This is a genomic window from Streptomyces sp. NPDC058284 (assembly GCF_042881135.1).
Classification (GTDB): domain Bacteria; phylum Actinomycetota; class Actinomycetes; order Streptomycetales; family Streptomycetaceae; genus Streptomyces.
Genome location: NZ_JBHVYE010000043.1, coordinates 1 through 44,123 on the forward strand (window position 1 = coordinate 1; position 44,123 = coordinate 44,123).

At 71.6% G+C, this 44,123-nt stretch carries 37 protein-coding genes; 10 read left to right on the forward strand and 27 right to left on the reverse strand.

The annotated features are described in order from the left end of the window. Positions 1–309 precede the first annotated feature (309 nt). The 11 genes from ACFVYR_RS35520 to ACFVYR_RS35570 all read right to left on the reverse strand — a co-directional run bounded on the left by ACFVYR_RS35520 (position 310) and on the right by ACFVYR_RS35570 (position 12,318). Positions 310–1,578, reverse strand: a complete 1,269-nt coding sequence (locus ACFVYR_RS35520) for a cytochrome P450 (protein WP_384260372.1) — start codon at positions 1,576–1,578, stop codon at positions 310–312. 119 nt (positions 1,579–1,697) lie between these two features. Continuing rightward, positions 1,698–2,384, reverse strand: coding sequence for a response regulator (locus tag ACFVYR_RS35525; RefSeq protein ID WP_384260374.1), 687 nt, complete (start codon positions 2,382–2,384; stop codon positions 1,698–1,700). Continuing rightward, positions 2,381–3,724 (reverse strand): sensor histidine kinase, encoded by a 1,344-nt coding sequence (locus ACFVYR_RS35530; RefSeq protein WP_384260376.1) that lies wholly within the window; start codon positions 3,722–3,724, stop codon positions 2,381–2,383. The genes ACFVYR_RS35525 and ACFVYR_RS35530 overlap by 4 nt, the downstream gene beginning before the upstream one ends. Positions 3,725–3,837: 113 nt before the next feature. Further along, on the reverse strand, positions 3,838–4,503 hold the full coding sequence (locus ACFVYR_RS35535; protein ID WP_384260379.1) for a response regulator: 666 nt from the start codon (positions 4,501–4,503) through the stop codon (positions 3,838–3,840). Then, the gene (locus ACFVYR_RS35540; protein ID WP_384260381.1) at positions 4,500–5,906 is read right to left on the reverse strand and encodes a sensor histidine kinase; all 1,407 of its coding nucleotides are present in this window, start codon (positions 5,904–5,906) and stop codon (positions 4,500–4,502) included. Before ACFVYR_RS35540 ends, ACFVYR_RS35535 begins: the two co-directional genes overlap by 4 nt. Before the next feature lie 10 nt (positions 5,907–5,916). Further along, entirely contained in the window at positions 5,917–7,083 is a 1,167-nt protein-coding gene (locus ACFVYR_RS35545; RefSeq protein ID WP_384260383.1) for an acyltransferase, read from the reverse strand. Then, entirely contained in the window at positions 7,076–8,029 is a 954-nt protein-coding gene (locus ACFVYR_RS35550; RefSeq protein WP_384260386.1) for an alpha/beta hydrolase, read from the reverse strand. The genes ACFVYR_RS35545 and ACFVYR_RS35550 overlap by 8 nt, the downstream gene beginning before the upstream one ends. Positions 8,030–8,202: 173 nt before the next feature. Next, positions 8,203–9,081 carry an alpha/beta hydrolase gene (locus tag ACFVYR_RS35555; RefSeq protein WP_384260388.1) on the reverse strand — a complete coding sequence of 293 codons (879 nt, stop codon included), beginning with the start codon at positions 9,079–9,081 and terminating at the stop codon, positions 8,203–8,205. 82 nt (positions 9,082–9,163) lie between these two features. Next, entirely contained in the window at positions 9,164–10,519 is a 1,356-nt protein-coding gene (kynU, locus tag ACFVYR_RS35560; RefSeq protein WP_384260390.1) for a kynureninase, read from the reverse strand. A gap of 127 nt (positions 10,520–10,646) precedes the next feature. Beyond that, a complete protein-coding gene (locus tag ACFVYR_RS35565; protein WP_384260392.1) occupies positions 10,647–11,537 on the reverse strand; it encodes a tryptophan 2,3-dioxygenase family protein in 891 nt (296 codons plus the stop codon). Positions 11,538–11,730: 193 nt separating this feature from the next. Then, a complete protein-coding gene (locus tag ACFVYR_RS35570) occupies positions 11,731–12,318 on the reverse strand; it encodes a CGNR zinc finger domain-containing protein (RefSeq protein WP_384260395.1) in 588 nt (195 codons plus the stop codon). Between the two features lie 111 nt (positions 12,319–12,429). Here ACFVYR_RS35570 and ACFVYR_RS35575 point away from each other — a divergent pair, with 111 nt between their 5' ends. Further along, positions 12,430–13,557, forward strand: a complete 1,128-nt coding sequence (locus ACFVYR_RS35575; RefSeq protein WP_384260397.1) for an NADH:flavin oxidoreductase — start codon at positions 12,430–12,432, stop codon at positions 13,555–13,557. A gap of 113 nt (positions 13,558–13,670) precedes the next feature. On the opposite strand, the gene ACFVYR_RS35580 is transcribed toward ACFVYR_RS35575, so the two are convergent. From ACFVYR_RS35580 to ACFVYR_RS35615, 8 genes are all read right to left on the reverse strand, one after another. Next, a complete protein-coding gene (locus ACFVYR_RS35580; RefSeq protein ID WP_384260399.1) occupies positions 13,671–14,084 on the reverse strand; it encodes a DUF3151 domain-containing protein in 414 nt (137 codons plus the stop codon). A 97-nt stretch (positions 14,085–14,181) separates the two neighbouring features. Beyond that, positions 14,182–15,204: a class II fructose-bisphosphate aldolase gene (gene fbaA, locus ACFVYR_RS35585; protein WP_384260402.1), complete on the reverse strand. Its 1,023-nt coding sequence runs from the start codon at positions 15,202–15,204 to the stop codon at positions 14,182–14,184. Between the two features lie 129 nt (positions 15,205–15,333). Continuing rightward, positions 15,334–15,888, reverse strand: coding sequence for an orotate phosphoribosyltransferase (pyrE, locus tag ACFVYR_RS35590; RefSeq protein WP_384260404.1), 555 nt, complete (start codon positions 15,886–15,888; stop codon positions 15,334–15,336). Between the two features lie 10 nt (positions 15,889–15,898). Further along, a complete protein-coding gene (locus ACFVYR_RS35595) occupies positions 15,899–16,687 on the reverse strand; it encodes an aldose 1-epimerase (RefSeq protein ID WP_384260407.1) in 789 nt (262 codons plus the stop codon). Between the two features lie 86 nt (positions 16,688–16,773). Further along, entirely contained in the window at positions 16,774–17,643 is an 870-nt protein-coding gene (locus tag ACFVYR_RS35600; protein WP_384260409.1) for an SRPBCC family protein, read from the reverse strand. A 59-nt stretch (positions 17,644–17,702) separates the two neighbouring features. Next, a complete protein-coding gene (locus ACFVYR_RS35605; RefSeq protein ID WP_384260412.1) occupies positions 17,703–19,271 on the reverse strand; it encodes a polyamine aminopropyltransferase in 1,569 nt (522 codons plus the stop codon). Positions 19,272–19,405: 134 nt separating this feature from the next. Then, positions 19,406–19,930 carry a DUF2617 family protein gene (locus tag ACFVYR_RS35610; RefSeq protein ID WP_384260414.1) on the reverse strand — a complete coding sequence of 175 codons (525 nt, stop codon included), beginning with the start codon at positions 19,928–19,930 and terminating at the stop codon, positions 19,406–19,408. Positions 19,931–20,316: 386 nt separating this feature from the next. Next, the gene (locus ACFVYR_RS35615; protein WP_384260417.1) at positions 20,317–20,616 is read right to left on the reverse strand and encodes a hypothetical protein; all 300 of its coding nucleotides are present in this window, start codon (positions 20,614–20,616) and stop codon (positions 20,317–20,319) included. A gap of 128 nt (positions 20,617–20,744) precedes the next feature. Here ACFVYR_RS35615 and ACFVYR_RS35620 point away from each other — a divergent pair, with 128 nt between their 5' ends. Beyond that, positions 20,745–21,944 carry a pyridoxal phosphate-dependent aminotransferase gene (locus ACFVYR_RS35620; protein ID WP_384260419.1) on the forward strand — a complete coding sequence of 400 codons (1,200 nt, stop codon included), beginning with the start codon at positions 20,745–20,747 and terminating at the stop codon, positions 21,942–21,944. Between the two features lie 75 nt (positions 21,945–22,019). On the opposite strand, the gene ACFVYR_RS35625 is transcribed toward ACFVYR_RS35620, so the two are convergent. Beyond that, the gene (locus ACFVYR_RS35625) at positions 22,020–22,568 is read right to left on the reverse strand and encodes a YbjN domain-containing protein (protein ID WP_384260422.1); all 549 of its coding nucleotides are present in this window, start codon (positions 22,566–22,568) and stop codon (positions 22,020–22,022) included. Between the two features lie 197 nt (positions 22,569–22,765). Beyond that, positions 22,766–25,381, reverse strand: coding sequence for an ATP-dependent chaperone ClpB (gene clpB / locus ACFVYR_RS35630; RefSeq protein ID WP_384263726.1), 2,616 nt, complete (start codon positions 25,379–25,381; stop codon positions 22,766–22,768). Between the two features lie 159 nt (positions 25,382–25,540). Between clpB and ACFVYR_RS35635 the strand changes: the two genes are divergently transcribed. Continuing rightward, positions 25,541–25,984 (forward strand): pyridoxamine 5'-phosphate oxidase family protein, encoded by a 444-nt coding sequence (locus tag ACFVYR_RS35635; protein ID WP_384263729.1) that lies wholly within the window; start codon positions 25,541–25,543, stop codon positions 25,982–25,984. Between the two features lie 107 nt (positions 25,985–26,091). Here ACFVYR_RS35635 and ACFVYR_RS35640 read toward each other — a convergent pair whose 3' ends face one another. Then, the gene (locus ACFVYR_RS35640; protein WP_384263732.1) at positions 26,092–26,448 is read right to left on the reverse strand and encodes a hypothetical protein; all 357 of its coding nucleotides are present in this window, start codon (positions 26,446–26,448) and stop codon (positions 26,092–26,094) included. Between the two features lie 373 nt (positions 26,449–26,821). Between ACFVYR_RS35640 and ACFVYR_RS35645 the strand changes: the two genes are divergently transcribed. After that, positions 26,822–27,811 (forward strand): helix-turn-helix transcriptional regulator, encoded by a 990-nt coding sequence (locus tag ACFVYR_RS35645; RefSeq protein ID WP_384263734.1) that lies wholly within the window; start codon positions 26,822–26,824, stop codon positions 27,809–27,811. Between the two features lie 138 nt (positions 27,812–27,949). Next, positions 27,950–28,852 carry a LuxR C-terminal-related transcriptional regulator gene (locus ACFVYR_RS35650; RefSeq protein WP_384263737.1) on the forward strand — a complete coding sequence of 301 codons (903 nt, stop codon included), beginning with the start codon at positions 27,950–27,952 and terminating at the stop codon, positions 28,850–28,852. 85 nt (positions 28,853–28,937) lie between these two features. Here ACFVYR_RS35650 and ACFVYR_RS35655 read toward each other — a convergent pair whose 3' ends face one another. From ACFVYR_RS35655 to dnaK, 5 genes are all read right to left on the reverse strand, one after another. Next, entirely contained in the window at positions 28,938–29,450 is a 513-nt protein-coding gene (locus tag ACFVYR_RS35655; protein WP_384263740.1) for a hypothetical protein, read from the reverse strand. A gap of 91 nt (positions 29,451–29,541) precedes the next feature. Continuing rightward, a complete protein-coding gene (locus tag ACFVYR_RS35660; RefSeq protein WP_384263743.1) occupies positions 29,542–30,006 on the reverse strand; it encodes a heat shock protein transcriptional repressor HspR in 465 nt (154 codons plus the stop codon). 1 nt (position 30,007) lies between these two features. Then, positions 30,008–31,201, reverse strand: a complete 1,194-nt coding sequence (gene dnaJ / locus ACFVYR_RS35665; protein ID WP_384263746.1) for a molecular chaperone DnaJ — start codon at positions 31,199–31,201, stop codon at positions 30,008–30,010. Positions 31,202–31,243: 42 nt separating this feature from the next. Next, complete coding sequence (grpE, locus tag ACFVYR_RS35670; protein ID WP_384263749.1) at positions 31,244–31,942, reverse strand: nucleotide exchange factor GrpE; 699 nt, start codon at positions 31,940–31,942, stop codon at positions 31,244–31,246. Further along, the gene (gene dnaK / locus ACFVYR_RS35675) at positions 31,942–33,804 is read right to left on the reverse strand and encodes a molecular chaperone DnaK (protein ID WP_384263752.1); all 1,863 of its coding nucleotides are present in this window, start codon (positions 33,802–33,804) and stop codon (positions 31,942–31,944) included. Before dnaK ends, grpE begins: the two co-directional genes overlap by 1 nt. Positions 33,805–34,053: 249 nt before the next feature. Here dnaK and ACFVYR_RS35680 point away from each other — a divergent pair, with 249 nt between their 5' ends. The 5 genes from ACFVYR_RS35680 to ACFVYR_RS35700 all read left to right on the forward strand — a co-directional run bounded on the left by ACFVYR_RS35680 (position 34,054) and on the right by ACFVYR_RS35700 (position 44,071). Then, on the forward strand, positions 34,054–36,315 hold the full coding sequence (locus ACFVYR_RS35680; protein WP_389613741.1) for a (Fe-S)-binding protein: 2,262 nt from the start codon (positions 34,054–34,056) through the stop codon (positions 36,313–36,315). 1,782 nt (positions 36,316–38,097) lie between these two features. Beyond that, entirely contained in the window at positions 38,098–39,501 is a 1,404-nt protein-coding gene (locus ACFVYR_RS35685) for an FG-GAP repeat domain-containing protein (RefSeq protein ID WP_384252171.1), read from the forward strand. Between the two features lie 253 nt (positions 39,502–39,754). Next, positions 39,755–41,221: an FG-GAP and VCBS repeat-containing protein gene (locus ACFVYR_RS35690; RefSeq protein ID WP_384252173.1), complete on the forward strand. Its 1,467-nt coding sequence runs from the start codon at positions 39,755–39,757 to the stop codon at positions 41,219–41,221. Between the two features lie 219 nt (positions 41,222–41,440). Next, positions 41,441–42,931, forward strand: coding sequence for an FG-GAP repeat protein (locus ACFVYR_RS35695; RefSeq protein WP_384252176.1), 1,491 nt, complete (start codon positions 41,441–41,443; stop codon positions 42,929–42,931). A 141-nt stretch (positions 42,932–43,072) separates the two neighbouring features. Continuing rightward, a complete protein-coding gene (locus ACFVYR_RS35700; protein WP_384252178.1) occupies positions 43,073–44,071 on the forward strand; it encodes a Yip1 family protein in 999 nt (332 codons plus the stop codon). Positions 44,072–44,123: the final 52 nt, after the last annotated feature.

Here is a 44,123-nt window from a genome sequence, read left to right on the forward strand (position 1 = left end):
ACTCGCTATCCCTGCGTCACGCTGCCCGGACAATGGGGCTACAGGATGCTCGGTGCTCCGTTCGCACATACCCCCACGTCCCCTCCGGCCGGTTTCGCGGCTGCGGCCCGGTGGGGGCGTGCCCCTACTCCGGCCGTACGTCGCAGGGTGAACGGGTGGGTGGGTGGGATACATCCGCCGCGAAGCGGCGGGCCCGTTCGTACTCGCAGATGGGAGACGGGGGGAGATACCCGCCTACCCGCCCACTCCGCCGCGAAGCGGCGGGCCCGTTCGTACCCGCAGATGGGAGACGGGGGAGGCCCCCACCCCTCACACATCCACCCGCAACCCTTCAAGGCCCCGCATCACGAAATTGGCCCCGCGCAGCGGCTCCGCGGCGAGCCGCAGGTTCGGGGCCCGGCGGAGCAGCGCCCGGAGCGAGGCCGTCAGCTCCAGGCGGGCCAGCGCCGCGCCCACGCAGTAGTGGATGCCCGCGCTGAAGGAGACGTGGGGGTTGTCGCGCCGGGCGAGGTCCAGATCGGCGGGGCGGGTGAAGACCGCGGGGTCGTGGTTGGCGGAGCCGAAGAGGAGGGCCAGCTCCGCGCCGCGGGGGATCGTCACGCCGCCGATCTCGATGTCGTCGAGGACCCAGCGCTCGAAGAGCTGCAACGGGGTGTCGTAGCGCAGCAGCTCCTCGACGGCCGTGGGGACGAGCCCGACCGGATCCGCGCGCAGGGCGGCCAGCTGCGCGGGGTTGCGGAACAGCGCGTACCACCCGTTGACCGTGGCGTTCACGCTCGCCTCGTGCCCCGCGTTCAGGAGCAGCACGCAGGTCGAGATCAGCTCCTGTTCGCTGAGGGACTCCCCGTCCTCGTACGCCGCGATCAGGCCCGAGATCAGGTCGGGGCCCGGCCTCTCGCGCCGGACCGCGATCAAGTCCCGTAGGTACGCGCTGAATTCGAGCGACGCACGTACCGCTCGCGCGGCCGTCTCCTCGGACGGGTTCAGCTCGTACATGCCGCAGATCGCCGCCGACCAGGGGCGCAGCAGCGGCCGGTCGGACTCAGGGACGCCCAGCATCTCGCCGATGACCGCGACGGGGAGCGGCTCGGCGACGCGGGCCGCGAGGTCGCCGCCCCCGGCCGCCACCAGGTCACACGCCAGCCGGTCCGCCAACCCCTCGACGTACGGCCTGAGTTGTTCGACCGTACGCGGGGTGAAGGCCTTCGAGACGAGGCGGCGGATGCGGGTGTGCGTGGGCGGCTCCAGGTCCAGCATGCCGTTGTCGTTGAGGACGTGGAACGGTTCGTGCTCGGGCGGCGGGGCCGCGCGGCCGAACTCCTCGTGGGTGAAGCGGTGCAGGTAGGTGCGGCCCAGGCGCCGGTCGCGCAGCAGGGCCGCGACGTCCGCGTGGTGCGGGATCAGCCACTGGCCGGTCGGCGCGCAGTAGTGGGCGCGGCCCGCCGCACGCAGCCGCGCGTACGCCGGGTAGGGGTCGGCCACGAACTCCGGCGACGAGGGGTCGAAGCCCGCGAAGGACGAGGCGGGCGCGGCCGCGGTGGACCCGGGTACCTCGGAAGGTGCGGAACGTGCGTCCATGGAGCGACGCTAGACCCGCGCACCGCCCGTGACCAGTCCCCCTGTGGACGGCCTCTCAGAGCCTGTGTCATATCCCCGGCCGGGTGGTCGCCGCCTGGCCGGGAATATGACACAGGCTCTCACCCCGGTGTGACCAGCCTCGCCTCGTACGCGAACACCGCCGCCTGCGTGCGGTCCCGCAGGCCCAGCTTCACCAGGACCCGGCTGACGTGCGTCTTGATGGTGGACTCGGCGACCACGAGCCGGGAGGCGATCTCCGCGTTCGACAGGCCCTGCGCGATGAGGACGAGGACCTCCGTCTCGCGCTCGGTGAGTTCGCCGTACTGCTGGGCCTGGACCGCCGCCGACAGCCGCGGCGCCTCCGCCAGCTTCGAGAACTCCGTGATCAGGCGGCGCGTCACCGTCGGCGCGAGCAGCGCCTCACCGGACGCCACCACCCGTACACCGTCGGCGAGTTGGCGCGCGGAGGCGTCCTTGAGGAGGAACCCCGAGGCTCCCGCGCGCAGCGCCTGGTACACGTACTCGTCGAGGTCGAAGGTGGTCAGGACGAGGACCTTGCAGCCGCCCGTAGCACCCGTGCCGCCCTCGGAGGCGACGATCTCGCGGGTCGCCTCGATGCCGTTCATCTCGGGCATGCGGATGTCCATCAGGACGACGTCGGGGGCGAGTTCACGGACCCGGCGGACCGCCTCGCGGCCGTTGACGGCCTCGCCGACGACCTCGATGTCGGGCATGGCGTTGAGCAGGACGGAGAACCCTTCGCGGACCATCATCTGGTCGTCCGCGATGAGGACGCGGATCGTCATGCGACGTCCTCTCCGGCCGGTACCGACCGCTCCGCGTGCGGGACGGGCACGAAGACGGTGACCTCGTAACCGCCGTCGGCGGTCGCCTCCGCCGTCATCTCGCCGTTCAGCATCGCGACGCGCTCCCGCATGCCGGTGACGCCGTGCCCGGCGCCCGGCGACGGCTTGACCAGGCCGGTCGGCGGGCCGTTGACGATGCGCAGGCCGAGCCCGCCGAGAACGTAGCCGACCTCGACACGGGCCGCGGCACCGGGCGCGTGCCGCAGGCTGTTGCTGAGCGCCTCCTGAACGATGCGGTACGCCGAAAGCTCCACGCCCTGCGGCAGCTCGCGGGCCGCCCCGGTGATCACCTTGTCGACGGTGAGGCCCGCCTCGCGGACGTTGTCCAGGAGCCGGTCGAGGTCGGCGAGGGTGGGCTGCGGGGCGTCCGGCGCCTCGTAGTCCTCGGCCCGTACGACGCCGAGGACGCGGCGCAGCTCGGTGAGGGCGGCCACCGCGTTCTCGCGGATCGTCACGAAGGCCTGCTCGAGCTCGGGCGGCGGGTTCTCCACGCGGTAGGGCGCGGCCTCGGCCTGGATGGCGACCACCGACATGTGGTGCGCGACGACGTCGTGCAGCTCGCGGGCGATGGTGGTGCGCTCCTCGAGGAGCGTGCGCTTGTCGCGCTCGATGGCGGTGACGGTGCGCTGCACGGTGACCTCGCGCTGCGCCTCGCGGCGTACCTGCGCCAGGCTGGTGACCAGCAGTGCGAGCGCGGAGAAGAACAGCATCTGCGGGCTGTCGCTGAAGCCGCCGACGCCGAGGAACACCTCGACCCCCGCCGCGTACGCGGCGGTCGCCACCCACATCCACCAGGCGGTGCGCGGTCCGTTCCGCGCCGCCACCACGACCATCACCGCCAGGTGCGCGAAGAAGGCCGCGGGGGTCCACGGCCAGCCGTCCCAGGTGTTCCCGAGCACGCCGGTGAAGGGGGTGGTGGCCAGCGAGATCCAGAAGGCGCCGACCGGCCTGGCCAGCGTCATCAGGACGGCGGCCATGGGGATCAGGCCGGACAGGGCGTACGCGAAGTGGTTCCCGAGGCCTCCCGTCCCGAAGGCGAGCATCAGGGTGATCGCGGCGGCTGCCGCCACGAGGGCGTGCGGGGTCCAGGCCGCGTACGGGCGTATCCGCTGCGGCAGGCGGCTGCTCAGCGGTCCGTCCGTGCTCCTCGGCGGCAGCGGGCGGTAGTCGAAGGCGTCGTGGAACAGCGCCTCGCGCAGGCCGCCGACGACGCCTGCCACCAGGCGGTACTCGGGGCTTCTCGGGCCTCTGGCCTCGATCGGATCTGTCTTCTCGGTCACGGCTACGACGTTACGGTGGCTCCGCCGCGGGGGCGTCCATAGCGAGGGGGGTTCCCCGGCGTCCGTCCCAAGTACTACAGCGCTCCGCCCGCGCCCTTGCGGAGCCCAGGCTCTCAGTACCCCGAGGGGCGCACGACGCCCGTCTCGTACGCGAAGACCGCCGCCTGCGTGCGGTCGCGGAGGTCCAGTTTCAGGAGGATGCGGCCCACGTGCGTCTTCACGGTCTGCTCGGCGACGACGAGGCGCGCCGCTATCTCCGCGTTCGAGAGGCCCTGGGCGATCAGGGAGAGGACCTCCGTCTCGCGTTCGGTGAGTTCGCCGACGCGGGCCCTCAAGGGGCCGCGCGGGGTGCCGTCCAGGCGGGAGAACTCGGCGATCAGGCGGCGGGTGATGCCGGGCGCGAGCAGCGCGTCCCCCGCGGCCACCACGCGGACGGCCTCGGCGAGCTGGGCCGCCGACGCGTCCTTGAGCAGGAAGCCGGAGGCACCGGCGCGGAGCGCGTCGTACACGTACTCGTCGAGGTCGAAGGTGGTGAGGACCAGGACGCGCACCTCGGGCAGGTCCGACGTGATGCGGCGGGTGGCCTCGATGCCGCTCAGTTCGGGCATGCGGATGTCCATCAGGACCACGTCCGGGGTGAGCTCGGCGACCTTGGCGACCGCGTCCGCGCCGTCGACGGCCTGGCCGATGACCCCGATGTCCGGCTCCGCGTTCAGCAGGACGGTGAAGCCCTGCCTGACCATGACCTGGTCGTCGGCGATGAGGACGCGGATCGTCATGTCTTGTTCTTTCCTTCGGTGGAGGAGGCGGGGGTGTGCGCCGTGTTCGTCACGTGTGCCGTGCTCGTCATGGGCGCCGTGCTCGTCATGGGCGCCGTGCTCGTCGCGTTCGCCGGCAGGAACGCGGCGACCTCGTAGCCGCCGTCCGGCAGCGGGCCCGCGGCGAGGTCGCCGCCCAGCATGGCGACCCGCTCACGCATGCCGAGCAGCCCGTGGCCCGCACCGGGCGAGGGCGGCGCCTTCCTTGTCGCGCCGGAGTCGGTGACGCGTACGCGCAGGCCGCCGCGGGTGTACGCGAGGTCGACCCGCACCGTCGAGCCCGGCGCGTGCCGGATCGCGTTGCTGAGCGCCTCCTGCACGATGCGGTACGCGGAGAGGTCCACGCCCGGCGGCAGCGGGCGGGGCTCCCCGGCGCTCTCACGGCGGACGGTGAGGCCCGCCGCGCGCGCGTTGTCGAGGAGGCCGTCCAGGCGGTCGAGGGTGGGCAGCGGGGCCTGCGGGGCGGCCTCGGGGGCGTCGGGGTTCTCCGAGCGCAGGACGCCGAGGACGCGGCGCAGCTCGGTGAGGGCTTCGAGGGCGTTCTCGCGGATGCCGTCGAGGTTCTCCCTGAGCGCGTCGGGCGGGTCCTTCACCAGGTGCGGGGCGACCTGTGCCTGGATGGAGATCACGGACATGTGGTGGGCGACGACGTCGTGCAGTTCGCGGGCGATCCGGCCGCGCTCCTCCAGGAGGGTGCGGCGGGCCCGCTCCTCCGCGGTGAGCGTCTCCTGCTCGACGAGCCGGGTACGGGTCTCGTGGCGCCCGCGCAGCAGCGTGCCGAAGAGGGTGACGGCGCCGAACACGAGCGCCGAGAGGGGGACCGTCGTGTTGGAAGGGCCCGGCCCCGGGCTGGTCGTCAGTTGCAGCAGGAGCGGGAGGCCGATGGCGAGGGCGCAGGCCGCCCAGGCCGCCCGGGGCCGCAGCCGCAGGGTGAGCAGCAGGGTCACCGTGGCGTGCGCGAGCAGCCCGGGGGGACTCCACGGCCACGGCTCGGAGCCGCGCCCCGGCGGAAGGGTCGTCATCCCGGCGACGGTCGTGTTCACGGCGAGGGAGAGCCACCACGCGGGGACGGGCCGGACCAGCGCCAGTACAACGGCCGCGGCCTGCGCCAGGGCCATGACGCGGCCCGCCGGGTTGCCGAGGTGGTAGCGCTGCGACATCTGGTCGAGGTTGCCGAGCCCCGTGCCGAGGGTGACGTACACGATCACGATGTGCGGGGCCCAGCGCAGCAGGCGCGGCCTGCCGAGCGGCGGCAGCGGCATCGGCGCCACCGTCCACAGCTCCTTGGCCAGACCCCGCAGTCCCGACCGCACAGCCCCGTCGAACCGCTCCCCGTCGCCGCTCCCGCGGCCCCCACCGTTCACAAGATCAACCCTAGACACGCCGCGCCACCTTCACTCCCGCGCCCCCGGACCCGCGCCGCACCGGCGTCCGGCCGCCCTTCTCGTACGTACGGAACGCCGCCCAGCACACCGCGAGCCCCAGCCCGAACACCGGCAGCCAGGCCAGCCTGGCGAGCGCCCAGCCCCAGCCGTCCGGCACCGTGTGCAGGCCGGGCAGCGGACCGCCGGAGAGCAGGCCGAGCGCGGTGACCGCCATCAGTGCCGTCTGGTGCCAGAGGAAGACCGTCATCGCGGAGAGGTTGGTGAGCGCCACCGCCGCCCAGATGGCGGGCCCGCGCATCCACCGGGCCAGCGGCTCACGGAGCAGCAGCGCCAGGCCGCACTGGGCGAGGCCGAACGTGACGGCCGCCAGGGTCGGCGGGTTCAGGTTGGAGACCGGCGCGCCCGGCACGCCGACCATCGAGGCCGGGTAGCCGCCCCACAGGACGAGACCCGCGGTCGCCGCCGCGCCGCCCACCAGGAGCACCCGGCCCGCGGTCCGCGTCAGCTCGCCCCGCGCCCAGGCGGCGCCCAGCGTCCACGGCACGAGCCAGCCCGCCGCGAGGTTGACCCAGCCGAGCCAGGCCGGGCCGCCGAAGCCGAACCGCACGAGGTCCACGTGGAGGACGACGGCCAGCGGCCACAGCGGATGGAGCCGCCGCACCAGCGGGGTGGCCGCGGTGAGGACGGCGAAGACCAGCAGGAACCACAGCGGCGACAGCGCCAGCTTGACCAGCGTGTGCACGGTGTCGGGGCGGGCCCCGGACAGGACCAGGCCCGCTCCCGCGGCCGTCCACAGCACGAGGACCGCGGCGACCGGCCGGAAGAGGCGGCCGAGGCGGGCCGCGAGCCAGGAGCCGTAGCCGGTGCCGCGGGCGCGGGCCGACACGTAGCTCCCCGTCGCCACCTGCCCGCCGACCAGGAAGAACACGGCGAGCGTCTGGAATATCCAGGAGACAGGCGCGAGCCACGGCAGGTGCTGCAACGGGCTCGCGGCGTGCAGCGCGCCGCCGTCCGACACCAGGGCGGTGACCAGCCAGTGCCCGCCGACCACGCCGAGGATGGCGAAGGCCCGCAGCGCGTCGACGGCACGGTCGCGGCCGGGCGGCGTCGCGGCGTCCACGCGCCGCGCGAGGACGGAGAGGCGACGTTCACGCATGGCGGGCCACCGGTCCTTCGCCGCGCACGATCCGCGCGAGGTTGCCGAGCGGTACGGAGCCCGGCTTCAGGTAGTCGCTGTGGCCGCCGTCGCCCGCCGGGAAGACGCGGGCGCCGAAGCCGTCGGAGACCGGGTCGGTGCCGAAGCCGACGGTGGTGCCGAAGAGGCCGACGCTGGTGTGCGGCACGTCGGCGATCCAGTCGCCCGCGCCCCGGCCCGCCCAGATCCGGGCCGGGGTGTGCAGGTCGGCGGCGTTGTCGGCGCCGGTGCCCGGGCTGCCGTAGAGCGCGATGTCGGCGACGTCCAGGCCGCGCGGGCCCGAGGCCGCCTCTGCGCACACCACCGAGCCGTACGAGTGGCAGAGCAGCGAGACGCGAGCGCGGGCGTTGATGCCGCGCAGTTCACCGACGAACGAGCGCAGCGCGGGCGCCGCGTCCTGCGCGCGGCCCGGCGTCAGGACGGCGGGGCTGACCGTGCCCGGCGTCTCGTAGCCGAGCCAGGCGACGACGGCCGTGCGCGGTCCCGCCGCCGCGCGCAGGGCGCGGGCGCCGGAACGGAGCCTGCCGTACGAGTCGAGGGAGGTGTCCGAGCCCGGCACCAGGACGGCGACGCTCCTCGCGCGGGCCAGGTCGCCGAAGACCTCGGCGGTGCGGCCCGTGCCGCGCCCGTCGAAGGCGAGGAAGTTCCGGCCGGGTGCGGCCATGGCGCGCAGCGCGGCGGCCCGCTCCGTGGCGCCGTACCCGTCGGCCCGCACCGCCGCCTCGGTGGTGTTCGCCCGGTTCGCCGCGTACGCGGCGGGGAGCGTCGCCGCCGTGACCCGGCCGAGGGCCGCGGGGGCGGGAGCCGGGATCTCTGGGCGGGCGGCGCCCGACACCGGGATCACCACGGCTGCCGCGACCCCGGCCGCCAGCAGAGTGCGGCGCAGCCGCCCGGCCCTGATCCTCATCGTGTCGTTCCCTTCCGCCGCCGCGCGGGCCGGTGCTCCGACTCGCGTACACGGAAAGGAAGTTATGGATCAGCGGTTGTCGCTCGCATCCCGCTGGGGTATACAGCCGCGGGGTAGCTCTCAGGTATGACGGGTAGTCCCGGGGTCTCCGGCACCGCGGCCCTGAGCGCTCGTCAGAAGGCGAGTTGCGCGATCTCCTCGGCGACCACCGCGCAGGCGTCCGCCGCCGGGTCGATCAGCGGGAAGTGCCCCACGTCCTCCAGGAGCGTGAGCCCCACGACCTCGCCCGCCTTGGCGGCCGCGTCGGCGTACGCCTCCGCCACCGCCTGCGGCACGGTGATGTCGGTGCGCCCCTGCACCACAGTGGTGGCGATGCCCGTCGGGAGCAGCGCGGCCGGGTCGGCGTACGGCAGCCGCTCCTCGAACCGGTCCGGCCCGCCGAGGAGTTGCACCGACGCGCCGCCGCAGACCGCGAGGTCCTCGGCGGCGCGGAAGTCCGCGATCGGCGCGAGCGCGACGACGCCGCGCAGCGGGGCCGGGCGGGCCGTGCGCCAGGGGGCGTCGGCGGGCAGCAGGTGCCGCGCGGCGGCCCAGAGGGCGAGGTGGCCGCCCGCGGAGTGCCCGGTCACCACGGTGCGGCGCGGGTCGGCGGACGGCAGCGCGTCCCGTAGAAGTGCGGGCAGCGCGTCGAGGGCCGCCGCCACGTCGTCGAAGGTCTCGGGCCAGCGCCCGGCGACCGGGGCCGCGCCGCCCTGCGCGGGGATCGGACTGCCCCTGCGGTACTCGACGTTGGCCACCGCGAAGCCCCGGCGGGCGAGGAAGTCCGCGAACGGCGTGATGTGCCGCCGGTCGTACGGTGCCCGCCACGCGCCGCCGTGCAGGACGACGACGAGCGGCGCGGGGCGGGTCGCGGCGCCCTTGGGAGCGTAGAAGTCGACGACCTGATCGGGGTGTTCCCCGTACGCGGCGGTGGCGTCCGGCTCCACGGCGGGATGCGCGAGGGCGGCCTCGGCCTCGGCGGCATCGCGGGCCACGGCGGCGTCGTCCGGCATGCGGCAACCTCTCAACGGCAGTGCGCCTTGCGGCGTCGCCCCCCGCGCGGAAAATGCGGGGGGCAAGATCCGCCGGACGCTATCAGTCCAGCGTGTCCGCCAGCACCCGGGCGGCCCGCTCGGCGTCCGCGAACGACACGTACAGCGGCGTGAATCCGAACCGCAGTACGTCCGGAGCGCGGAAGTCGCCGATCACGCCCTGCTCGATGAGGCGCCGCATCACGTCACCGGCGCCCGCGCAGCGCAGCGCGATCTGGCTGCCGCGCTCCGCGTGCGCGCCCGGAGTGAGGGACACCACGCGCCCCTCGGGTACGTACGCCCCGACGCACCGCAGGAAGAAGTCGGTCAGGGCGAGGGACTTGGCACGCACCTCGTCGACGGAGACACCGTCCCAGACGTCGAGCGCCGCCTCCAGGGCGAGCATCGACAGGATGTCCGGCGTACCGACCCGCCCGCGCAGCGCCCCGTCGGCCGGCTCGAACCCGGACCGCATCCCGAAGGGCTCGGCGTGCGAGTTCCAGCCGGGCAGCGGCGAGTCGAAACGGTCCTGGAGGCTCTCGCGTACGTAGAGGTAGGCGGGCGAACCGGGGCCGCCGTTCAGGTACTTGTACGTGCAGCCCACCGCGAGGTCCACACCGTGCTCGTCGAGCCCGACGGGCAGCGCGCCCGCGGTGTGGCACAGGTCCCAGACGGCGAGCGCACCCGCGTCGTGCACGGCCCGCGTCAGTCCTGGCAGGTCGTGCAGGCGGCCGGTGCGGTAGTCGGCGTGGTTGAGCAGGACGGCGGCGGTGCGCTCGCCGAGTGCGCCGGGTACGTCGGCGGGGGCGACGGGGACCAGGCGGCAGCCGGTGAGGCGGGCCGCCGACTCGGCGATGTACCCGTCGGTGGGAAACGTGGTGGCGTCAACGACGATCTCGTCCCGTCCCTCGTCCGGGTCACGGGCGATACGGACGGCGCCCACCAGCGCCTTGAAGACGTTCACGCTGGTCGAGTCGCCGACCACGATCTGGCCGGGGGCGGCGCCGACCAGCGGGGCGATGCGGTCGCCGATCCGCTCGGGCGCGGTCCACCAGCCGCTCTCGTCCCAGGAGCGGATGCGCAGCTCGCCCCACTGGCGGGCGACGACGTCGGCGACCCGGCCCGGCACGTTCGCCGGCAGGGCGCCCAGCGAATTGCCGTCGAGGTAGACGGTGTCGTCGAGGACGAACTGCTCGCGCTTGGCGCGGAGTACGTCGTCGGCGTCCAGCTTCGCGGCTTCGCCCGCGAGGTCGGGCAGTACGGCGCCGATACGGTCGTCGGACGTCCGGTCGTCGGACGTCCGGTCGTCGGACGTCCGGTCGTCGGACGTCCGGTCGTCGGACGTCCGGTCCTCAGAGGTCCGGTCCTCCGACACCCGGTCCGCGGAGGTCCGGTCCTCAGAGGTCCGGTCCTCAGACATCCGGTCCTCCGACACCCGCCCCTCCGACACCCGGTCCCCAGAGGTCCGGTCCTCAGACATCCGGCCCTCCGACATCCGGCCCCCAGAGGTCCGGCCCTCAGACATTCGCCCCTCAGACACCCGGTCCTCAGACATGGCTCCTCGCAGTCCACAGCTCGGGGAAAACGTTTTTCTGCGCCCGCTTCTCCAGCCACGCCACACCGGCGGAGCCACCCGTGCCCGTCTTGGAACCCATCGCGCGGCGGGTGGCGACCAGGTGGTCGTTGCGCCACCGCCAGACCAGCTCGGCGACGTCCGTCAGGGTCTCGCCGAGCCGGGCGAGATCACCGCTCTCGTCGCCGGAGTAGAGCTCGGCCCAGACGGCCTCGACCTCGGGCGACGGCTCGTACTTCTTGGCGAGGTCGCGCTGGAGCACGGCGTCCGGGATCGCGTACCCGCGCCGGGCGAGGAGGCTGAGCACCTCGTCGTACAGGCTCGGCTCCTGCAGCGCCTTCTCCAGCTCCGCGTGGACGCGCGGCGAGCCCCGGTGCGGGACGAGCATGGACGCCGACTTGTCGCCCAGCAGGAACTCCATGCGGCGGTACATCGCGGACTGGAAGCCGGAGCCCTCGCCGAGCGAGCCGCGGTAGGAGTTGAACTGGGCGGGGGTGAGCTGGGCGAGCGGCTGCCAGGAGGCGTTCAGGGCCTCCAGCTCGCGCAGGCTGCGCTTGAGCGCGTTCTGCGCGGTGGGGATGTCGTCGCGCCGCAGGGCGTGCGCCGCGGTCTCCCACTCGTGGACGATCACCGTGAACCACAGCTCCATGACCTGCGTGGTGACCAGGAAGACCATCTCGCCGGGGTCGTCCGAGCGCAGGTGCTGCAGGTGGGTGAGGACGTCCGCCTGGACGTAGTCCTCGTACGGCGTGGTGCCCGCGAAGTCCAGGTTCGGGCTCTCGGCCCCGGACACCTCGGACGGCTCCGACACCTCGGTGGACGCCGCGCGCTCCTCGGGGGATGCCTCATGCGTCTCTGGGGACATCGCTGTCTCCTCGATACGTACTCCGGGTAGCGGTCCGCCCCTGCCGTTACCGGCACGGGGGCCCCGGTCCCCACCGGAATCCTCCGCAACTTTCCCGCAATCGGCAAGGCCCGTACGCGCCACACAGCAGCGAACGAGCTACGCAGCTGTCGCCCCGGGCGCCCGGTGACGGCACCCCGGACGACGCCGCCCCTCAGCCCTGCGCGCGACGGCGCTCCCGGCAGGCCCGCAGATGCGCCGCGTTCCCGCAGCCCCGCACCGAGTGCCAGACCCCGCTGTTGTTGCGGGAGCGGTCGTAGAACGCGGCGGCGCAGAATTCGTTGCGGCAGATCTTCAGCCGCCGCCAGACGCCCGTGGCCTGGGCGAGCAGCCCCTCGGCGAGGACGGCGGAGGCCAGCCAGCGCGCGCCCGCACCCTCCGGCTGGACGGACAGGGCGCCGTCCCCGGAGAGTTCGACCACGACCGGAGCCGACGTGAAGCGCACCGAGCCCCCGTCCCCGCAGTCCGCGGCCAGCGCCCGGCCGAGCTGCTCCCGCAGGCACCGCAGCTGCGGCAGGTCGCCCGCGGCCAGGGTCAGCCGCACGGCGCCCCGGCCCGTCTCACGGGCCCAGGACCGTACGGCCAGGTCGGCCCAGTCCTGGGCGCGGTCGAGCGCCCCGTCGGCGAGCGGGTCGACGGAGTCGAGGTGGCCGGCGGGCGCGGTGTTCAGGAGGTCCTGGACGAGGGCGAGGCCGCCGGGCGCGGGGGTCAGACGGAGGCGCTCGGTCGCGGGCCAGTTCATGCGCTCCACGGTACCCGGCCTGACTGCGACATCAGTGAAAGGCTTACAGTGCTGTTAGACGCGTATGCCTCTGTTCGCGCCGGAAACTCTGCAGAAACTCCAGGAGCCCGCATGGAAGCCACGGAAACCACCACCGCACGAGCCGCGCGAATCCTCGGCCGCCCCTTCGACATCAACGGCCTCAGCGTCCGCAACCGCATCGCCATGGCACCCATGACCCGCGAGTTCTCCCCGGACGGCGTGCCCGGCGCGGATGTGGCGGAGTACTACGCGCGCCGCGCCGCGGGCGGCGTCGGCCTGATCGTCACCGAGGGCACGTACGTCGACCACGCGTCGGCGGGCAGCAGCCACCGCGTCCCGCACTTCTACGGCGACGCGGCGCTCGCGGGCTGGCAGCGGGTCACCGAGGCCGTGCACGCGGCGGGCGGGAAGATCGTCCCGCAGCTCTGGCACGTCGGCGCCACCCGCGACGAGGGCCAGGGTCCGGTACCCGCCGCTCCCCCGGCGGGCCCCTCCGGCCTCGGCCTCGACGGCGCCCCCAAGGGCCACGCGATGACCGGCGCCGACATCGACGCGGTCATCGAGGCCTTCGCCGACAGCGCCGCAGCCGCCGAGCGGATCGGCTTCGACGGCGTCGAACTGCACGGCGCGCACGGCTACTTGATCGACCAGTTCCTCTGGGGCGTCACCAACCGCCGCACCGACGGCTACGGCGGCAACCTCGCCTCCCGCGCCCGTTTCGCCGCGGAGATCGTCGAGGCGGTCCGCGCGGCGGTCTCGCCGACGTTCCCCGTGATCTTCCGGCTCTCCCAGTGGAAGGCGCACGCGTTCGACGCGAAGCTGGCCACGGAGCCGGGCGAACTCGAGGCCCTGCTCACCCCGTTGGCCGCCGCGGGCGTCGACGCCTTCCACGCCTCCACGCGCCGCTACTGGCTCCCCGAGTTCGAGGGGGCCGACCTCAACCTCGCAGGCTGGGTCAAGAAGCTCACCGGCAAGGCCACGCTGTCGGTCGGCTCGGTCGGCCTCGACAAGGAGTTCGTGGGCCCCCAGGGCTTCGCCGCGGAGGCCACGTCCACCGGCATCGACCTGCTCCTGGACCGCATGGAGCGCGACGAGTTCGACGTCATCGCGGTGGGCCGCAGCCTGATCGCCGACCCGGAGTGGGCGAACAAGGCGCTGACGGGCCGCCTCGCCGAGGCAGCGCCGTACGAGGCCGGCCTTCTGGGTAGCTTGCGCTAGTAACAGCCCGTCAGGCGTTTGCGGACGAGGCCGTTCAGGCCGACAAGGGGGTCCGGGGGCGAAGCCCTCGCGGCAGGGGCCCGGGGGTGACAGCACCCCGGGCCCCGGCTACGTCAGCCGAGCGTAGTCGCAGCCGTCTCCGAAGAGTCCCGCAAGAAGCCCGCGCAGCGCTCGTACTCGTCCTGCTCACCGATCGCCTGCGCGGCGCGCGCGAGACCGTGCAGCGCCCGCAGGAAGCCCCTGTTGGGCTCGTGCTCCCACGGTACGGGCCCATGGCCCTTCCAGCCGCTGCGGCGCAGGGCGTCGAGGCCGCGGTGGTAGCCGGTGCGGGCGTACGCGTACGACTCGACGACGCTGCCCCGCTCGTACGCCTCGTCGGCCAGCTGCGCCCAGGCGAGCGAGGACGTGGGGTACTTCGCGGCGACGTCGGCGGGCGCCGTGCCGTTCGCGAGCAGCTCGCGGGGCTCGGGGTCGTCGGGCAGGTGGGTCGGGGGCGGTCCCCCGAGCAGATCCTTGTGAATGGCCATGGGCCCAAGTCTGCGCCATGCGCGGACGGGACACGCATACGGGCCCGGCTCCCCGCGAAGCGAAGGGGTGCCGGGCCCGTACGTGACGCCGGGGGCGCTACTTCAGCTTCGTGCCCGTGGAGCGCAGGTTCGCGCAGGCCTCGGTGACGCGCTTGGCCATGCCCGCCTCGGCGGACTTGCCCCAGGTGCGCGGGTCGTACGTCTTCTTCGAGCCGACCTCGCCGTCGACCTTCAGGACGCCGTCGTAGTTCTTGAACATGTGGTCCGCGACGGGGCGCGTGAAGGCGTACTGGGTGTCGGTGTCGAGGTTCATCTTCACGACGCCGTTCTCCAGGGCGGTGGAGATCTCCTCGGCGGTGGAGCCGGAGCCGCCGTGGAACACGAAGTCGAAGGGGGACTGCTTGCCGTACTTGGCGCCGACGCCCTCCTGGAGGTCCTTGAGGAGCTCGGGGCGCAGGACGACGTTGCCCGGCTTGTAGACGCCGTGGACGTTGCCGAAGGACGCGGCGAGGAGGTAGCGGCCCTTCTCGCCCAGGCCCAGGGCCTCGGCGGTGCGCAGCGCGTCGTCGACGGTCGTGTACAGCTCGTCGTTGATCTCGTGCGTGACGCCGTCCTCCTCACCGCCGGTCGGGGTGATCTCCACCTCAAGGATGATCTTCGCGGCGGCGGCCTTGGCCAGCAGCTCCTGGCCGATGGCCAGGTTGTCGGCGAGGGTCTCGGCGGAGCCGTCCCACATGTGCGACTGGAAGAGCGGGTTCCGGCCGGCCTTGACGCGCTCGGCGGAGACGTCGAGCAGCGGGCGGACGTATCCGTCCAGCTTGTCCTTGGGGCAGTGGTCGGTGTGCAGCGCGACGGTGATGTCGTACTTCGCGGCGACGATGTGCGCGAACTCGGCGAGGGCGACGGCGCCCGTCACCATGTCCTTGTTGTACTGGCCACCCAGGAACTCCGCACCACCGGTGGAGATCTGGATGATGCCGTCGCTCTCCGCCTCCGCGAAGCCGCGCAGGGCCGCGTGCAGGGTCTGCGAGGAGGTCACGTTGATCGCCGGATAGGCGAACTTGCCTGCCTTCGCCCGGTCGAGCATCTCGGCGTAGACCTCGGGGGTTGCGATGGGCATGTGTCCGCTCCTTGTGATGTGCGGGGTATGTGCTTGGCCCTGACCTATGGGGGCGACGTCATCGTCGCCCCCATCTTTCCAGACTCGCGGGGCGGCTCCGGCCCGGCGAGGCCCCTGCCGGGGCCGGTGTCAGTCGGCCAGGCCGAGGTCGTCCTTCGAGTACGCGAAGAGGTACGGCACGCCCGCGCCCTCGGTGATCTTCTCGCCGGCGCCGGTCGCGCGGTCCACGATGGTGGCGACGCCCACGACCTCGGCGCCCGCCTCGCGGACCGCCTCGACGGCGGTCAGCGGCGAGCCGCCCGTGGTGGAGGTGTCCTCGACGACCAGGACGCGGCGGCCCTTGATGTCCGGGCCCTCGACGCGGCGCTGCATGCCGTGCGCCTTGGCGGCCTTGCGGACGACGAAGGCGTCCAGGCGCTTGCCGCGCGCGGCGGACGCGTGCAGCATCGCGCCCGCGACGGGGTCGGCGCCCATGGTCAGACCGCCCACGGCGTCGAAGTCGAGGTCCTTGGTGAGGTCGAGCAGGACCTGGCCGACCAGCGGGGCGGCCTCGCCGTCGAGGGTGATCCGGCGGAGGTCGATGTAGTAGTCGGCCTCCAGGCCGGAGGAGAGCGTCACCTTGCCGTGCACGACGGCCTTGTCCTTGATCTGCTGCAGCAGCTCGCCGCGTACGTCGTCAGTCATGCGTAAGAGCTTAAAGCCGACGCCAGGCCCAGGTCGTCGCCGTCTCGAGCGGCTCGATGGGGGTCACCAGGCGCGGGTCGGTGTTGAGTCCGTTGGGCGGCCCTGTCTGCGGCTCCACGCACACCGCGGCCTCCTGCTCGTCGTAGACGACGACCCACTGCTCGCGGCTGCTGACGTTGACTTCGAGCTGCTCGGGCCAGGTGAGCGTCACGTCGACGCCGTCGGGCATGCCGAAGCAGTCGTCCCAGGGGCCCGGCTCCGGCTCGATGCGGCGGCCGGTGGGCAGGTGGTCCTCGCCGCGCTCCTCCTGCCAGGCGGCCGTGAAGTCGACACGGACGTCTTGGCCGCCGAGGTTCCTGTTGAACCACGGGTGCCAGCCGGCCTGCGCGGGGAAGGAGCCGCCGTGCGTCTCGATGCCGAGGCGCAGCGTCAGCGCGTCCTCGGTGAGTTCCACGATCTGGGTGACGCGGCCCGGGTAGGGCCAGGGGTCGGTCAGGTCGTACGTGAAGACCGCCTCGCCCGCGCCGCTGCGGGCCGTGCGCCACTCGGCGTCGCGGCCGAAGCCGTGGATGGCGTGCGGCGGGGAGTTGACCGGCATCTGATGGACCGTCGCGCCGTCGCGGAACCGGCCGTTCTCGATCCGGCCGCACCACGGCACCATCGGGAAGGAGCCATACTTCCCGCCTTGCCTCAGCAGCTCCACGCCGCCGATGCGCAGGCTCGCGATGCGGCAGCCGTTGCCCGGCTGCACGGTCAGTTCCGCGTCGCCCGCGGTCAGGGTCACGTCTTCGGTACTCACGGGGCCGACCCTACGGCGTGCCGGGGCCTGTCCGGCGGAGCAGGGTCGGGCAGTCCCTGGGTCGGCGGCGGCGCGGCGCCCTTGCGTCAGCGGCGGCGGCGCAGCGCCCTGCCGACGACGATGGCCGAGGCGAGCGCGAGGGCCGCGGCGGGCGCGGCCCAGCGGAGCGTGGCGCTGGTGGCGAGGGACTCGGGGGCGGGCGCGGGCGCGTACCGGCCGCGGGGCGGGGCGTGGTCGACCTCCTCGGCGCTGCGGCCGATCATGGTGCGGCGCGCGTGCGCGGCTTCGGCGGGCGGTACGTCGATGTTCGCGACGTCGTCCGCCACTTCGGCGTCGGCCTCCAGGGCGTCGAGATCGTCGAGATCCCCGATGTCACCGAGGTCGTCGGTCTCGTCCAGCTCCGCGAGTTCGTCGAGGACACCGGCCTCGTCGGCGTCCGCCTCCACCGTCTCGACGGCCTCGAACACGGTGACCGTGTGGGTGCCGGGGGCGTCATCGGGGCCGGGCGCCGTGGTGGGCGGCGCCGCCTCCGCGAGGCCCTGGGCGAACCGTTCGAGCAGCCGGTGCACCGCGGATTCCACAGCCTGTGGAGAACCTTCGGCGATCCGCCCGTCGGCGGTCGCGCTGCCGCCGAACACGAGGGTCGTCCCCCCGGCGGCCGGCAGGAACCGCACGGTCAGCGAGAACTTCACGGTGCCGGACCCGCGCACCTCCGCGCCCTCCGCCGCGATCGCGTACGAACCGTCGCCGCGCGCGTCGGTCCGCGCCGAGCCGCGGTACGTGATGGTGTGCCCGCCGGACCCGCCGACGCGCACCTTGAGACGCCCGGAGAGCGGATCCGCTCCCTCCTGCGCGTCGCGCTGAAGCCCGGGGACCGCCCCTGCGACCCGTTCGGGGTCCGCGAGGACCTGCCGGAGCCGCTCTGCCGAAACCGGAACGAACACCTCATGCTCCATGGCAGTCGAGCCTACCCAGGAGGTGACCAGTTGTACGACAGTTCGTAAAGGGTTGTACGTCAGTTCGCGTAACGCGGGTGCACGAGGGTGGACGGGGCGAGCCCCGGCCGTCTCGGCGGCTCGGCCGTCCACGCCCCGGCCCGTGCGGCGCCGGATCCGGCCGGGCGCGGCAGCGCGGGCCGCGTCCGCGCGGCGAGCACGAAGCCCCAGTCGCGCGGCGCGCGGGCGCCCTCCGCCGTGCGGTCGGGCCCGGCGGCGAAGCCGGACTGCCGCCCGCCCACCCGGTACGGCACGGTCCGCAGCCCGGCCGCGCGCAGCGTCGCCTCCACCGTCCAGAACGCGCGCGAGCGGGCCGACAGCGGGCCCGCGTGCACGGCGATCCTGCCGGTGCCGGCGAGGACCCGGGTGGCGAGGCCGTAGAACTCCTGGGAGTACAGCTTCGTGCTCGCGGTGATGCCCGGGTCCGGCAGGTCGGAGATCACCACGTCGTACTCCCCGCGCGCGCAGCGCAGCCAGCGGAACGCGTCGGCGTTCACCACGTGGACCCGCGGGTCGCGGTAGGCGTGGCCGTTGAGCTCGCTGAGGGCCGGGTCGTGCCGCGCGAGGTCGACGACGCCCGCGTCGAGTTCGACGACGTCGACGCGGCGCACGCCGCGGTGGCGCAGGATCTCGCGCGCCGCGAGGCCGTCGCCGCCGCCGAGGACCAGGACGCGCGCGTGCGGTCCGCGCATCGCGGGCGCCACGAGGCCCCGGTGGTAGCGCTCCTCGTCACGTCCGCTGATGCGCAGCCGTCCGTCGAGGAAGAGGTCGAGGGAGCGCCGTCGGCCGCCGGTGAGGACGACTTCCTGGACGTCGGTCTGCACGGCGACCCGTACGTCCCCGCCGTACACGGCGCGCCGGGCGGCCCGCTCGAAGTCGTCGACGAGGACGGCGGCGGAGGCGAGCAGGGAGAGGACGAGGACGTTGGTGGTGAGCAGCGCCCAGCGGCCGCGCACGCTGAGGTCCCGCCGGAACAGGCCGAAGACGAGCGCGCCGCCCGCGACGGCGTTGACCGCTCCGGTGAAGAGGGCGCCCGTCAGCTGCCCGAACAGCGGCAGGAGCAGGAAGGGAAAGGCGAGCCCGCCCACCAGGGCGCCCACGTAGTCGGCGGCGAACAGGTCGGCGACGGCGCCGCTTGCGTCCTGGCGGCGGATGCGCTGGATGAGCACCATCAGGAGCGGCACCTCGGCGCCGATGAGTACGCCGATGGCGAGGGAGAACGCGACGAGCAGGAACCGCGATCCGCCGGCCCACACCTCGCCCCGGTCCCCGGTCCACGCGAACGCCGCGTACAACGCCATGGCGCTGCACCCGCCGACCAGCGCGAGCGCCGACTCGACGAGGCCGAACCAGACGGAGGCGCGGCGCCGCAGCCGTTTCGCGAGCAGCGAGCCGATGCCCATGGCGAAGACCATCACGGAGAGCACGACGGAGGCCTGGGTGACGGAGTCGCCGATCAAGTACGAGGCGAGGGCGACGAGTTCGAGTTCATAGACGAGACCGCAGGCAGCGCAGATGAACACGCCCGTGAGAACGAGAAACCGTCCTGTCTGGGGTGAGACCGGCAACCGCACCGAGGACTCGAGCACGCCTGGAACGCTACGTCACAGGATGCTCACACCGAGTCCCCCACATGGGTGTAACTCTGCTTTCATGCCTGGCGGCCGGCCCGCATTACGGGATTCCCCGCTTACGGGATTCCCCGCTTACGGGATTCCCCGCGTCACAGTGCGACGGGCACCGGCATGCGTACGCCCACGCGGGTCCGTGTCGCCACCAACTGGCCCTCCTGCGGGTACGCGTGCCACGTACGCCACATCAGGGCCCCTTCGTGGCGCTGCGCCAGCATCGCGGTGAAGGCGTGCGGGCTGCCGGGGAACACCCCCGCGAGTCCGTGCGGGTGTTCGGCGACCAGGGCGAGCAATTCCTGTGCGCGGCCCGCGAACTGGCCGGGCGACAACGCCTCCACCCGCGCCGCGAATTCGTACTCCCATTCGCCGACGCGCTTGGAGACGCCCAGCGGCAGCGGTGTGCTGCTGCCGGGAATGCAGGCGACGGTCTCTGAACAGCCGCCTTGATCTTCCTCGAGGAGCACTTGGTGCGAGGCGCCGAGCAGCCTCAACTGCATTCTGGCGTCCGCGAGTTCGACTTCGAGGGTGGCGAGCGCGGGCAGCGGCTCGCGCCCCAGGGTCCAGGCGAGGTCCGCGGCGCGCGTGTCGGTGTACGCGGTGTTCAGGGTCGTGAGCATGGGTCGGCTCCGCTAACACTCAATGGAGGTGGGGCCGGCGCCCCGGTGCGGCCACCGGGAGGTCGGAATGCCGGCTCGTGCCCACGAAGACGTCATCTGACGGGTATCCAGAATGCTTTCTGCGAAACCTGAGACGTACATCCTTGGGCGGTGCTGACGTGTGAGAGGGAATCATGGTCGGCGATGCTGCCACTGCGTTTTTACCCAACTTCGTAGGGTTTCCATCCCCATGAGGGCTGCACAGTTCAACTGTTCAGTACGCCGGTCACACCGCGGCCCGTGAGCACGCCCCCCGTCGTACGCCACCACCCATGGCGAGGCGCCCGGCGGGAACTGTCCGCCCCCGCCGGGCGCCTCCATGGAATCGGTGGACCAGCTGCCCCGTGTCAGCTGCCTCCGCCGCATCCGCCCCCGCCACCTCCGCACGAGGAACCACCCCCGCACGAGGACCCACCGCCCCCGCAGGACGACCCACCACCGCAGGAGTGCCCGCCACCGTGATGGCCGCCGCCGTGGTGCCCGCCGCCGCCGTCACCGCCCCCGGCCCACCAGCCGCCGCCCGCCGAGCTCGACGCGGTTCCCGAGCCCCACCCGGCGCGCTTGCGGCGCTTGCTGTTCCCCCCGTAGTTGACGGCCGCGACCACCGCGAAGACGAACACCGCCACGAAGACGAAAGCCACGATCACGGCCCTCACACTCCTTCAGTTCTGCCGAAGCAGGTCCCCCGTGGGCCGTGCTTCTCGCGTGACAGGGGGATGCCCCTGCCGAAGCCGACGCAAAGCAGAGTTGAGGAACTCCAGAGGTTCGGCGCAGGATGGCGGCCATGACGTCCCCCTCCGGGCGCGAGCGCCCCCTGCTCAACCGCCGTCTCACCGAGTTCGGCACGACCATCTTCGCGGAGATGTCCGCACTCGCGGCGACGACGGGCGCGATCAACCTGGGTCAGGGTTTCCCCGACACGGACGGCCCCGAGTCGGTACGGGAAGCCGCGGTGCGGGCGCTGCGCGACGGCCGCGGCAACCAGTACCCGCCGGGCCCCGGCGTCCCGGAGCTGCGCACGGCGATCGCCGAGCACCAGCGCACCCGGTACGCCCTCTCGTACGACCCCGACCGCGAGGTCCTCGTGACGGCGGGCGCGACCGAGGCGATCGCGGCGTCGCTGCTCGCCCTCGTCGAGCCGGGCGACGAGGTCATCGCGCTCGAGCCCTACTACGACTCGTACGCCGCCTCGATCGCGCTCGCGGGCGGCACCCGCGTCCCCGTCACGCTGCGCCCCCGCGACGGACGCTTCGTCCTCGACCTCGACGAACTGCGGGACGCGGTCACCGACCGCACCCGGCTGATCCTCCTCAACACCCCGCACAACCCCACCGGCACCGTCCTCACCCGCGCTGAGCTCACGGAGATCGCGCGGCTCGCGGTCGAGCGCGACCTCCTGGTCGTCACCGACGAGGTGTACGAGCACCTGGTCTTCGACGACGCCGAGCACCTGCCGCTCGCCACCTTCCCCGGCATGCGCGAGCGCACGGTCTCCATCGGCTCGGCGGGCAAGACGTTCTCGTTCACCGGCTGGAAGGTGGGCTGGGTGACGGCATCCCCGGAGCTGGTCACCGCCGTCCGTTCGGCGAAGCAGTTCCTCACCTACGTCGCCTCAGGACCCTTCCAGTACGCGATCGCCGAGGCGCTGGCCCTGCCCGCCTCCTACTTCGACGGCGTCCGCGCCGACATGCGGGCCAAGCGGGACCTGCTCGGCGCGGGCCTGACGGCGGCGGGCTTCGACGTCTACCGTCCGGCGGGCACGTACTTCATCACGACCGACATCACGCCGCTGGGCGAAGCGGACGGCTTCGCCTTCTGCCGCGCGCTGCCGGAGCGGGCCGGCGTCGTCGCCATCCCGAACGCGGTTTTCTACGACCACCGGGACGCGGGTGCGCCCTTCGTGCGCTTCGCCTTCTGCAAGCGGACGTCCGTCCTGGAGGAGGCGGTGACCCGCCTCAAGTCGCTGGCGGGCTGACCCGCCCGGCACGCCGAGAGCCCGGCGGGGGTGGCATGTGCCACCGCCGCCGGGCTCTCACGTGCGTACGGGCCCTCAGGCCTCGTCGTCGCCGGGCTTCTCCCCGGTCTCGCCCTCGGCGGCGTCGACCTCGGCCTCCAGGCCCAGCTGCTCCACGAGCCAGCGGTCGAACTCGATCGCGGCGCGCACCCAGCTGACCGTCGACGACACGAAGTGCTCCAGGGAGACACCGGTGCCGATCAGCATCTGGGCCTCGCCGATGAGGCGGACCGTGCCGTCGTCGTGCGTGTGGCTGTAGACCTTCGGCCACAGCGTGCGGCGGTTCCAGTCGTCGATCGACTCCAGGAGCTGCTGCTTGGCCTCGATCGTGTGCGGCCGGTCGTAGAACGTCCGCACCGAGAAGACCTGCTGGTCGTCCTCGCCGCGGAACATGAAGTACGTACGGAACTCCTCCCACGGCGCCGCGAGGTCACCCTCGTCGTCGACGACGTGCTTGAGCTCCATCTGGTCGAGCAGCTGCTTGACGAGGTCCTGGTCGGGGACAACGGGGCCCGCCGGTCCTGCGCCCTGCTGCGGATCGGGCTGGCCCCCGAAATTCGGAATGGAGGACGGGTCGATGCTCACGTGCGTGGTCCCTTCGTACGGATTCCGCCATCCTCTCCCAGAAGGGGGTCCCGGTCGCAACCCCGGCACCGCGTCTGCCCGGTTTCCGCCGTTCGCCGTCTGCGGACAAGCCGTGGCCCCTCGCGCGGTTCCCCGCGCCCCTGACGGGGTGCGGGGAACCGCGCGAGGACGGACCACTGCCCGCAGACGCGATGCCGTTACAGCGACTTGCCCGTGGGCGAACCCGTCGCGGGACCCACGATCAGGCCGTCCTCGACGCGGTCCACGCGGACCACGTCACCGTCCTTCACCTCACCCGCGAGGATCTCCTTCGCGAGCCTGTCGCCGATCGACGTCTGGATGAGGCGCCGCAGCGGCCGCGCCCCGTACGCCGGATCGTTGCCCTCGTCCGCGAGCCAGGCCAGCGCCTCGGGCGTGACGTCCAGCGTGAGCCGCCGCTCGGCGAGCCGCTTGGCGAGGCGGCCGATCTGCAGCTCGGCGATGTGCGCCAGCTCGTCCTTGGTGAGCGCGGAGAAGACCACGAGGTCGTCGAGCCGGTTGAGGAACTCGGGCTTGAAGGACGCCCGCACCACCTCGAGGACCTGCTGCTTCTTCTCCTCCTCGCTGGTGAGCGGCTCGACCAGGTACTGGCTTCCGAGGTTGGACGTGAGGACCAGGATGGTGTTGCGGAAGTCCACCGTCCGGCCCTGCCCGTCGGTGAGCCGCCCGTCGTCGAGCACCTGGAGCAGCACGTCGAAGACCTCCGGGTGCGCCTTCTCGACCTCGTCGAGCAGCACGACGCTGTACGGACGCCGCCGGACCGCCTCGGTGAGCTGGCCGCCCTCCTCGTACCCGACGTAGCCGGGGGGCGCGCCCACCAGACGGGCGACGCTGTGCTTCTCGCCGTACTCGCTCATGTCGATGCGGACCATGGCCCGCTCGTCGTCGAAGAGGAAGTCCGCGAGGGCCTTGGCCAGTTCGGTCTTGCCGACGCCGGTCGGGCCGAGGAAGAGGAACGAACCGGTGGGCCGGTCGGGGTCGGCGATCCCCGCGCGGGTGCGCCGCACCGCGTCCGAGACGGCGCGCACGGCCTCGGTCTGGCCGATGAGGCGGCGGCCGAGCTCGTCCTCCATGCGCAGCAGCTTCTGTGTCTCGCCCTCCAGGAGGCGGCCCGCGGGGATGCCGGTCCAGGAGCCGACGACGTCGGCGATGTCGTCCGGGCCGACCTCCTCCTTGACCATGAGGTCCTTGGCCTGGACGGCCTCCTCCTCGGCCTCGGATGCGACTTCGAGGTCGTGCTCCAGGGCCGGGATCTCGCCGTAGAGCAGCTTGGACGCGGTGTCGAAGTCGCCGTCCCGCTGGGCACGTTCGGCCTGGCCGCGCAGCTCGTCGAGCTTCTCCTTCAGCTCACCGACGCGGTTGAGGGACTGCTTCTCCTTCTCCCAGCGTGCGGTGAGGCCGCGCAGCTCCTCCTCCTTGTCGGCGAGATCGCGCCGCAGCTTCTCCAGGCGCTGCTTGCTCGCCGGGTCCGTCTCCTTGCTGAGCGCCAGCTCCTCCATCTTCAGGCGGTCGACGGCGCGCTGGAGCTCGTCGATCTCGACGGGCGAGGAGTCGATCTCCATGCGCAGCCGGGACGCGGCCTCGTCGACGAGGTCGATGGCCTTGTCGGGCAGGAAGCGCGAGGTGATGTACCGGTCGGAGAGGGTGGCGGCGGCGACGAGCGCGCTGTCGGCGATCTGGACCTTGTGGTGCGCCTCGTACCGCCCCTTGAGCCCGCGCAGGATCGCGATGGAGTCCTCGACGCTCGGCTCGGCGACGAGGACCTGCTGGAAGCGCCGCTCAAGGGCGGGGTCCTTCTCGATCCGCTCGCGGTACTCGTCGAGGGTGGTCGCGCCGACCATCCGCAGCTCACCGCGGGCGAGCATGGGCTTGAGCATGTTCCCGGCGTCCATGGCGGAATCGCCGCCGGCCCCGGCGCCCACGACGGTGTGCAGCTCGTCGATGAACGTGATGATCTGCCCGTCGCTCTCCTTGATCTCGGAGAGGACGGTCTTGAGGCGCTCCTCGAACTCGCCGCGGTACTTCGCGCCCGCGACCATGGCGCCCAGGTCGAGGGAGACGAGCCGCTTGTTCTTCAGCGACTCCGGGACGTCCCCCTTCACGATGCGCTGGGCGAGCCCTTCGACGACGGCGGTCTTGCCGACGCCGGGTTCGCCGATGAGGACGGGATTGTTCTTCGTACGCCGTGAAAGGACCTGGACCACGCGCCGGATCTCCTGGTCCCGCCCGATGACCGGGTCGAGCCTGCCCTCGCGGGCGGCGGCGGTGAAATCGGTGCCGAACTTCTCCAGGGCCTTGTACTGGCCCTCGGGGTCGGGTGTGGTCACCCGGCGCCCTCCCCTGGTCTTCTCGAATGCGGCCAGCAGCTTCTTGCTGCCGGCTCCGTGCCGGTTGAGTACGTCCCCGGCCTTGCCGCCCTCGGCGGCGATGCCGATGAGCAGGTGCTCGGTGGACAGGTAGTCGTCGCCGAGCTCCTTCGCGCGCTTGGCCGCGTCCGCGACGACGGCCAGCATCTCGCGGTCGGGCTGCGGCGGCGAGACGGTGGACCCCGTCACGCTGGGCAGCGCGGCGAGCACCCGCTCGGTGTCGGCGCGGACGGCGGCCTGGTCGGCCTCGACCGCGGCGAGCAGGTCGACGATGTTCTCGTTGTCCTCGCCCTCCAGCAGCGCGAGCAGCAGATGCGCAGGGGTCAGGTCAGGGTGACCGTCCTGCACCGCGCGGCTGGTGGCCGCGTTGATCGCGTCCCGGCTCCTGTTGGTCAGCTCGGCGTCCACGTGCGCCTCTCCTCCTTACGGGTCCCACCACGTCGTCCTACGGCCCTACGGGTTCCTGTTGAGCCGTACGCGTAACACTGACTTGGTCAACGTACACAAAGTTGAGTCTATTCCACTCAAGGACGAAGCGGGAAGTCCGGGCGGCTATGTTCCGTAACCATGACCCCGAACCCGCCGACCCCGCCCGCCGCCCGGATCGATCCGTGCGACCCGCCCGAGCACTACCTCAGCTTCTGGCGCGAACGGCACCTGTGCACGTTGACGACCCTGCGCCCGGACGGCACGCCGCACGTGGTGCCGGTCGGCGTCACGTACGACCCGGCCGCCGGGGTCGCGCGGGTCCTCGCCCGCAAGACGAGCCGGAAGGTCGTGCACATCCTCGCGGCGACGGGCGTGGACGGGCCCGGCGCGCGGGTGGCCGTGTGCCAGTTCGCGGGGCGGCGGTGGGCCACGCTTGAGGGCCGGGCGGAGATCAGGACGGCGCCGCGGGAGATCGCGGAGGCGGAGATCCGCTACGAGGAGCGGTACGGGCGCAGGCCGTCGCCGAACCCGGACCGGGTCCTGATCGAGATCACGCTGACCCGCGCGCTGGGCAAGGCGTAACGGAAAAGCACCCGCGCACACCACAGCGGCGCCACCGTGTTCAGGTCCACGGTGGCGCCGCTGCTGGGGGAAGCGCCTGCGCGATTTACAACGACGGGGGAATCGCGTCAGGCACTGCGGGGGGTGGCTGTGACGTTGTCCGAGGCGCTCGCGGCGCCCTGGTCGTGCTGGTCCTGCCCGCCGACCACCTGGTGGTCACGGCGGTCGAGGTTGACGAAGACCATCCCGTACCGGACGGCGCAGCGCACGGGCTGCGGCGCTCCGCGGGGCCGGCGCAGACACCGGTAGGCCCTGATCTCCTCCTCGTCGTCACGGGTGACGACGATGGGCTCACCGAGCAGGGTCACCATCAACGAGTCGCCGCGGTGGGGGATCGCGGTCACAAGATCGATGAAGTGCCAACCGGAGCGGTAGGCGGTGGCCATTTCTCGGCGGAAGGTGCGGTCGTCGGGAGGGGTACTCATGAGACGGCGCCCCCCTTCGGAGCGGTCCCCCAAATGACATCCCCCTTCGCAGCCGACGCCCAGATCACGTCACCCTGCGGAACGGCGTCCCAGATGACATCCGACGGCGCCGCGGACGCGGCCGACGCGGTTCGTGCGGCGGCATCGTCGTCCGGGTGCGCGCTCAGAGCGCTGAAGGCGCTGACAGCCAACCCAACGGAGAAGGCACAGACAAGTACCGAGCGAAGCTTTCCCTGGCGCATAGCGGGCTTCGTCCTCACTTCCATCGCGACTCTCCCCCGGCCTTCCAAGACGATGGCTCATTCAGCCATGCGAACACCACAGGACCGATGCATCATGTTCCTGCACGTTCAAGACCCTGGGGGGTGGAGTTATGCCAATAAACAGCTCAATTAGGGCACATCCACATGCCATGGCTGAACTATGCGATGAAGGTAAGCGGCTCTACGGCAACGCGTTGCGTACCGGACGCATCCGGCGCACGGAAGCGGAAGCCGCTCCCTGCCTTATGGATTTCGCGCTCCTGGTCCCCGATCCGGATGACGCCGACTGGCTCCGCCCTGTTCCGCCCACTTCGGCACTCGCCCAACGTGTCCGCCCCATTGAGCGCGAGATCCAGGAGCGGAGGACGCTGGCCAACGAACTCGCCGACACGTTCGAGCCATTTATGGCCATCACCGCCCAGGACCGTCCTGCCGCCCATTCGATCACCGTTCTCGAAGGCGGAAGCCGCATCAACGCGGCCATTCAAGTCGCCATAGCCGAATGCCAGTCGGAGGTCATCACCGTCCAACCCGGCGGCGGGCGCAGCGAAGCCATCGTCACCGAAGCGGTGAAGCAGAGTCAGAGCATCCTCGACCGAGGCATCAGGATGCGAACGCTGTACCAGCACACCGCACGCCACAGCCAGACCACCATCGCCTACGCCGAGCACATGCGGCAGGGCAAGGTGGAGGTCCGCACACTCGAAGAACTCATCGAACGACTCATGATCTTCGATCGGACCGTCGCCTTCATACCGGCCCGCGAGGACCGCCAAACGGCCCTGGAACTCCGCCATCCAGGCCTCGTCCAGTATCTGGCCAACGTCTTCGAGCAGCTGTGGCAACGAGCGTCACCGCTGCTCGACGAGGCCCCCTACGCACCGTCCACGGACGGCATCACCGGCGTCCAGCGTTCCATCGCCAAACTCCTCGTCGACGGCCACGTGGACGAGGCAATCGCCCGCCGCCTCGGCATGAACGTCCGTACCTGCCGCGCCCACATCGCCAAGATAGCCGCCGCCCTCGGCAGCGGCAGCCGGGCCCAACTGGGCTATCTCATCGCCCAGTCGGGAATTCTCGAACAGGGAAGAACGACATGACGGGCATGGGAAGCGGACGGAAATAAGACACGTTCGCGGGGCCGTCCATAAGTAGACACTTGAACTACGGCATCCGGACCGGCCCACTCCTCGCCTGCATAGAATCGCGGCGCTTCAACCAGGCAGGAGGGGGACCGAATGGCCACGAAGCACTTACCGCACGCCGTCGACGAACTCTGCCCGGAGGGGCTGGGCGTCTACCGGCGCTCCCTCCGCGAGGGGCGCATTCTGCGCAGTGAGGCCGTAGGCGCTCCCTGCCTGGAGGAGCTGGGGATCCTGGAACCCCACCCCGACGACCCGGAACGGCTGCGCCCCTCCGTCCCCATCGACCCCGCCGTCCTCGACGTGCGGTTCGGCGCCGACGCCTGTTCCGGAACGGGCGACCGCTCCGTCATCGTGCTCGACGGGCTCGACGCGATCAACGCGGCCATCGACCGCGCGATGGGCCGGGTCACGGAGGAATTCCTCGCCGTACAGCCCGGCGGGACGCGACCGCCCGAGACCCTGGCCGAAGTCTTCCCACGGGACCAGGCCCTTCTCACCCGAGGGTGCCGAATGCGCACTCTCTACCAGCACACAACGCGCCATTCCCTGCCCGTGCTGGCCTACTTCGAGCAGCTCACCGGCGACGCCGAGGCCCGGACCCTGCACGAGGTGACCGACCGGCTCTTCGTCTTCGACCGGACCGTGGCGTTCATCCCCGCGAGCCGGGACCGCAGCGTCGCCCTCGAACTGCGCCACCCGGCCCTCGTCGAGTACTTCGCCACGACCTTCTGGCGGCTCTGGGGGCTGGCGACCCCCATGTGGCCGCAGGCCGCCCCCCAGCCGCCCGAGAACGGCATCACCGCCCGCCAGCACGCCATCGCGGGGCTCCTCGTCGAAGGCCTCACCGACGCGGAGGTCGCCGACCGGCTCGGCATGAACATCCGCACCGCCCGCGTCCACATCGCCAAACTGGCCAGCACGCTCGGCAGTCACAGCCGGGCCCAACTCGGCTACCTCATAGGGCAGTCAAAGATCCTGGACCATCACCAGAGATAGGGGCAGGGCCAGGGACAGGGCCAGGGACAGGGCCAGGGACACGGACACGGACACGGGCAGACGCCTCACCCCTCACCCCTCACCCTCACCCCCCACTCCCCGCAACCCACTCCCGCAACAACGCCTCCCGCTCCGCCGCCCGCGGCGACCCGCCCTCGTGGCGACGGCCCCAGTCCGCCATCGCGGTCAGCGTCGTGAGGAGCGAGCCCGCGCCCTCCGTGAGGCGGGACAGGAGCGCGCGGGAGAGGTCGTACTCCGTCTGGGAGTAGCCGATCGCCGCCGCGGTGTACGCCGTCAGTTCCTTGTCGCCGTCGGGGGCCGTCAGGCGCACCGTCATCGTGGGGGCCTCGTCGCCGCCGCCCAGGCCGACCGTGAGGACCAGGTCGACCGCCGCGCCCACATGCCGCCGCAGGGACTTCACCGGGACGTCGTCGACCGTCAGGGCGCGCACGTCCTCCCACGGCCACATGCCGGACTGCCGGTCGCCGAGGGCCAGTACGCCCTCCGGGGACAGCCGCACCCCGGCGGCGAGCCCGGCCGGTTTCGCCCCCACGTACACATCGCCCTCGGCGATCCAGAACAACCCCACCATGGCCATGGTCAGCTCAACTCCCCCGGTAAAACCGTCGGCCCACATCGAACAGGGCCGGGAGGTGGTCACCTCCCGGCCCTGTTTCAGGTTACGGAACCTACTGCTCGGACGTCCGCTTGGGCCGCCACACCACCAGCGCGCTCGCCTGCTGCACGTCCTGGTAGGGGACGAGGTCGCGGCGGTACGAAGCGTGCACCGCCGCCTCACGCTGCTGCATGGCGACGGCGGCGCCCTCCACGGCCGAGGAGAGCTCCGCGACGCGCGACTGGAGCGCGGCGACCTGGTTCTCCAGCTCGATGATCCGCTTGATGCCGGCGAGGTTGATGCCCTCCTCCTGCGACAACTGCTGCACGGTACGCAGCAGCTCGATGTCGCGGGCGGAGTAGCGACGGCCGCGTCCCGGGGTGCGGTCCGGGGAGACCAGGCCCAGGCGGTCGTACTGCCGCAGGGTCTGGGGGTGCAGGCCGCTCAACTGGGCGGCCACCGAGATGACGTAGACCGGCGTCTCATCGGTCAGCTGATACGCCCTGCTCAGTCCGGGCTGTCGACGACGGCCGTCCATCTCATGCTCCCTTCGCGGCCTGGAACAGTTCTGCCCGCGGATCGTCGTCCGCAGTCGCCTTGCGGTAGCTCTCCAGGGCTTCCTTCGCCCCGTCGCTCAACGACGTCGGAACCGCGACCTCCACCGTCACGAGCAGGTCGCCGCGGCTGCCGTCCTTGCGGACCGCTCCCTTGCCGCGGGCCCGCATCGTACGCCCGTTCGGCGTGCCCGCGGGCAGCTTCAGGGTGACGGACGGGCCGCCCAGCGTGGGCACCTTCACCTCGCCGCCCAGCGCCGCCTCCGGATACGTCACCGGCACCGTGACCGTGAGGTTGTCGCCCTTGCGGCCGAAGACCGGGTGGGTGTCGACGTGCACGACCACGTACAGGTCACCGGCCGGGCCGCCGCGCTCACCGGGTGCGCCCTTGCCGCGCAGGCGGATGCGCTGCCCGTCCGAGACACCGGCCGGAATCCGCACCTGCATCGTCCGGGACGACTTGGCGCGGCCACTGCCGCCGCAGACCTCGCAGGGGTCCTGGGCGATCAGCCCACGGCCCTTGCAGTCCATGCACGGATCGGTGAGGGAGAACCCTCCGCCACCGCCCCGCGAGACCTGGCCCGTGCCGACGCAGGTCGGGCACACACGCGGCGTACCGTTCTTGTCGCCGGTGCCGGAACACGCCTTGCAGGGCGCCTGGGAGGACATGCGCAGCGGCACCGTGGCACCGTCCACCGCCTCCGTGAAACTCAGCGTGACCTCGGACTCGATGTCCTGGCCGCGCCTCGGCTGCGTACGCGCACCGGCTCCGGCACCCGCGCCGCCGCGGTTGAACAGGCCCCCGAAGACGTCACCGAGACCGCCCCCGAAGCCGCCGCCGGCCGCTCCACCGCCACCCGGGGCGCCGCCTCCGAAGAGGTCGCCCAGGTCGAAGTTGAACGATCCGCCGCCGCCTCCGGGGCCTTGCCGGAATCCGCCGTTGCCGAAGAGAGCACGCGCTTCGTCGTACTCCTTGCGCTTCTTGGGGTCACCGAGGATGTCGTTCGCCTCGGAGATCTCCTTGAAGCGCTCCTCCGCCTTGGTGTTGCCCTTGTTGGCGTCCGGGTGGTTCTCGCGGGCGAGCTTCCGGTACGCCTTCTTGATCTCGGCTTCGGTGGCGTCCTTGGGGACGCCGAGGACCTTGTAGTAGTCCTTCTCGATGAAGTCCTTGGTGCTCATCCCCGACGCACCCCCTTTCGGTAGTCCCTCGTCAGTTCAGCGTCAGCCCTCGTCCGGGCCACCGCTGTCCTTGTCCGTCGGCTCGGCCGACTCGGCGTCGGCCTCCGCCGTCTCGCCCTTGACCGTCTGCGCGCCGGGCTGCGGCTCGGCGACGGCCACCCGCGCGGGGCGGATGGTGCGCTCGCCGATGCGATACCCCGGCTGCAGGATCGCGACGCACGTCGTCTCGGTGACGTCGGGCGCGTACGAGTGCATCAGGGCCTCGTGGATCGTCGGGTCGAAGGGCTCGCCCTCCTTGCCGAACTGCTGAAGGCCCAGCTTGGCGACGACGGTCTCGAGGGACTCGGCCACCGACTTGAAGCCGCCCACCAGCTCACCGTGCTCACGGGCGCGGCCGATGTCGTCGAGGGTGGGGAGCAGCTCGGAGAGGAGGTTCGCCGAGGCGATCTCCTTCACCGTCACCTTGTCCCGCTCCACCCGACGGCGGTAGTTCTGGTACTCGGCCTGCAGCCGCTGGAGGTCCGCCGTGCGCTCGCTGAGCGCGGTGCGCACCTGGTCCAGCTGTGCGGTCAGGCCCACGTCCTGCGCGGACGTCTTGCTTTCCGTGTCCCCGGCCGGGGCCGCCGGGCCCTCCTCGGTGGAGGGCTCGGCGGCCTTCGGCGCCGCGTCATCAGGGGTGGCGCCAGAGGGGACGTCGGGATTCTCGGCGTTCTCGCCGAAACCCGGGGTCTCCTCGGTCATCAGGCAGCGCCACCCTTCGCGTCACCGGGCTTCTCGTCGTCGACGATCTCGGCGTCGACCACGTCGTCGTCGGCCTTGGCCCCGGCGTCCGGGCCGGGGGCAGCGCCCTCGGCGCCCCCGCCGGCGGCCTGGGCGTCGGCGTACATGGCCTGGCCCAGCTTCTGCGAGACGGCGGCGACCTTCTCGGTGGCGGTGCGGATCTCGGCCGTGTCGTCGCCCTTGAGCTTCTCCTTCAGCTCGCCGACGGCGGTCTCGACCTCGGTCTTCACGTCACCCGGGACCTTGTCCTCGTTGTCCTTGAGGAACTTCTCGGTCTGGTAGACGAGCTGCTCGCCCTGGTTGCGGGACTCGGCGGCCTCGCGGCGGGCGTGGTCCTCGTCCGCGTACTTCTCGGCCTCCTGACGCATCCGGTCGACCTCGTCCTTCGGCAGCGAGGAGCCACCGGTGACGGTCATCTTCTGCTCCTTGCCCGTGCCGAGGTCCTTCGCGGTCACGTGCATGATGCCGTTGGCGTCGATGTCGAAGGAGACCTCGATCTGCGGGACGCCACGGGGCGCCGGCGGCAGACCGGTCAGCTCGAACATCCCGAGCTTCTTGTTGTACGCCGCGATCTCGCGCTCGCCCTGGTAGACCTGGATCTGGACGGACGGCTGGTTGTCCTCGGCCGTCGTGAAGATCTCGGAGCGCTTCGTCGGAATCGTGGTGTTCCGCTCGATGAGCTTGGTCATGATGCCGCCCTTGGTCTCGATGCCGAGGGACAGCGGGGTCACGTCGAGGAGCAGGACGTCCTTGACCTCACCCTTGAGGACACCGGCCTGGAGCGAGGCGCCGATGGCGACGACCTCGTCCGGGTTCACACCCTTGTTGGCGTCCTTGCCGCCGGTGAGCTCCTTGACGAGCTCGGCGACGGCGGGCATGCGGGTGGAGCCACCGACGAGAACGACGTGGTCGATCTCGGAGAGCTGGATGCCCGCGTCCTTGATGACGTTGTGGAACGGCGTCTTGCAGCGCTCCAGGAGGTCGGACGTGAGCTGCTGGAACTGGGCGCGCGTGAGCTTCTCGTCCAGGTGCAGCGGGCCCTCGGCGGAGGCCGTGATGTACGGCAGGTTGATCGAGGTCTCCGTGGAGGAGGACAGCTCGATCTTGGCCTTCTCGGCCGCCTCGCGCAGGCGCTGGAGCGCCATCTTGTCCTTGGAGAGGTCCACGCCGTGGCCGTTGTTGAACTGCTTGACCAGGTAGTCGACGACGCGCTGGTCCCAGTCGTCACCACCGAGGTGGTTGTCGCCGTTCGTGGCCTTCACCTCGACGACGCCGTCGCCGATCTCGAGGAGCGAGACGTCGAAGGTGCCGCCACCGAGGTCGAAGACCAGAATGGTCTGGTCGTCCTTGTCCAGGCCGTAGGCCAGGGCGGCGGCGGTGGGCTCGTTGACGATGCGCAGGACGTTCAGGCCCGCGATCTCGCCGGCCTCCTTGGTGGCCTGGCGCTCGGAGTCGTTGAAGTACGCAGGGACGGTGATGACCGCGTCGGCCACCTTCTCGCCCAGGTACGCCTCGGCGTCACGCTTCAGCTTCTGCAGGATGAACGCGGAGATCTGCTGGGGGTTGAACCCCTTGTCGTCGATGTCCACCTTCCAGTCGGTGCCCATGTGGCGCTTGACCGACCGGATGGTCCTGTCCACGTTGGTGACCGCCTGGCGCTTGGCGACCTCGCCGACCAGCACCTCGCCGTTCTTCGCGAAGGCGACGACGGACGGCGTGGTCCTGGCACCCTCGGCGTTGGTGATGACGGTGGGCTCGCCGCCTTCCAGAACGCTTACGACGGAGTTAGTCGTGCCCAGGTCGATGCCGACCGCACGTGCCATTTCGGTTCCTCCAGAGGTACATCTTGAGTGGATCTGACTCAAGGATGCATCAGCGGTGCGCTTGCGTCAACAGAAGTGAGTCGGGGGGACTCAACTCTTATCCGGCCCTTAGGCGCAGGTAGGGCAGTCGCCCGGCCGTGGCTTGCCTGAGCGACGCGGATCTCCACCTCGCTGACTACAGTGCGGCGGAGGAAGCAAGGCAGCAGCCGCTTCGTCACAGTTCGCCTCGCAGGCTCGAGGAGCCCCCACATGCAACTCGCCGCGATCATCGTGTCGCTGGTCCTCATCGCGGTCGGTGTCGCGCTGTTCAGCCGTGCCATCGTGCAGATCTACCGGTTCGTACGGCTCGGCCAGCCTGTGCCCGCCGGGCTGCGGACCGACAATCCCTGGCAGCGCACCCTCACCGTGGTCAGAGAGTTCCTCGGCCACACGCGCATGAACAAGTGGGGCATCGTCGGCGTCGCGCACTGGTTCGTGGCGGTGGGGTTCTTCACGCTGCTCCTGACGATCGTCAACGCCGTCGGCCAGCTCTTCCGGGCCGACTGGCTCCTGCCGGTCATCGGTGACTGGACGCCGTACAACGTCTTCGTCGAGTTCATCGGCACGATGACGGTGCTCGGCATCCTCACGCTGATCGTCATCCGCCAGCTGAACAGGCCCGACAGCCCGGAGCGCAAGTCCCGCTTCGCGGGCTCCAAGACCGGCCAGGCGTACTTCGTCGAGGCCGTCATCTTCACCGTCGGCGTCTGCATCTTCACGCTGCACGCCCTGGAGGGCGCCCAGCACCACGTCGACGGCTACGAGGCCTCGTTCTTCCTCTCGTACCCATTCGTCTCCTGGTTCAGGGGGATGGACCTCTCCACCCTCCAGAACCTCACGTACTTCTTCGCGGGCCTGAAGATCGCGACCTCCTTCATCTGGATGATCGTGGTCGGTCTGAACACCAACATGGGTGTCGCCTGGCACCGCTTCCTCGCCTTCCCGAACATCTGGTTCAAGCGTGAGGCGGCGGGCGGCACGGCGCTTGGCGAGCTGCAACCGATGACGTCGGGCGGCGAGCCGATCGACTGGGAGGACCCGGCCGAGGACGCGGTATTCGGTGTCTCCCAGGTGGAGCAGTTCTCCTGGAAGGGTCTGCTGGACTTCTCCACCTGCACCGAATGCGGTCGCTGCCAGTCGCAGTGCCCCGCCTGGAACACCGGCAAGCCGCTCTCCCCCAAGCTCCTGATCATGTCGCTGCGCGACCACTCGCACGCCAAGGCCCCGTACCTGCTGGCCGGTGGCGGCAAGACGATGGAGGGCGAGGAGAAGGCGAGCGCGGAGCAGCTGGCCGATGTGCCCGCCGCGGCGCTGGCGGAGGCGGAGCGTCCGCTGGTGGGGACGCTGGAGGAGAACGGGGTCATCGACCCCGACGTCCTGTGGTCCTGCACCACGTGCGGCGCGTGTGTGGAGCAGTGCCCGGTCGACATCGAGCACGTCGATCACATCGTGGACATGCGCCGCTACCAGGTGATGATCGAGTCGTCGTTCCCCTCCGAGGCGGGCACGATGCTCAAGAACCTGGAGAAGAAGGGCAATCCCTGGGGGCTTGCCAAGAAGCAGCGCCTGGAATGGCTCAAGGAAGTCGACTTCGAGGTCCCGGTCGTCGGCAAGGACATCGAGGACCTCACCGAAGTCGAGTACCTCTACTGGGTCGGCTGCGCCGGCGCCCTGGAGGACCGCGCCAAGAAGACCACCAAGGCCTTCGCGGAACTCCTCCACATGGCGGGCGTCAAATTCGCCATCATGGGCGGCGACGAGAAGTGCACCGGCGACTCCGCCCGCCGCCTGGGCAACGAACCCCTCTTCCAGCAACTCGGCCAGGAAAACGTCATGTCACTGAACATGGCGTTCGGCGAGGACGCGGAGTACGAGTCCACGAAGAAGCCGAAGTCGGCGAAGAAGATCGTCGCGACCTGTCCGCACTGCCTGAACACGCTCGGCAACGAGTACCCGCAGCTGGGCGGTGACTACGAGGTCATCCACCACACCCAGCTCCTCCAGCACCTCATCGACGAGGGCAAGCTCATCCCGGTGACGCCCGTCGAGGGCCTGATCACCTACCACGACCCCTGCTACCTGGGCCGCCACAACAAGATCTACACCCCGCCCCGCGAGATCATGACCGCCGTCCCCGGCCTGCGCCAGCAGGAAATGCACCGCCACAAGGAACGCGGCTTCTGCTGCGGCGCCGGCGGCGCCCGCATGTGGATGGAAGAACGCATCGGCAAGCGCATCAACAACGAACGCGTCGACGAAGCCCTCAGCCTCAACCCCGCCATCGTCTCCACCGCCTGCCCGTTCTGCCTCGTCATGCTCACCGACTCCGTCAACGGCAAGAAGAACGACGGCCAGGCCAAGGAATCCGTCCAAGTCGTCGACGTCGCACAACTCCTCCTCGACTCCGTGAAGACACCGACCGACCCGGCGAGTGAGACGGAGTCTGCGGACGAGCCGGAGCCGGTGAAGTAGCGGCTGCCGTAACCCGGCCCGCGTGCGGGCGAGCGTTCCGAAGACCCCGTTCCCTCCGTGCGGAGGGGGCGGGGTCTTCCTGCTTCAGGCAGCAGCCACGGCACCCGTCAGCTCACACCACACGAGCTTGCCTCGGCTCTCGCTCTGCCGCTCCCGTGTGCACCCACCCCCACCCGTCGGCACATTCCCGTACGAGCCCGAGCCCGAGCCCTCTGTCCGACGTCTCGCCCCCCTGCTCCTCCGCGAAAGCGACGCCCCCGACGACATACTCACCCTCGCCCCTCAAGCCCTCGCCAGTCTCCTCAGGAGGCTTTTGACTCCGTGAGTGGGCGCCACGGGACACGTCCCGGTAAGGCGGTGACTTCGGTGGGCCTGCGTCTTTGATGGTTGCTGGGGCCGCCCGGTGTTGTGCGGAGTGTGGCGGTTCCGGGCCGGGAGTAAAGGGCGCTCCGCTGCGCTGCGCGTCGGCTGCGCCGATTCCGCTGCGCTCCACCCTTGACTCCCGTCCCTCCACCGCACGTAGACCTTGACCCGGACGGCCAGGGGTGGGGGCGACGGGGGCGATGCTCGGGCCATCCCCTTTCATCGCCGGGTGCGGCCCGGTCCAACGCGAGCCGCCGTCACGGTTCGGGCGGGCCCGGCTTCGCCGCTCGGGTCATCGGCTCGCGCTGCCGGGTGCGGCCCGGTCCATCGTGGGTGGCCGCCACAGTTCGGGCGGGCCCGGCCCCGCCGCTCGGGTCATCACCTCGCGCGGCCGGGTGCGGCCCGGCCCAACGTGGGCGGGAGCGACGGTCGATGTGCCGGTCGGCCCGGGCCGTCCCCTCCGGCACCTACTTTGGGAAAGTTGCGAACGCGTTCGCCGCGCGCCCCCCTGCCGAGCCGGATGCGCCCCCTCGCATGCGGGCTTGCCCCTGCGGATGCGGGAGATGGGGTGGTGGGTGGGACGGCGCCCGGGGCGTGGGAGGGGGACGGTTGAGTCGGGCCGCCCCCTCCCGGCACCTACTTTGGGAAAGTTGCGAACGCGTTCGCCGCGCGCCCCCCTGCCAAGCCGGATGCGCCCCCAACGTGCAGGCTTGTGGCGTCCGATTCGCGAGAACGGCAACATGGCTGACGGCGCGCGGGGCATGGGAGGGGGGCGCGCGGCGAGTCGGTTCGCAACTTTCCCAAAGTAGGTCCCGGAGGGGCCGGGGGTCGGAGCCCATGGCAGACCGCCGCCATCGCTTCGGCCGGGACGGTCGCCCCACCCACTCGCCCCGACCCCGCACCCCAACCGTGACAGCGACTCACGATGAGCCGGACCGCACCCGGCAGCGAGAGGCGATGACCCGAGCGGCGAAGCCGGGCCTGCCCCAACCGTGACGGCCACCCACGATGGACCGGGCCGCACCCGGCGATGAAAGGGGATGGCCCGAGCATCGCCCCCGTCGCCCCCACCCCTGGCCGTCCGGGTCAAAGTCAACGTGCGGTGGAGGGACGGGAGTCAAGGGTGGAGCGCAGCGGAATCGGCGCAGCCGACGCGCAGCGCAGCGGAGCGCCCTTTACTCCCGGCCCGGAACCGCCACACTCCGCACAACACCGGGCGGCCCCGGCAACCATCAAAGACGCAGGCCCACCGAAGTCACCGCCCAACCCCGCCACGTGCCGAAAGGGAGCCTCCGGCCCCACCCCCGGACCGGACCCGGTGTGATGGAAACGGGACCGCCTCGGACTCCTCCCGCGAGGGGCGCAGGAGCATCATGGGCTGGTTGTTGGCGACTGTGGCGTTCGGGGTGGGTGAGAGGCATGCGGAGTGCCGGCGTACGGGGCGTGAGACGGGGCGTGAGACGGGGCATATGGCGCGGCGCCTCCACCGGCGCGGCCACCGCCATGAGCTGCGCGCTTCTCCTCTCGGGCTGCGGCAGCCACGACGACGTCACCGGATCCGGTGACGCCTCGCACAAGCCCATGAGTATGACGGGCAAGAGCACGGCGCAGCAGCCCATTCCGCGAGGCAAGGGCGGCAAGGGCAGCCGGGGCGAGGACGACTTCAACGGTGACGGCGCCCGTGACCTCGTACTCGACGACCTCGTACACCCCGACCACGGCGACGACGCGGGTATCGGCATCGTCTACGGAGGGAAGGCCGGGCTCGTTCCAGGCGCACGGCAGTTGCTGAGCGCGCACGCCAACGGGGCCCGGGTCAAGGGTGAGCTGCCCGCCGCCTTCGACTCCGAGGCCTCCTGCGACCTCGACGAGGACGGCTTCAGCGACCTCGTCGTGTCTACGGACCCGCCGTACGACGGGCAGGGACAGCCGCCCGTGCCGCTACAGATTCTGTTCGGCTCGCCCAAGGGGCTGGTCGGCAAGGCCGTGAAGCTGCGGGTGCCCGCGCAGGCACGATTCGGCAACGACTGGCCGGACCAGCCGGTCTGCGGCGACTTCGACGGGGACGGTGCGCACGACCTCGTACTGCACGCGAGCAGCGCCCGGCTCACGTTCCTGCGCGGCCCGTTCAAGCGGACCGGCGCCCCGCGCACCGCGGGCAAGCCCGTCACCGCGCCCGGCAACAACCTCGTGTCGGGCCGGGCCACGGACGTCAACGGCGACGGCTACGACGACGTACTCGTCCGCAAGGCCGCGGACCCGTCCGGCGTCGCCGCCAGTGCGCTCGTCCTGGGCGGTCCGAAGGGCCCCGGCGAGACCGGCGTGCTCTTCCCCGCGGGCGAGGACGTCGCGTTCGGCCGGTTCGGCAAGGGCAAGGGGATGGACGCCGCCATCGCGGCGCGGCGCGGTGTCGCACTGCGCTACGACGTTCCGGGCACCCTCCGCGGCTCCCTGGAGGCCAGGGACATGGCCCTCGACGCGGGCGACCTGGATGGGGACGGGCTCAGCGAGCTGGTCCTGAGCGGTCGGGGCAGCGGGAGCGGCGGGGGCGCGGGTGACGTACGGGTCTTCCGGGGACGTACGGGCGGACTCGCCGCCAACGCCACGGCGCTCCTGGCCCCCGCGGCAAAGGGCACTACCCAGGTCCTCCAGGTCGCGGACTTCGACGGAGACAAGCGGGCCGACCTGGTCGTACGAACGTATCGGGGGGCCGGCGCGGACACGGTGTCCGTGTATCCGGGTCGCCGGTCAGCGGAACTGGTCGCGCGCAAACCGCTTCTGTCCTTCTCCACCGCCGAGTTCCTCTCCCTGAGCGAGGGGTGAAGGGGCGAGGGGTGAAGGGGCGAGGGGTGAAGGGGCGAGGGGTGAAGGGGCGAGGGGTGGGGGCCAGGGCTGGAGCCCCCGTCCCCTCCGCCGCACAACCCTTCGTACGCCCCACGAGTCACACCCCCGAAAGCCAAGTTCCCCCGCCGGGGCGGGCGGTGGCTGGTCGGCAGCACGGGCAGTGGCGCGCTGCCCGTACTCGACCCGCCCCTTACCGAACGCCCTCGTTCTGCTACTCGTTGGAGCACCGAGCATGCCCTTGTACATACGCAAGAACGCGCGCAACAAGTTCCTCGCGGCAGGCGCCCTCTGCGCCGTCACCGCCCTCGGCGTCACCGGCCTGACCGCCGGCACGGCGTCCGCCGCCCCCACGCCCTCGAAGATCCGCGCCGACTACAACGGCGACGGCTACGTGGACCTCGCGGTCGGCGTGCCGAGCGCCACGGTGAACGGCGAGGCCAAGGCCGGGTACGTCAACGTCGTGTGGGGCGGCGTGTCGGGCCTCGGCAAACACGGCTCCACCACCGTCAGCCAGGCCACCACCGGCGTGCCCGGCACCCCGGAGGCGGGAGACAGGTTCGGCGCCGCCGTCGACTCCAACGACATGAACGGCGACGGCTACAGCGACCTGATCGTCGGCGCGCCCGACGAGGACACCACCGTCGGCCTGAGCGCCGGCACCGTCGCGGTCGTCTGGGGCTCCGCCACCGGCTTCAAGGGCGGCTTCACCGCCGCCAACGGGGACATAGACGACGCGGGGTACGGCGCGCTGCTCGCGACCGGCGACTTCGACAAGGACGGCGACAACGACATCGCCTTCAACTCGCACTTCGACGAGTCGAGTGCGGTCGTCGTACGCCCCGGACCGTTCACCGCGGGCTCCCCCGCCGCACTCGACAGGGTCACGGGCTGGCACTTCGCCGGCGCGCGGGCGCTCGCGGCGGGTGACTTCGACGGTGACGGCGGCACCGACCTCGCCGTCTCGTACCGCGGGATGGAGATCAGCGGTACGCAGGTGCTGAACCGCGCCTCCGGCGAGTGGAAGCAGACCTGGTCCACGCCCGACAGCACCAACACCGCGCTCGCCACCGGCGACTTCGACGGCGACGGCACCACGGACCTCGCCATCGGCAACGCCCTGGCGAACCCCGAGGTCGAGGGCGAGGGCACGTACTGCGAGAACATCCTTGGCGGCACGGTCGTCGCCATCTACGGCAAGAAGGGCGGCGCCCTCGGCGACGGCGGTGCCTCCTGCACCACGCAGAGCAGCCCGCAGGTCGGCGGTGTCGCCGAGGCCGGTGACAACTTCGGCGCGCACGTCGCGGCCGGGGACCTCGACCGCGACGGCCGCGACGAGCTCGTCGTCGGCACGGACACCGAGGCGGTCGGCACCGTGAAGGACGCGGGCGGCTACTGGGTCCTCGCCTCGGCCGGCACCGGCGCGGACTTCTCGGGCCCCGCGTTCACCCAGAACACCGCGGGCGTGGCGGGCACGGCGGAGGCGGGCGACCGCTTCGGCGCGGCCGTCGCCACCGGTGACTACAACGGCGACGGCCACGCGGACTTCGCGGTCGGCACGCCCGGTGAGGACGCGTCGAAGGGTGGCGTCTGGTACGCCGCGTCCCCGACCTCCGGGCCCGCGGCGCCGGTGACGTCGGTCACGCCGGGCAAGCTCGGTCTCGCGGGGGCGCGGGAGTACGGGGCGGCCCTGGGGCGGTAGCCGGAGCACGGTAGCGGTGGCTCGGGGCGGTAGCCGGAGCACGGTAGCGGTCGCTCGGGGCGGTAGCCGGAGCACGGTAGCGGTCGCTCGGGGCGGTAGCCGGGGCGCTGTCACCGTTCAGGGCGCCGTCTGATCACCGGCTTCGCCGAGTTCGTCCTCAAACGCCGGACGGGCTGGATCTACCCAGCCCGTCACCCCCAACTCCCGCAGGAGACCCGCATGACACAGCGCAAGCACACCCACACCCCCACCGCCCGTTCCAGACGTGGCCGCCTCGTCGCGACGACGGTCGCCGCCGCCGCACTGGCCGGCGGGCTCCTCACCGTCACAGCCGCCACGGCGTCCGCCGCACCCGCCGAGCCGCTGCCCTCGCACGAGGCGGACTTCAACGGCGACGGCGTCGCCGACCTCGTCACCTCCGCGACCGGCGCCCGCGTCGCGGGCAAGGACTCGGCGGGCCAGGTCACCGTCACGTACGGCGGTTCCACGCTGCGACACAAGACGTTCAGCCAGAACAGCGCGGGCGTGCCCGGCGACGCCGAGACCGGCGACATCTTCGGTTTCGACACCGCGTACGGCGACTTCGACCGCGACGGCTACGACGACCTCGCGGTCGGCGCGCCCGGTGAGGACGTCGGCAGCGACAAGGACGGCGGCACCACGCAGATCCTGTGGGGCTCCCCGAGCGGCCTCAAGGGCGGCACCACGGTGAAGGACCCCCGCCCGGACGGGCACGACTTCTTCGGCGGGCCGCTGGAAGCCGGTGACTTCAACGGTGACGGCCGCACCGACCTCGCCATCGGCGCCCGCTCGGGCGCGGCCACCATCGACGTCCTGAGCGGCGGAATCTCCCGTACGACGGGCGCGGGCCGCAGCCACTACACCGTCAAGCCAGCCATCCGGAGCGGCGAGGGCGCGGGCCCGTTCAACCTGCACTCCGGTGACGTGAACGGTGACGACAAGGAAGACCTCATCGTCGACGGCTTCTCCACGGGCGACGGCTACAACGCCAACCTGTGGCTGCCCGGCACGTCCGGGGGTCTCAGGACCACCGGCCAGCAGCGGCTGCCCGGCGGCGTCATCACCGACGTCGGCGACACGGACAGCGACGGTTACGGTGACATCGTCATCGGCCTCAACTGGGACGACGGCATCCAGGGTGCGAACAAGGGCGGCTCGGTGTACGTCGTGCACGGCGCCGCCAACGGCCCCTATGGCGACACGCAGGTCTTCACGCAGGACAGCACGGACGTCCCGGGCACGAGCGAGAAGGGCGACTCGTTCGGCAACGAGCTCGACCTCGGCGACCTCAACGGCGACGGTCACCTCGACCTGGTCGTGGGCTCCGCGGGCGAGGACCTCGCCGGCCTGGAGGACGCGGGCGCGGTCACCGTCATCTACGGCGCGGCGGACGGCTCGGGCCTCTCCACCAAGGGCGCGGTCTTCCTCGACCAGAACACGCCGGGCGTGCCCAACTCCAACGAGAAGCACGACTTCTTCGGCTCGGACGTGCACGTCGACGACCTGAACGGGGACGGCCGGGGCGACATCACCGTCGGCTCGTACGGCGAGAACGGGCAGAACGGCGCCGTGTACCCCCTGTTCAGCAAGGCGAACGGCACCTTCGCGGGTTCCGCGGGCATCTACCCGTCGACGGTGGGCATCTCGTCGGCCGGAACGCCCCGCTTCGGCGCGAACTTCGCCGACTGACGCGACCCCTCGGGGAAAGTCCTGGGCAACCCCTCAGGGGGCCCTTAGGGGGCCCTTAGGGGTTGTCACAGGTCGGCCGCAAAGCCCGTCTCCTCCGGAGGAGGGACGACCCCGCCCCGCAAGACCAGGTACGTTCGATTCGTGGCTGGATTCAGGATCGGACGCGGCCGGGACAACCGCGCCCCGCGACCGCAACAACAACCGCGACCGCGACAACCGCGGCAGGAGCCGTACGGACAGCAGGCCCCCCAGGGCCGGCAGCAGCCGTACGGCTACCCGCCCGCGCCGTCGAACCCGCAGCAGCAGTACGGCGGGGGCGCCCCGCAGTACGGCGGCGGCGCTCCGCACGGCGGCCGGCCGTACGGCGGTGGTGGGGGCAACGGCGGTCAGCAGTGGCCGCAGGCCGGTGGCCACCACGGCGAGCCGGAGTACTTCGGCGGCCCCGACGACCACGGCCAGGGCCACGGACCCCAGGGCGGCGGCTACGACCCGTACGCGGCCAACAACCCGGGACACACCCAGGCCTTCTCCATCGGGGAAGACCCCTACACCCAGGGCGACACCTACCGCGCCGGCCAGGCGGCCGCCCCGCCCGTGGGCCCCCGCCTGCACTGGAAGGACCTGCTGCGCGGCGTCGTGCTGCGCCCCGGCCCGACCTTCCTGCAGATGCGGGACTACGCGATGTGGGGCCCCGCCCTCATCGTCACGTTCCTCTACGGCGCGCTCGCGATCTTCGGCTTCGACGAGGCCCGCGAGGACGCGATCAACAGCACGCTGTCGTCGGCGGTCCCGTACGTCCTCACGACCGGCGTCGCGATCACCATCAGCGCGTTCATCCTGGGCGTGGTCACCCACACCCTGGCCCGCCAGCTCGGCGGCGACGGCGCCTGGCAGCCGACGGTCGGCCTCTCCATGCTGATCATGTCGATGACGGACGCGCCGCGCGTGATCGTGGCGATGTTCCTGGGCGGCGGCCAGCCGTTCGTACAGCTGCTCGGCTGGGCGACGTGGCTCGCGGCGGGCGCGCTCCTGACGATGATGGTCGCCAGGTCCCACGACCTGCCGTGGCCGAAGGCGCTGGGAGCTTCGGCGATCCAGCTGCTCGCGATCCTGTCGATCATCAAGCTGGGCACGTTCTAGCTGTATCGATCCGCAAGCAGATGTACGAGGAGGGGCCCGGCGGACACTGTCC

Bases quoted from the DNA above. Each gene is read 5' to 3' on its own strand.
- ACFVYR_RS35520 (WP_384260372.1), bottom strand. From the start codon at position 1,578: ATGGACGCACGTTCCGCACCTTCCGAGGTACCCGGGTCCACCGCGGCC.
- ACFVYR_RS35525 (WP_384260374.1), bottom strand. From the start codon at position 2,384: ATGACGATCCGCGTCCTCATCGCGGACGACCAGATGATGGTCCGCGAA.
- ACFVYR_RS35535 (WP_384260379.1), bottom strand. From the start codon at position 4,503: ATGACGATCCGCGTCCTCATCGCCGACGACCAGGTCATGGTCAGGCAG.
- ACFVYR_RS35545 (WP_384260383.1), bottom strand. From the start codon at position 7,083: ATGCGTGAACGTCGCCTCTCCGTCCTCGCGCGGCGCGTGGACGCCGCG.
- ACFVYR_RS35550 (WP_384260386.1), bottom strand. From the start codon at position 8,029: ATGAGGATCAGGGCCGGGCGGCTGCGCCGCACTCTGCTGGCGGCCGGG.
- ACFVYR_RS35555 (WP_384260388.1), bottom strand. From the start codon at position 9,081: ATGCCGGACGACGCCGCCGTGGCCCGCGATGCCGCCGAGGCCGAGGCC.
- kynU (WP_384260390.1), bottom strand. From the start codon at position 10,519: ATGTCTGAGGACCGGACCTCTGAGGACCGGACCTCCGCGGACCGGGTG.
- ACFVYR_RS35565 (WP_384260392.1), bottom strand. From the start codon at position 11,537: ATGTCCCCAGAGACGCATGAGGCATCCCCCGAGGAGCGCGCGGCGTCC.
- ACFVYR_RS35570 (WP_384260395.1), bottom strand. From the start codon at position 12,318: ATGAACTGGCCCGCGACCGAGCGCCTCCGTCTGACCCCCGCGCCCGGC.
- ACFVYR_RS35575 (WP_384260397.1), top strand. From the start codon at position 12,430: ATGGAAGCCACGGAAACCACCACCGCACGAGCCGCGCGAATCCTCGGC.
- ACFVYR_RS35580 (WP_384260399.1), bottom strand. From the start codon at position 14,084: ATGGCCATTCACAAGGATCTGCTCGGGGGACCGCCCCCGACCCACCTG.
- fbaA (WP_384260402.1), bottom strand. From the start codon at position 15,204: ATGCCCATCGCAACCCCCGAGGTCTACGCCGAGATGCTCGACCGGGCG.
- pyrE (WP_384260404.1), bottom strand. From the start codon at position 15,888: ATGACTGACGACGTACGCGGCGAGCTGCTGCAGCAGATCAAGGACAAG.
- ACFVYR_RS35600 (WP_384260409.1), bottom strand. From the start codon at position 17,643: ATGGAGCATGAGGTGTTCGTTCCGGTTTCGGCAGAGCGGCTCCGGCAG.
- ACFVYR_RS35610 (WP_384260414.1), bottom strand. From the start codon at position 19,930: ATGCTCACGACCCTGAACACCGCGTACACCGACACGCGCGCCGCGGAC.
- ACFVYR_RS35620 (WP_384260419.1), top strand. From the start codon at position 20,745: ATGGCGGCCATGACGTCCCCCTCCGGGCGCGAGCGCCCCCTGCTCAAC.
- ACFVYR_RS35635 (WP_384263729.1), top strand. From the start codon at position 25,541: ATGACCCCGAACCCGCCGACCCCGCCCGCCGCCCGGATCGATCCGTGC.
- ACFVYR_RS35640 (WP_384263732.1), bottom strand. From the start codon at position 26,448: ATGAGTACCCCTCCCGACGACCGCACCTTCCGCCGAGAAATGGCCACC.
- ACFVYR_RS35645 (WP_384263734.1), top strand. From the start codon at position 26,822: ATGCCAATAAACAGCTCAATTAGGGCACATCCACATGCCATGGCTGAA.
- ACFVYR_RS35650 (WP_384263737.1), top strand. From the start codon at position 27,950: ATGGCCACGAAGCACTTACCGCACGCCGTCGACGAACTCTGCCCGGAG.
- ACFVYR_RS35655 (WP_384263740.1), bottom strand. From the start codon at position 29,450: ATGGCCATGGTGGGGTTGTTCTGGATCGCCGAGGGCGATGTGTACGTG.
- ACFVYR_RS35660 (WP_384263743.1), bottom strand. From the start codon at position 30,006: ATGGACGGCCGTCGTCGACAGCCCGGACTGAGCAGGGCGTATCAGCTG.
- dnaJ (WP_384263746.1), bottom strand. From the start codon at position 31,201: ATGAGCACCAAGGACTTCATCGAGAAGGACTACTACAAGGTCCTCGGC.
- grpE (WP_384263749.1), bottom strand. From the start codon at position 31,942: ATGACCGAGGAGACCCCGGGTTTCGGCGAGAACGCCGAGAATCCCGAC.
- dnaK (WP_384263752.1), bottom strand. From the start codon at position 33,804: ATGGCACGTGCGGTCGGCATCGACCTGGGCACGACTAACTCCGTCGTA.
- ACFVYR_RS35680 (WP_389613741.1), top strand. From the start codon at position 34,054: ATGCAACTCGCCGCGATCATCGTGTCGCTGGTCCTCATCGCGGTCGGT.
- ACFVYR_RS35685 (WP_384252171.1), top strand. From the start codon at position 38,098: ATGCGGAGTGCCGGCGTACGGGGCGTGAGACGGGGCGTGAGACGGGGC.
- ACFVYR_RS35690 (WP_384252173.1), top strand. From the start codon at position 39,755: ATGCCCTTGTACATACGCAAGAACGCGCGCAACAAGTTCCTCGCGGCA.
- ACFVYR_RS35695 (WP_384252176.1), top strand. From the start codon at position 41,441: ATGACACAGCGCAAGCACACCCACACCCCCACCGCCCGTTCCAGACGT.